Raw genomic sequence first — 56,774 nt, forward strand, 5'->3', positions numbered from 1 at the left:
CGGTTCGCGCCTTCGACGCCGCTGCCCGACCATTCCAACGTCTGTTCCGGCGGCGAGGCGAACATGGTGAACAAACGGGCCGTGTCGGCGCCATATTGTTCGATCTGCGCTTGCGGGTCGATGCCGTTGTTCTTCGACTTCGACATTTTTTCCGTGCCGCCGATTTCCACCGGCTGGCCATCGGCCACCAGGACGGCGCTTTGCGGACGGCCCTTGTCATCGAGCGACAGGCGCACGTCGTCAGGGTTGAACCAGGTGGTCTTGCCCGCCGCATCCTTGCGGAAGTAGGTTTCGTTGAGCACCATGCCCTGCGTCAGCAGGTTGACGAATGGCTCGTCGAACTTGACCAGGCCGAAGTCGCGCATGATCTTGGTCCAGAAACGCGCGTACAGCAAGTGCATGACGGCGTGTTCGATGCCGCCGATGTACTGGTCCATCGGCATCCAGTAATCGTTGCGCGCGTCGACCATGGCGTCGTTCGAGCCTGGCGAGGTATAGCGCATGTAGTACCACGACGAATCGACGAAGGTATCCATGGTGTCCGTCTCGCGGCGCGCCGGCTTGCCGCACTGCGGGCAGTCGCACTGCAAAAAGGCTTCATATTTGTTCAGCGGATTGCCCGTGCCGTCCGGCACGCAGTCTTCCGGCAGCACCACCGGCAGATCCTTTTCCGGCACCGGCACCACGCCGCAGTCGGCGCAATGGATCATCGGGATCGGCGTGCCCCAGTAGCGCTGGCGCGAAATGCCCCAGTCGCGCAGGCGGAACGTGGTTTTCTTTTCGCCCAGGCCCAGTTCGGCCAGGTCGGCGGCCACCGCATCGACGGCGGACGCGAAATGCAGGCCGTCGTATTTGCCGGAGGCGACACAGACGCCATCCTTGCTGCCATACGATTCCTGCCAGGCGTCGGTGGAAAATTCCTGGCCCTTGACTTCGATCACTTGCTTGATCGGCAGATTGTATTTCTTGGCAAAGCCGAAATCGCGTTCGTCGTGCGCCGGCACGCCCATCACGGCGCCATCGCCGTAGGTGATCAGCACGTAGTTGCCGACCCACACTTCCACTTGCGCGCCCGTCAGCGGATGGGTGACGAACAGGCCGGTCGGCATGCCCTTCTTCTCCATCGTTGCCATGTCCGCTTCGATCACGGAACCGAGCTTGCATTCGGCGTTGAAGGCCGCCAGCGCAGGATTGCTTTGCGCGGCGTGGATGGCCAGCGGATGCTCGGCGGCCACGGCGCAGAAGGTCACGCCCATGACGGTGTCAGGACGCGTGGTAAACACATACAGCTTGCCGTCGCCGATCAGGGCGCCTTCGGCATCCTTGATCTGGTGCGGGAAGGCGAAGCGCACGCCCGTCGACTTGCCGATCCAGTTGGTCTGCATGATGCGCACGCGCTCGGGCCAGCCCGGCAGCTTGTCGTCCACATAGGCCAGCAATTCTTCCGCGTAATCGGTGATGCGCGCGTAGTACATGGGGATTTCGCGCTTTTCGATCAGCGCGCCCGAACGCCAGCCGCGGCCATCGACGACTTGTTCGTTGGCCAGCACGGTCTGGTCGATCGGGTCCCAGTTCACGGTACCGGTCTTCTTGTAGATGATGCCTTTTTCCAGCATCTTGAGGAACATCCACTGGTTCCATTTGTAGTATTCGGGCTTGCAGGCGGTCATCTCGCGCGACCAGTCGATGGCCAGGCCCATCGATTCCATCTGCTGCTTCATGTGGGCGATGTTCGAATACGTCCATTGCGCGGGCGGCACGTTGTTGGCCATGGCCGCGTTTTCCGCCGGCATGCCGAACGCGTCCCAGCCCATCGGCATGAGCACGTTGTAGCCGTTCATGCGCAGGTAGCGGTACATCACGTCATTGATCGTATAGTTGCGCACGTGACCCATGTGCAGCTTGCCCGAAGGGTAAGGCAGCATCGAGCAGGCAAAATACTTGCCTTTTGGGAAACGCGGGTCGTGTTCGACGGCTTTATAGGCGTCGATCGCCTTCCAGTGCGATTGGGCGGCTTGTTCGACGTCGGCGGGACTATATTTATCTTGCATGATGATGTGCGACCAGCGTGGCCCGGCCAATAGTGGATATGAACCGAGCATTATACTGGTTGTCGCCGCCCGATAGCGCGGCGCGCTGGCGGCCCGGGCGCGCATATTTTGGCCGGCGCACAATTATGCTGTGTAAGATATACGCAATCTTGTTCTTTGCATCAACGCCGGCCATGATCGTCTACCAGGAATATCCGCCCCTCCCCGCCCTGCGGCCCTGGCTGGACTGCGTCTGGACGTGCCGCGTGCAGACGGGCGCCACGCCCTTCACGCACCAGGTCTTGCCCGACAATTGCATCGACATCCTGTGCCAGGACCAGCAGGACGCCAGCTTTGCCGTCGGCATGATGACGGCGCCGATTGCCGTCGTCAGCCAGGGCCTCGTGCAGACGGTGGCGGCCCGCTTCAAGCCGGGCGCGGCGGCACGCTTCTTCCAGCTGCCCTTGTGCGAACTCAACGATGGCCGCACGGGATTGCAGCAGCTGTGGGGCCGCGATCTGGCGGCACGTCTGGCTGACGCGCTGTGGAGCGAGCCCCTGAGCAATGCGCAACGAGTTTCCATTTTGCAAGATTATCTGCTGCTGCGCCTGCGCGCCGCGCCGCCATGGCGCCAGGCCGGCGCGGCCGAACATGCCATCGCCGCCATCGAGGCGGCATCGGGGCAGGTGCGCGTGGATGGACTGGCACGGCAGCTGGGCGTGTCGCGCCAGCACCTGGCGCTGCAATTTCGCCAGCAAGTGGGCATCAGCCCGAAGCTGTTTGCCCGCATCTGCCGTTTTCGCGCGGCCAGCAAGGGACTGGCAAGCCTGGCGGGACAGCAGGATTGGGCGCAAGTGGCCTTGCAATATGGTTATTTCGACCAGTCGCACCTGATCCACGACTTCCAGGATTTCGCCCGCAGTTCGCCCGAGGCGTGGCTGGCGGGCCGGCGCTTGTAAGTACCTTCCATTTTTACAATCACGCGCCGCGCGCCGGTGGCATGATGACCTTCTCTTCATTCATCAGGAGCACAACATGATCAAGGGTTTACGCACCGTCACCTATCCCGTCCCCGACCTGGACCAGGCCAAAGCCTGGTACAGCCAGGTATTCAATACCGCTCCGTATTTCGACCAGCCCTTCTACGTCGGCTTTGCCATCGGCGGCTTCGAGCTGGGCTTGCTGCCGGATGGCCAGCCGGGCACGCAGGGCAGCGTGACGTACTGGGGCGTGGAAGGCATCGAGCAGGAAGTCGAGCGCATCGTGGCGCTGGGCGGCAGCCTGCACCATCCGATCACGGACGTGGGCGACGGCATCCGCACGGTGGAATTGCTCGACCCTTTCGGCAACCAGATCGGCCTGATCGACAATCCCCATTTCGATACCAGCAAAGTCGTCTAAGCGGCTTCACCTTGCAGCCAGACGCGGAACTGCTGCAAGGCCAGTTTCTCGTGCGCCGCCTCGGGCGTGATCAGGTAATACGCGCGCTGGCCACGCAGTGGGCGCTCGCATGCGATGCGCAATTCGCCACGCGCCAGTTCCGCCTCGACCAGCATACGCGGCAGCAAGACCACGCCCTGCCCCTGCACGGCCGCCATGGCCAGCATGGAAAACAGCTCATAACGGGCGCCATAGCGCGCCTCTTCCCCATCGACCTGCATGGCGTCAAACCACTGGCGCCAGGCGCCCGGACGCGTACTTTGCTGCAACAAGGTCAGTTCCAGCAAATCCTGCGGCTGCCAGGCGCTGCGCGCCGCCAGCAGGCGGGGGCTGGCGACGGGTACGATTTCTTCATGCATGAGCAAGGTGGCGCGCGTGCCGGGCCAGCGCGCCAGCTGCTCGGGCGTGCCCGCGTACAGGGCGCCGTCGTATTCCGTATCGGCAAACATGAACGGTTTCGTGTAGGCATCGATGTGCACGACGATATCCGGCTGCAAGCCCGCCAGCGACGACAGCCGCGGCATCAGCCAGCGCGTGGCAAACGTGGGCACCGAGGCCAGCTGCAAGGCGCCGCCACCGCCCTGGCGCGCCATGGTGTCGAGCGTGTCGCGCTCGAGGCCATCAAGGCGGGCCGCGATCTGCCGCGCATACGCGGCGCCGGCGCTGGTCAGCAGTACGCCGTGGCGCGTGCGCTGGAACAGCTGCACGCCAAGAAAGCTTTCCAGGGACGATATCTGCCGCGACACGGCGCTTTGCGTCAGCGACAATTCGCGCGCCGCATGCGTGTAGCTCTGGTGGCGGGCGGCCGCCTCGAAGCAGTTCAGGGCTTGCAGCATGGGAATTTTGCGTGACATGGGGTATCCGGCCGGCGAAAAGATCTTAGTATGCCGCAAGATATGCGCAACACGCATGTCTGGGTGCGAAAAAATCGTTTGCGCAAGGCTAGGCAAAAACCTACCATGAGCCATATTCAATCTTGCGCCGATCACCGGCGCTCACCTGCGAGGCCTGTGATGAGCAAAACCGTATTCGACTGGAATTCCCCCCTGCTGCTGGAAGAACAACTGACGGGCGACGAACGCGCCGTGCTGGAAGCGGCCCGCGACTATTGCCAGGGCAGCCTGGTGCCGCGCGTGCTCGAATCGTTCCGCCACGGCCGCACGGATGCGGCCATCTTCCGCGAAATGGGCGAGCTGGGCTTGCTGGGCACGACCATACCCGAAGAATACGGCGGCGCCGGCCTGAACTATGTCTGCTACGGCCTGGCCGCGCGCGAAGTCGAGCGCGTCGATTCGGGCTACCGCTCGATGATGAGCGTGCAATCGTCCTTGGTGATGGTGCCGATCAATGCCTTCGGCAACGAAGAAACCAAACAGAAATACCTGCCGAAACTGGCGACGGGCGAATTCATCGGCTGCTTCGGCCTGACGGAACCGAACCACGGCTCCGACCCTGGCAGCATGGTCACGCGCGCCCGCAAGGTGCCGGGCGGCTACAGTATCTCCGGCGCCAAGATGTGGATCACCAACAGCCCGATCGCCGACGTGTTCGTCGTCTGGGCCAAGGACGATGAAGGCGCGATCCGCGGCTTCGTGCTGGAAAAAGGCTGGAAAGGCCTGTCGGCGCCGGAAATCCACGGCAAGGTCGGCTTGCGCACCAGCATCACCGGCGAAATCGTCATGGATGAAGTGTTCTGCCCGGAAGAAAACGCCTTCCCCGACGTGCGCGGCTTGAAAGGCCCGTTCACTTGCCTGAACAGCGCCCGCTACGGCATCGCCTGGGGCGCGCTGGGCGCGGCCGAAGACTGCTACCTGAAAGCCCGTCAGTACACGATGGATCGCCAGCAATTCGGCCGTCCGCTGGCCGCGAACCAGCTGGTGCAAAAGAAACTGGCCGACATGCTGACGGAAATCACCATGGGCTTGCAGGGCTGCTTGCGCCTGGGCCGCATGAAGGATGAAGGTTCGGCCGCCGTGGAAATCACCTCCATCATGAAGCGCAACAGCTGCGGCAAAGCACTGGACATTGCCCGCATGGCGCGCGACATGATGGGTGGCAACGGCATTTCCGACGAGTTCGGCGTCATCCGCCACCTGGTCAATCTGGAAGTGGTCAACACCTACGAAGGCACGCACGACGTGCACGCGCTGATCATCGGCCGCGCCATCACCGGCATCGCCGCCTTCAGCAACTGATGGACGCCTTCGCCTCCACCCTGCGGCCTGCGCCGTTGACGGGCTTGCGCGTGCTCGACCTGTCGCGCGTGCTGGCCGGCCCGTGGGCCGGGCAAATGCTGGCCGACCTGGGCGCCGACGTGGTCAAGGTCGAACAGCCGGGCCGCGGCGACGACACGCGCTCCTGGGGCCCGCCCTACCTGAAAGATGCAGATGGCCGCGACACGGCCGAGGCGGCCTATTTCCAGTGCGCCAACCGCAACAAGCGCTCCCTGTGCATCGACCTGGCCGCCCCCGAAGGGCAAGCGCTGGTGCGCAAGCTGGCTGCCGAATCAGACGTGCTGCTGGAAAATTTCAAATTGGATGGCTTGAAGCAATATGGTTTGGACGCGGCCAGCTTGCTGGCGCTCAACCCGCGCCTCGTCTACTGCTCCATCACGGGCTTCGGCCAGGATGGGCCGTACGCGGCGCGCGCCGGCTATGACTTCCTGATCCAGGGCATGGGCGGCTTGATGAGCATCACGGGCGTGCCCGATGGCCAGCCGGGCGCCGGACCGCAAAAAGTGGGCGTGGCGCAGACGGACATCCTGACGGGCCTGTACGCCACCATCGCCGTGCAGGCGGCGCTGGCCGAACGGGAACGCTCTGGCCTGGGCCAGCATATCGACCTGGCCTTGCTCGACGTGCAAGTGGCGGCGCTGGGCAACCAGGCGGCCAACTACCTGTGCGGCGGCAAGGTGCCGCAGCGCATGGGCAATGCCCATCCGAACATCGTGCCCTACCAGGATTTCCCCACGGCCGATGGCGACATGATTCTGGCGATCGGCAACGATGGGCAGTTTTCGCGCTTTTGCGCCGTCGCCGGCCACCCGGAATGGGCGCAGGACGAACGCTTCGCCACCAATCCGCAGCGCGTGGCGCACCGGGCCATCCTGATCCCCTTGATGCGCCAGACCACGGTCATGCGCACGACGGCCGAGTGGATCAGCGCGTTCGAGGCGCAAGCCGTGCCCTGCGGTCCCGTCAACCGCATCGACCAAGTCTTTGCCGACCCGCAAGTGGTGGCGCGTGGCTTGAAAGTGGAGATGCCGCATCCGACGGCGGGCACGGTGGCGCTGGTGGCCAATCCCGTGCGCCTCTCAAGCTCGCCGGTGCAATACCGCTTGCCGCCGCCATTGCTGGGGCAGCATACGCAGGAAGTGCTGCAGCAGTGGCTGGGATTGGACAGTGCGGAAATTGACGGCTTGCGCGAGCGCAAGGTGGTGTAAACGTTGGTCGCCTGGACGTAGGTCGGATTAGCGCTTGCGCGTAATCCGACTTGCACAGCCAACAATGTGTCGGATTACGCGGCGCCGCCGCTAATCCGACCTACGATTCTATTTACTTGAGTACCAGTTTCAACGCCGGCTTTTCGCCATAATCGTCATAGCGCTCATTGATGCCGGCGATACAGAACGTGATTTCTTCCAGCAAGTCCGGCACTTGCGCCTTCATGCTTTCTGCGTCCTGCACAACAATCTCGAGCACTTCGTTCGGTTTCAAACGAAACTGCGTCATGTTTTCATCGTCGCGCAAATAGCTGAGGCAATCGACCCAGGCATCCATGCTGTTGCCGTAGAACTCGGGGAAACCGAAGGCTTGCACGCATTGCGCGTGAAAACTCGCTTCGTCGCTGATGTCTTTTCCATTCAGGATGGCAGTGGCCATATTTTCCTCAGTTCTTCAGCGACAGCACGTCCTGCATGTCGAACAGGCCGGTCGGCTTGTCGGCCAGGAAACGCGCGGCGCGCAGCGCGCCGTGGGCGTAGGTGACACGGCTGCTGGACTTGTGGCTGATCTCGATGCGCTCGCCGATGCCGGCAAACAGCACCGTATGGTCGCCCACGATATCGCCGCCGCGGATGGTGGCAAAGCCGATGGTCGACGGGTCGCGTTCGCCCGTCACGCCTTCGCGGCCGTAGACGGCGCATTCCTTCAAGTCGCGGCCCAGGGCGCCGGCCACCACTTCACCCATTTGCAGGGCCGTGCCCGACGGCGCATCGACCTTGTGGCGGTGATGCGCTTCGATGATTTCAATGTCATAGCCTTCGGACAGGCTTTTCGCGGCCAGTTCCAGCAGCTTCATGGTGACATTCACGCCCACGCTCATGTTCGGCGCGAACATGATGGCCGTCTTTTCGGCGGCGGCGGCAATGGCGGCCTTGCCAGCGTCATCGAAACCGGTGGTGCCGATGATCATCTTGATGCCGTGCTCGGCGCAATACGCCAGGTGCTGCAAAGTGCCTTCGGGGCGCGTGAAGTCGATCAGGTAATCGGCGCCGGCCAGGCCGGTAGCCAGGTCGGACTCGATCAGCACGCCGGCAGGCTTGCCGAGGAAGGCGGCGGCATCCTGGCCGACGGATGGCGAACCGGCACGGTCGAGCGCGCCGGCCAGCACGGCGTCGGGCGCGTTGCTGACGGCTTCGATCAGGATATGGCCCATGCGGCCGCTGGCGCCAGCGATGGCAATTTTCAGTTCAGTCATTTTATTCTCTACAGCAACTTATTTGGTGGGTTCGGCAGCAGGTGCAGGTGCGGGCTCGGCGGCAGGCGCCGTTGCGGGTGCGGGCGCAACGTCAGGCTTGCTCACAGGAATGGCAGGGGCGGCATCGGCCGGCACCGGCACGGCGCTTGGCGCCACGGGCGATGGAACGACGGCGGCAGGCACGTCGGCCTTGGCAACCTTGGCAAATGGCGACGGACCGGCGATACGGTCGATGTATTCTTTCTCCGTCGGCAAGTTGCCGCCTTCGAAACGTTCCACTTTGCCATCCTTGCCGAAGTACACGACCACGCGGCTGCTGGTGGTTTCGCCACTGCCCCGGGCCAGGCGGAATGGGTAATCCCAGCGGTCGGCATGGAAGATATCGGTCAGCAGCGAGGTGCCGAGGACGAAACGCACCTGGTCGCGCGTCATGCCCACTTTCAACTGGGCCAGCATCTCTTCGGAGACAAAGTTGCCTTGTTGAATGTCAGGACGGTAGGGCGAGAAAAACCACATGAATTTTTGCAGCGGCGTGATGGTGGTCGTTTGTGCGCCCTGTTCGGGAACCACTTCCTTGCCTTCTTTTTGAGCAGCTGCCGGCTTTTCGCCAAGAATGCCACGGCTGGCGCAGCCGGACATGGCCAGCGCGACACACACCATGCCTGCCACGACTGGTGCTCGGAATGAAATACGGTGCCAGAGAGATGGCAATACAGCCGGTGTTACGCGCATAAATGACCTCAATTTGATGAACAAAACGCCAGGAGTGACCGGCCCGCCAAAAAATGCATATTTTGGCACTCCCCGACAAAACGCTATATGATAAAGCACCTGACCCACATACGAGCAACAAACATGAGTAACAATCCTAGTGATCTCAAGGCAAGCGGCCTGAAAGCCACCCTGCCACGGCTGAAGATACTCGATATCTTCCAGAGTAGCCCGGTACGCCACCTGACCGCGGAAGACGTCTACAAGATTCTGCTGGCCGACAATATGGATGTCGGCTTGGCAACTGTCTACCGTGTCCTGACCCAATTCGAACAAGCCGGATTGCTCAACCGCAACCATTTTGAAACCGGCAAGGCGATTTTCGAACTCAACGAAGGCTCCCACCACGACCACCTGGTGTGCCTCGACTGTGGCCGCGTCGAAGAATTCTTCGACGAAGAGATCGAAATCCGCCAGCAAAAAGTGGCTGAAGAGCGCGGCTTCAAGATCGCCGAACACGCGCTGGCCATCTACGGCAACTGCACCAAGACGGCTTGCCCGCACAAAACGGCCTGACCCAGGCTTGCCGCTCCCACGGGGCGGCTGGCTTGGCAGGCAGTACGGTCAATGATGGCTCAGTGCGTTCGACAGCAACTTGGCCGTAATATCGACAATCGGGATGACGCGCTCGTAAGCCATGCGCGTCGGTCCGATCACTCCCAACGTTCCCACGATCTTGCCGTTGACTTCATACGGCGCCGTCACCACGCTCATTTCATCCATCGGCACGAGCTTCGATTCGCCGCCGATGAAAATCTGCACGCCCGTCGCCTTGCTCGACACGTCGAGCAGCTGCATCAAGCCCGTTTTTTGCTCGAACATGTCGAACATCTGGCGCAGCGAATGCATATTCGATGACAGATCGCTCACGCTGAGCAAGTTGCGCTCGCCGGAAATCACCATGTCGTCGCTATGGTCGGCCATCGCTTCGCTGCCCGCCTCCACGGCAGCCTGCATCAGGCTGCCCATATCGTCGCGCAACTGGCGCAGTTCGCCCTGCAGGCGCACGCGCACGGCGTCGAACGACAGGCCGCCATAATTCTGGTTGATGTAGTTAGCCGATTGCACCAGTTGCGCCGGCGTATAGTCGGCCTCCGTCAGCAATAGGCGGTTCTGCACGTCGCCGCCGGGCGCGACGATGACAAGCAGGATGCGTTTTTCGGACAGGCGCAGAAATTCGATTTGCTGGAACACGGATTCGCGGCGCGGGCTAAGCACGACGCCGGCAAACTGCGACAGCGACGACAGCATCTGCGCCGCGTTGGCGATGGTCTTTTGCGGCTGCGGCGTCTGCAGGCGCATGCGCGACTCCACCATATGTTCGTCCATATGCTGGACCGTCAGCAAGGTGTCGACAAAGATGCGGTAGCCGCGCGGCGTGGGGATGCGTCCGGCCGAGGTGTGCGGGCTGGCCACATAGCCGAGCTCTTCCAGGTCGGCCATGATGTTGCGGATCGTGGCCGGCGACAGGTCGAGGCCGGATATTTTCGACAAGGCGCGCGAACCGACCGGCAGGCCGTCGGCGATATATCGCTCGACCAGGGCTTTCAGCAGTGTTTGGGCACGTGTATCGAGTTGCATGGTGTCTTAGTTAAGCAAGTATTTTGTTAAGCAAGCGGCAACGAAAGCGGCCGAACGTGCATCAACAGCGCCTATTATGCACGTTCGCCCGTCCAGCGGCGATCAATCTTCCAGTTGTCCTTGCAGCCACAGCAGCAATTCATCGAAGTTGGCGCAGATGGCGTCGGGCTGCACGCCGGCGGCCAGGTGGGCGTCGCTGCCCTTGCGGTTCATCCACACGGCACGCATGCCCGCCCCTTGCGCGCCCGTCACGTCGAAGTATAAATCGTCGCCGACATACACAGCTTCATGGGGCGCCACGCCCAACGCGGCGCAGCCGGCCAGGAAGATGCTGGCATCGGGCTTGGCCACGCCGAAATCGCTGGCGGCAATCGATACCTTGAAATGCTGCGCCAGGCCGATAATTTCAAGATCCGCATTGCCATTCGAAATCGAACCGACCAGCATGCGCTGGCCCATCCAGGCCAGGCCAGGCAAGACATCGTCATATGGCTGCACGCGATGGCGCGCCGCCATGAACTGCGCGATGGCGCCATCGACGAGGGCCGGATCCTCGCCCGCCGCCTCGAAGGCGGTCAGCAGGCCCGCGCGGCGCAGCTCGATCAGGTTGCCATGGAAATGCGGTTGTTCATTCAGCATGGCCAGACGGTGCTGGCGCAGCACCTCGATGGAAAACTGCTGCGCCACCTTGGGCGCATGCGCGGCCAGCCAGTCGTGCAGCAAGGTTTCGGCGGCGGCAATCACGGGCGCGATGGGCCACAAGGTATCGTCGAGGTCGAACAGGATGGCCTTGGGCGGCACGGCAGGTTTTACAGGAGCAAGAGACATGGGATTCACGGTGGATGCCGCGCCACAGTGCGCAGCCTGCATCTATTGTCGCATTGATCGCCACAGCCAGCATGGCTGCGCCCCCATGAAATGGGGCCGGGCCAGCGCTTCCCGGCGAAAAATTGTTACAGGGTGATACAAGGCAAGATCATCGAGCTTGCCAGATAGACTAAAATAGGCGCCATTCCAATGCGGCGCCAGCGTCCGCGTTGCGCTACCCAACCTAATTCGTTTTGGAGAATGTATGAAAAATTTGTACCTGCGCTCGATGCTGGCGGCGGCTTGCGCCGTCACATTGGCGGCTTGCGGCGGCAGCGGCGGCAACCTGTATCTGAGTGGCCAAGTCTCCAATCTGGCAAAAGATGGCCTGATTCTCCTGAACAATGGCGAACGCTTGCCGGTCTCCGCAGGTCAGACTTCCTTTGTTTTCACCAAGCTGGTCAACACCGATGACCGCTACGACATCAGCATCGCACAACAGCCCAAAGGCGCCGTGTGCACGATTACCAATGGCGCAGGCAAGGCATCGAGCTATACCGTGACCACGGCCTTCGTCAGCTGCCAGACCAATTCCTATCCGCTGAGCGGCACGATCACGGGCCTGACCGCCGACGGCTTGACCTTGGCCATTGGCAATACCACCACCAGCCCGCTGAAAGGCAGCACGAGCTATACGTTCCCGAATGTCAATGACGGCATCGCCTACAATATTTCCATAGCGACGTATCCAGCTGGCCTGACGTGCAGCTTCGTGGGCTCTGCCAGCGCCAACGGCCGCGATGTCGTCGGCACCATGGGTTCAGCCGCCACGACCGGCGCCACACTGAACTGCACGGCGCAGTAAGCCACGCGATTCGTCACCACTATATTGGAGAAATACATGAAGTTATCCTGCCTGCGTCCACTCGCCGCGCTGCTGTTGACCCTGGGACTGGCTGCTTGCGGCGGCAAGGCCTCGTATGATGTCAGTGGCACCATCACCAACCTGAACACCAACGGCCTGGTCCTGGCCAACGGCGGCGTCAACCTGCCCGTTAGCGCGGGCCAGACCTCGTTTACCTTTGCCAAACGCATCGACTATGGCACCGACTACAACATCACCGTGCAGACCCAGCCAGCCCACATGACTTGCGCCATCAGTGGCGGAACCGGTTCGGCAGGTCACTACCTGAGCATCCAGGCGGCAGTCGTGTGCACGCAAAATAGCTACACGGTAGGCGGCACGGTCACTGGCCTGACCGCCGACGGCCTGGTCCTGATCAACGGCAATGCGCAAACCTCGGTGGCCAAGGACAGCACGACCTTTACTCTGGGATCGCGCGTTGCCGACGGCGACACGTATGGCATCAGCATATTTACCCAGCCAACGGGCCTGAAGTGCAGCGTGGCACCCAACACGGGCGTCGGCACCATGGGTGAAGCGAACGTGACCACCGTGCAAATCGCCTGTAATCCGGGCTAAGGTCGTGACGCTGGCAGCCGCGGCGCGGCTGCCAGGGAGAGATATCATGGAAATCTATAGTTGATATTCCAAAGATAAATTGGAGTTATATGTGGCGATGCAGCATAATGCATCTGTCTCCTCCAACTCTTCCAAGAATTGGATTTAGCCCGCTTTCACCAGCGGGCTTTTTTTTTGCCCAATTCCTCAAGCCGGTTTGCTCAAGCCCGGCTGCAGCATCTGCACGATGCTGGAGAAATCCTGCTGCGCATACCCGGCTTGCGCATGCATCTGGTACAGCTGGCGCACCAGGCCGCCCAAGGGCGTGGGCGCGTTCGCCGACAGGGCCGACTGCTGCGCCAGGCCCAGGTCTTTCAGCATCAGCGCCGTGCCGAAGCCGCCAGTGTAATTGCGCGACGCGGGCGTGCCGTCCATGACACCGGGCCACGGGTTGTACACTTCCAGGGTCCAGTTACGGCCCGAACTCTTGGCCATGATGTCGGACAACACTTTCGGATCGAGGCCGTGCGCCACACCGAGGTTCAGCGCCTCGGCCGTGCCCGCCATCAGAATACCCAGCAGCATGTTGTTGCAAATCTTCGCCACCTGGCCAGCCCCCGCCTCGCCAGCATGGAAGATGTTCTTGCCCATCTTTTCCAGTAAAGGCCGCGCCTGCTGCAAGGCCGCTTCGCTGCCGCCGACGATAAAGGTCAGCGTGCCGGCAGCCGCACCGGCCGTGCCGCCCGAAACGGGCGCATCGATCATGGCAAAGCCCCGCTCGCTCGCCGCCTGCGCCACCTGCCGTGCCACGTCGGCGGCGATGGTGCTGCAATCGATGAACAGGGCACCGGGCTTGGCCGAGTCCAGCACGCCGCCGGACGCCAGGTACAGTTCCTGCACGTGCTTGTTGGCTGGCAGCATGGTGATGACGGCATCGGCCGTCTGCACGGCCGCGCTGGCGGACGCGGCCGCCGTGGCGCCCGCCTCGACGAGGGACGCCACTGCCGCCGGCGCCAGGTCGAAGACGGACACGTGGAAGCCGGCGGCCACCAGGTTGCGGGCCATCGGCGCGCCCATGTTGCCCAGGCCGATGAAAGCGATATGTTGCATGTTCTTGTCTCCCAATTCTTTAATGTAGATCGGCCAATGGATGCTGTGTCCACGGCGCGGCAAAATACTCGTCCAGATACGCATCGCCGACCTCAGCCAGACTGGCTGGCTGCCAGCGCGGCGCGTTGTCCTTGTCGATCAGCAAAGCACGCACGCCTTCGCTGAAATCCCCATGAGCGCAGCATTGCACGGCAACGATCAATTCCAGCTGGAACACTTGCGCCAAACTCATGTGGCGCGTGCGCTCACGCATGGCCCAGACCAATGCGGCCGAGCTGGGGGCGCCCTTGTCCAGCGAGTGGGCCGCCTTTTGCAGCCATGCCACATCGCCGTCATAGGCGGCAATGGCGGCCACCACTTCGGGCAAGGTGGGCGCTTGCGTCAGCGCGGCGATGGCATCGAAGTTGGCGCGCACTTCGGAGACGGGCAGCATGGATGCGGGGGCCGAGAAACCGCGCAGCAAGCGGTCCAGCTGCTCGCTGTTCGCCTGCGAACTGGCTTGCCATTGCGCCAGCGCCAGAGAGTCGAGCACCATGGCGCGCTCTTCCTGGCGCAGGAAATAGTCGCCGAGACCGGTGAACAGGGCGTCGGTCGCGTTCATCGGCGCACCCGTCAGCCCCAGGAACAGGCCGCTGCGGCCCGGCATGCGGCCCAGGAACCAGCTGCCGCCCACGTCCGGGAACAGGCCGATGGTGATTTCCGGCATGGCGATGCGCGTGCTTTCCGTCACGACGCGGTGGCTGGCGCCCGCCATCAGGCCCAGGCCGCCCCCCATGACGATGCCGCCGCCCCACACCAGCAGCGGCTTTACGTACGTATGGATGCGGTGGTCGAGCCGGTATTCCTCGGCAAAGAAGGCCAGCGCCTGCGGGTTCGGCACGACACCGGGCTGCTCGGCAACTGCCGAGCGCAAGCTGCGCACATCGCCGCCCGCGCAAAAGGCCTTGTCGGTCGACGATTGCAGCACCACGCAGGCGATGGCCGCGTCACTGGCCCAGCGCACGAGGGCGCCATCGATGGCGCGTATCATGTCCAGCGTCAATGCATGCAAGGATTTCGGCGCATCGAGGGTGATGACGCCCAGCTTCATGCCACCGGGACAGTCACGCTCCTCCAGTTTCACTGTTTCAACCAAGGTTTCAGCCATTGCGCCACTCCGCCGGACGTTTTTCCAGGAACGCTTGCACGCCCTCTTTCTGGTCTTGCGTATCGAACAGGCCGAGGAACAGGGTGCGCTCGTCGGGCAGGGAATTGACCAGGGGACGGCTGCGCGCGCCCTGGATCAGGGTCTTGCACGCCGTCACGCTGCTGGGGCTTTGGCGCGCCACCTTGGCGGCCAGGGCAAGGGCCGTGGCGGCAGCCTTGCCGGTTGGCACGACTTCCTCGACGAGGCCGATGGCCAGGGCCTTGGCTGCATCGACGCGCTCGCCGCACAGTATCATGCGCTTGGCCCAGCCTTCGCCCACCAGCCACGGCAAGTGCTGCGTGCCGCCCGCGCACGGCAGCAAGCCGACCGATGCTTCCGGCAAGGCCATCTGCGCGTGTTCTTCCGCGATGCGGATGTCGCAGGCCAGCGCGCACTCAAGTCCGCCGCCCATGGCATAGCCATTGATGGCGGCAATACTGACGCCGCGAAACGCGGACAGCGCCTCGAACGCTTGGCCAAAGGCGGCGGCCATGGCGAAGGCCGTGTCCTTGTTACCGTCGGCAAATACGTTCAAGTCGGCGCCGGCCGAGAAGAACTTGGCGCCGCCGCCCGTGATCACGAGCGCGTACACGTCCGGGTCGGCATTCAGGTCAGCCACCAGCTGCGTCAGCGCGTTCAGGCTGGCCAGGGTCCACGTGTGGGCGGGCGGATTGTCGAGGGTCACCAGGGCCGTGTGGCCACGGCGTTCCAGCAGTAAATTTGTATATACTTTGCTCATCGTAAGGTCTCCGTGGCGCCGTCTTTCAAAATCGCTCGCGCGACGATCAGGCGCATGATTTCATTCGTCCCTTCCAGGATCTGGTGCACCCGCGTGTCGCGCACGTGGCGCTCGAGCGGGTACTCGCGGATATAGCCGTAGCCGCCATGCAATTGCAGCGCATCGTTGGCCACATTAAAACCCACATCCGTGGCGAAACGCTTTGCCATGGCGCAATACGCCGTGGCGTCCGGGCTTTCCTGGTCGAGTTTCCAGGCCGCCAGGCGCACCATCTGGCGCGCCGCCACCAGTTCCGTCAGCATGTCGGCCAGCTTGAATTGCAAGGCCTGGAATTGCGCCAGCTCGCGGCCGAACTGCGTGCGCTCCTTCATGTACGCTTGCGCCCGGCTCAAGGCCGCCTGCGCCGTGCCCACCGAGCACACGGCGATATTGATGCGCCCGCCATCGATGCCCTTCATGGCGATGGCAAAGCCTTCGCCTTCCGCGCCCAGCAAGTTGGCTGCCGGCACTTTCACCTGGTCGAAACTGATGATGCGCGTGGGCTGGCTGTTCCAGCCCATCTTTTCTTCCTTCTTGCCATACACGATGCCGGGCAAATTCGCCGGCACGGCAAACGCGGAAATGCCGGCCGCGCCCTCGCCGCCGGTTCTCGCCATGACGATCAGCATGTCCGTCTGGCCCGCGCCCGAAATGAAGGCCTTGGTTCCATCCAGCACATAAAAGTCGCCATCCCTGACAGCTTTCGTGCGCAAGGATGCCGCGTCGGAACCCGACTGCGGTTCCGTCAGGCAATAGCTGGCCAGCTTCTGGCCGGCGGCCAGGGCCGGTACCCATTCGTCGCACAGGGCTTCCTGCCCCCAGCGCGACAGCATCCAGGTGGCCATGTTGTGAATCGTGATGTAAGCCGTGGTCGAGGTGCAACCACCGGCCAGCTCTTCAAACACGATGGCCGCGTCCTGGCGGGTGAGGCCCAGGCCGCCCCAGCGCTGCGGCGTGTACAGGCCGCAAAAGCCCATCTCGCCCGCCTTGGCGATGGTTTCCACAGGGAAAATCGATTCCGCGTCCCAATGGGCCGCGTGCGGCGCCAGTTCGCCTTCGGCAAACGCGCGCGCCGCCTGCTGGAACTCGCGCTGCTCGTCGCTCAGTTCAAAGTCCATGCCAGCTCCTTATTTGAGGCTGATGGTGGTGTTGACCTTGCCCACCGAGGCCGCGTCCGTAAACCAGCGCTGGGTAATCGTTTGCGTCTGCGTGTAAAACAGCACGACTTGCTTGCCGAAAGGGCCCAGGTCGCCCAACTTGGAGCCGCGCGAACCCGTAAAGCTGAACAGGGGAACGGGCACGGGAATGGGCACGTTGATGCCGACCTGGCCCACGTCGATTTCTTCCTGGAAGTAGCGCGCGGCCGCGCCGCTTTGCGTAAACAGCGCCGTGCCATTGCCGTTCGGATTCGCGTTCACGAGGGCGATCGCTTCACCCAGGGTGTCGACTTCGACGACGATCAGGACGGGTCCAAAGATTTCCTGGTCATACACGACCATGCCGGGTTTCACGCCGGACAGAATCGTCGGTCCCACGAAGTTACCGTTCGGATAGCCATCGACTTTCACGTCGCGGCCATCGAGGGTCAGCACGGCGCCCTGTTCGATGCCCTTGGCGACGAGGCTATGCACGCGCTCCTTGGCGGCGCAGGAAATGACGGGACCGAGGTCGGGATTGTCCTTGCCCGCGCCCACGGTCAACGTTTGCGCCTTGGCGGCCAGTTCCGGCAGCCACTCGCGCGCTTCGCCCACCAGCACGGCGACGGAGGCGGCCATGCAGCGCTGGCCGGCGGCACCGAAGCCCGCACCCAGCAACTGGTTCAAGGTCTGTTCTTTATTTGCATCCGGCAAGACGACGGCGTGGTTCTTGGCGCCCATCATGCATTGCGCGCGCTTGCCGTTCAGGCTGGCGCGCTGGTACACATGCGTGCCCACCTTGCTCGAGCCCACGAACGAGATCGCCTTGATGTCCCGGTGGTCGCACAGGGCGTTGACGACGTCTTCGCCGCCGTGGATCACGTTCAGCACGCCAGCCGGGATGCCCGCCTGCAAGGCCAGGCGCACGAGTTTTTCCGTCACGAGCGGGTCTTGCTCCGATGGTTTCAACACGAAAGTATTGCCGCAGGCAATTGCCATCGGGAACATCCACAGCGGGATCATGGCGGGGAAATTGAACGGGGTAATGCCGGCGCACACACCCAGCGGCTGCATCACGCTGTAGGTATCGACGCCGCCGGCCACGTTTTGCGCGTATTCGCCCATTTGCAACGTGCCGATATTGGCGGCATGTTCCACCACTTCCAGGCCACGGAAGACGTCGCCTTCCGCGTCGAGCAAGGTCTTGCCCTGTTCCATCGTCAAGGTGGCGGCCAGGTCGGCCATGTTTTCGCGGATCAGCTGCTGCAATTTGAGGAAAATGCGGGCGCGCGCGCCGATCGGCGTCTTGCGCCAGGTTTTGAAGGCGCGCTGGGCCGAGGCGATGGCCGCGTTGACTTCGTCCGGCGTGGCAAACGGCACCTTGGCCAGAACTTCCTGCGTGGCCGGGTTGACGACGTCGCGCCAGACGGTGGTTTGGGATTCAACCCACTCGCCGTTGATCAACAGTGGAACGGTCGGAATAGTGTTTTGCGTGGTCACTCGGTGTCTCCTCATTGGGGTATAGGTCTGTTTGCATTATTCGCACAACCGCCGCCGCGAACAAGGCGTGAAAATGCGAGATAATGCAAAGCTGAATCTGTTAATCTGCAAAGATTGTAAATTTGCAGACTCCACAAACCGGGGAAGAGGAAACGCGATGGCAAAGGTTTTCATGGGCGTGCGCCTGCAGCGGCTGCGCGAGGAACGGCGCATGACGCAGGTGGCGCTGGCCAAGTCCCTGGGCATTTCCCCCAGCTACCTGAACCAGATGGAGCGCAACCAGCGTCCGCTGACGGTGCCTATTTTGCTGCGCATCGGCACGGTGCTGGGGGTCGATCCGCAAATCTTTTCCGAACACGACAGCGCCAGCCTGGTGGCCGACGTGCGCGACGTGTTCGGCGAATTGCCGGACGCGCCGCCCACCTCGATGGCGGAACTCAAGATGCTGGTGGAAAACATGCCGGAACTGGCCCGCTCGATTTTGCTGCTGCAGCGGCGCTACCGCGTGATGGCGGAGCGGGCCGATACCCTGGCCGCGCGCCTCGACGACGGCAGCCGCGGCGCCAGCTCGGCGGCCCCGTCCACGGACGAGGAAGTGCGCGAATACCTGAACCGGCGGCAAAACTACATCGATGAACTGGACCGGGCGGCGGAACTGGTGGCGGGCGAACTCGATCCCGCCCTGCGCACGCTCGACGCGCTGCAAGGCCGGCTGCAGGAACGCCATGGCATCGCAGTGCGCTTGTCCGATGGCGACGCGGGCATGGTGCGCAAGCACCGCTACGACGCCCAGCAACAGATTTTATGGCTGCCCGACACTCTGACGGGCGGCCAGCGCGCCTTCCAGATGGCGGCGCAAATCAGCCTGCTCGAGCACAGCGACTTGATCGACGCTCTCGTGCTGGCGGCGGGATTGTCCGGCGCGGCCGCGCAAACGGGCGCGCGCCTGGCGTTCTCGAATTATTTTGCGGGCGCCCTGCTGATGCCGTATCAGCGCTTCCTGCAGGCGGCGGAAACGCGCGCCTACGATATCGAGCGCCTGGCGCACCAGTTCGGCGTGGGCTTCGAAGCCGTGTGCCACCGCCTGAGCACCATGCAGCGCCCCGATGCGGCGGGGCTGCCGTTTTTCTTCGTGCGGGTCGACCGCGCGGGCAATGTCTCGAAGCGCCAGTCGGCCACGGACTTTCATTTCTCGAGAGTGGGCGGCACCTGCCCGCTGTGGATCGTCTACGACGCCTTCAGCCATCCGGGCCAGGTGCTCACGCAAGTGGCCAGCATGCCGGACGGCTGCACCTATCTGTGGATCGCGCGCCAGGTCAGCACGGCGTCGCCGGGCTTTCGCGCACCGGGCAAGACGTTTGCCGTGGCGCTGGGCTGCGACATCTCGCAGGCGCACCGGCTGATCTATTCAAAGGGACTCGATCTGCACGATCCTTCCAGCGCCACGCCGATCGGCACGGGCTGCAAGGTGTGCGAGCGCCAAAGCTGCCCGCAGCGGGCGTTTCCGTCGCTGCTGGCGCCGCCGCCAGCGTCAGCCTGATTTACTCGACGACCCGGGCGCGCAGCGCGTCGAACTCGCTCGCAAACTCCACGCGCCAGTCGCGCCGCGTGGACTCGTCTATCCAGGCCGCGTCCAGGCCATTCAACATGAAGCCGCGCATGTCGTCGAGGCCGAAGCCGAATTCGCGCATCATCATCCAGGCGCCCGTCGGCGTCACGTGGTGCAGGGTCGGATCGTCCGTGTTCGGATGCAGTTTCAGGCCCAGCTTGGCCATGGCGCGAATCGGGTGATCGAGCGCCCAGCGCTCGGGCGCCAGGGTGCGCAAGTAATACGAATTGGTCGGCACGACCGTAAATACGAGACCGCGCTCCACGCAGCGCTGCGCCAGTTGCGGATTGTCGACGATCGTATAGCCATGGTCGACCCGGTCCACCCGCAGCTGTTCGATGGCCGTCTCCACGTTCATCCACGGCATGCCGAATTCGCCCGCATGCGCCGTGCATTTGAAGCCGGCTGCGCGCGCGGCGCGGTAGGCTTCGATGAAGAGTTCCGGCGGGCGGTCGTTTTCACGGTAGTCGATGCCGATGCCGATGACTTCCGGCGCGCGGTAGGCCTTCATCCATTCCACCATCTGCACGGCTTCGGCGGGAGCCGCTTCGCGGTCGATGCTGGGGATCAAACGGCCGATCACGCCGAAGTCGCGCTGCGCGTCGCGGATGGCGGCCACGATGGCGTCTTGCGCCGATTCGTAACGGATGCCCGACACGCGCACGGTGCCGGTCGGGTTCCAGAAAAACTCCGCATAGCGCACGCCGTGGCCATGCGCGTCTTCCAGATATTCGTAGGCCAGGCAATACAGATCGGTCGGCGAGACGATCAGGTGCGCGTCGAGCGCGCGCAACACGCGCAGCACGCCGACGGGCTTGTCGCCGCGCGTATAGAACGCGTCGATTTCCTCGGGGGTGACGACATTGCCCGTCTTGGCGGCCAGCGCGCGGAAGGTTGCCTGGCGCACCGTGCCGAACAAATGGCAATGCAGCTCCACTTTCGGCATGGCGCGTAAAAACTGTTCGATGCTCAGGGGGGAATTAGACATGAAGCTCGTTTCGTAATGAAGTGGATCAGGCGAGAATGCCGGTCAGGCGCTGCATCAGCAACGCGATGGCGGCCGGCCCGTCGGCCAGCATCGCCACCTGCGTGTTGATGGTGGCGCGGCGCGGCACGCGAAACTCGCACACCGTCATGCCGCGCGTCAGTTCGCCCGTCAATTCGATGGCCACGTGGGCGCTCTGGAACTGGAACAACTGCGGCGCTTCCAGGTACAGCGCCACGACGGGGTCGTACATGGGCATGGGCACGGAACCGTCGGTACTGCGGATGCGCACATACGCTTCCAGGTAGCCGGACAAAAGCTGCGCGCGCGGCGTGCCGATGGCGCGCAGCTGCCGCACTTCCGCATTCGTCACCAAGAGCTGGCGGCACAGGTTCAAGCCGAACATGCGCAGCGGGATGCCGGCCTTGAACACCTGGGCGGCCGCTTCCGGATCCGCATAGATATTGAATTCGGCCGCCGCCGTGTGGTTGCCCTGGTCGGTCGAGCCGCCCATCAAAATGATTTCGACGATTTTTTCGGCGATGTCGGGCGCGCGGCTCAAGGCGGTTGCCAGATTCGTCATCGGCGCAATCGCCATGATGGTGATCTGGCCGGGATGCTTGCGCACGGCGGCGATCAGCGCATCGACGGCGTGGCCGGCAGCGTCCGTGGCGGCGCCGGGCGGCAGGATCTCGCCCGTCGTCGGCATGCCGCTGTCGCCGAGGATGCGCTGCGCCGTTTCGATGACGCCGGCCAGCGGCTGGTCGCAGCCGCGGTAGATCGGTACCGCCAAGCCGTCATGGGCCTTGATGCGCAAGGCGTTGTCGTAGGTGATGGCGACGGGCGCATTGCCCGCCACCACGCTCACGCCCAGCCACTCGATATCGGGATTGCTGCCCAGGAGCAGCATCGTCAGCCAGTCGTCGAAACCGGGATCGGTATCGAGCCAGATTTTTTTCAAGGGTTTGTCCATGATGGTTCCAAACGAGGTTAGGCACCCAGCCACAGGGCGCTGTCGGCCGGCAGCACGAAGGAGACGGCCGTGCCTTCGCGCCAGGCGGCGCCGCCGGCCGCGCAAATGCCCTTGACCTGGCCCAGCGGCGTTTGCAGCAGGTATTCAACGGTGTCACCGAGGAAGCCGCGTGCCAGCACGGTGCCCGGGTATTGGCCTGCAACGTCGTCGGCGGCACAGACGCGCACCTTGTCCGGACGCCAGCCCAGCACCGTGGTGCCGGCGGCGACGGGAGACGTATACGGCAGGCTGGCGCCAGCGTGGTGCAGCGCGCCGTCGCGGTAATCGAACAGGTTTTCAAAACCCATGAAGTTGGCAACGAAGCGCGTCGACGGCGTGTTGAACACGGCTTCCGGCGCGGCCAGTTGCTCGATGCGCCCGCCGTTCATGACGACGATGCGGTCGGACAGGGCCAGCGCCTCTTCCTGGTCATGCGTCACGTACAGCATGGTGATGCCCAGTTCGCGCTGGATGCGGCGCAGCTCGGCGCGCATCTGCACGCGCAGCTTGGCGTCCAGGTTCGACAGCGGTTCATCGAGCAGCAGCAGGGCCGGTTCGACGACGATGGCGCGCGCCAGCGCCACGCGCTGCTGCTGGCCGCCCGACATCTGCGCCGGCAAGCGCGTCTCGAAACCGGTCAGGCCCACGGCGGCGATCACGGCTTCCACTTTCGTTTTCAGCAGGGCCGGCGCGACCTTGCGCAGGCGCAGGCCAAAGGCGATGTTGTCGTACACGTTCAGGTGCGGGAACAGCGCATACGACTGGAAGACCATGCCGATATTGCGCTTGTTCGGCGCCAGCTTGCCGATCTCGCGGCCGTCCAGAATGATGCGGCCCGACTGCAGCGGTATCAGGCCGGCAATCGCGCGCATGGTGGTGGTCTTGCCGCAGCCGCTGGGGCCCAGCAGGGAAATCAGTTCGCCCTGCTCGACGTGCAGGTCCAGGTCTTTCACGGACGTCGTGTTCTTGGCGTAGCCGAGGTTCAGCTTGTGCAGTTCCAGATAACTCATGGTGTGTTCTCTTACATGTATTTAGAAATGCCCAGCACCTTCTCGGTCACCATCACGAAGGCCATGGTGAACAAGACCAGCAAGGTCGACAGGGCAGCGATCGACGGATCGAAGCTGTTTTCCATATGGCCCAGCATCTCGATCGGCAAGGTGCTGATGCCGGGGCCCGTGAGGAACAGCGAGACGGGCACCTGGTTGAACGAGGTGACGAAGGCGAGGAAGAAGGCGGCGATCACGGCGTTGCGGATATTCGGCAGCACGATCATGAAGAAGGCCCGCAGGCGCGACGCGCCCAGGGTGATCGCGGCATCCTCGATATCCACGCGCAGGTTGACCAGGCTGGCGTACACCACGCGCACCGAATACGGTATCAACAGCGCGATATGGCCGATCAGCAGGCCCACGTAGACGGGCGCGTTGATCGTCAGGACCAGGTGGTGCAGCAAGCCCAGGCCGACGAGGATGGCGGGAATGATCAGCGGCGACGTCAGGATTTGCCGGATGGCCCCGATGCCCGGTGGCGGCATGCGCGAAAACGCATACGCGACGGGGATGCCCAGCAGCAGCGCGATGACGGTAGCGATCAGGCCGATTTCCAGGCTGGTCTGGAAGGCGCGGCGGAACTCGGGCGCCGACCACACTTCGATGATCCAGCGCAGCGAGTAGGACTCGGGCGGAAAGGCCAGCGTCTCGCCGCCGGAAAAACCGGCCAGTACGACGATGGCGAAAGGCCCCAGCAGGAACAGGAACACCAGCCACAGGACGGCGCGCGAAAACAAGCTTTCTTTCATACGGAGCTCCGGCTCGAGGAAATACGTTTAAGGCCGGCGTTGACCAGCAGGGTCATGCAGACGAGGATGACGGCGATCACATTCGCCGCGCCAAAGTCGCTCTCCACGCTGACCTTCTGGTACAGCAGCGTTTCCAGCATCAGCACCTTGGTGCCGCCCAGCAGGGCCGGCGTCACATAGGCCGTCACGCAGCCCGTAAAGACCAGGGTGCCGCCGACAACCAGGCCTTCCTGCGTCAGCGGCAGGGTGACCTTGCAAAACACTTGCCATGGATTGGCGCCCAGGGTGGCGGCGGCCGGTTCCACGTCGCGCGGCAGGTTTTCCAGCGCGCCCGCCAAGGACATCAGCATCAATGGCAGCAGCAATTGCAGCAGGCCGACAAAGACGGCGAACTCGCTGAACAGCAAACGCAGCGGCTCCTCCGTGAAACCCATGTTGACGAGCGCCGCGTTGAGGGCGCCATTGCGCCCCAGCAACACGATCCAGGCGTAGGTGCGCGCGATCGGCGAGACCATCAGCGGCAATATCATCATGCCCACCACCAGTCCGCGCCACTTCGGCGACACGCGCGCCACGGCTTGCGCGGCCGGGTAGCCGAGGAGGATGGCCGCCAGGGTCACCAGCGCGGCGATGCGCAGGGTGCGCCAGAAAATGGTGCGGTTGAATTCCTGCGAGAAGAAGTCGATGAAGCGGTCGACGCCCCACTGCATGCCGTCGCCGACGCGGAAGGCGTCGACCAGCAAGGCCAGCACGGGCAGCAGGAAGCAGACGACGATAAAGATCAGCGCCGGCAGGACCAGCAGCAGTCCCAGGCGCTTTTTTGGATCAGCAAACATGGTGTTCTCTCCTCGTCACCACTATTTGCTCATGGCCTTGTTCCACTGCGTCATCCAGTTGCCGCGCTGCTTGATGATGGTTTCCGGCTTGACGAATTTCAGCGAATTGATCTGGTCGGCGCCATAGGTATTGAATTGCGCGGCGGCCACGGACAGGCGCACGTCCTTGTTGACGGGCGAGTCGACCAGGTTGGTCGCCAGCTGCGTCTGCACTTCCTTGGACAGCCAGAAATCCATCAGCTGGTAGGCCAGGTCCGCATTCTTCGAACCGGCGACGATGCCCATCACGTTCATGCCGGCCGCCTGGCCTTCGGCCGGGATGCTCCACTTCAGGGGCAGGCCCGTCTTGAGCATTTGCGACCACGTAAAGCGCGCCACGGGCGCGGCCCAGATTTCATCCTGGGCGAACAATGCCGCCAGCTGCGCGCTGTTCTTCGAGAACGTGACGACGTTGCCCTTCATGCCGACGATCTTCGCAAAACCGGTCGCGTAGTCGTCCGTCTTGCCGCCCCAGGCCGCATCGGCCATGCGCAGCATCAACGGCCCCTGCGTGGTGCTCACGTCGGGGAAGGCCACGCGGCCCTTCAGTTCGGGGCGCCACAGGTCCTTCCACGACGTCAGCGGGGCGATCTTGTCGCTGCGGTACACCAGTCCCACCGAGTACAGGGTGTAGCCGACGGCGTAGTTGCCGCCGATGGGGTTTTTCGCCACGTCGTACAGGGCTTTGTAATTGCTCAGCTTGGAGTAATCCATGGGCTGGATCACGCCTTTTTGCGCCGCTTCCAGCATGCCGGAATCGGACAGCAGCACCAGGTCGATCACCGGGTTCTTGGCGTGCACCACCAGCTTGGCGATGCGGTCCGCGTTATTCCCCGTTTCCACCTTGATATCGCACCCGCATTTGGCCTTGAACGGCTCGTACACATACTTCATGAACAAGGGCTGGGCGATCGGATAGGCCGAAATGACCAGCTCGCGTTTTTCCGCGTGGGCGGCGTTGGCCAGCAAGCCTAGGCTCAACGCCAACATGAGGTGCTTTTTCAAGATGCTTCCTTTCAGGGGGCGGCGCTGGGGGGCAGCGCCTGTAAAGATGAATCAGAGTCAGAAATAATGCCGCATGCCGGCGATCAGGACACTTTGCGTCTTGCCGCCCGAGGCGCCGAAGCCGAACACGCGGGCGAACGTCGCGTCACCCGCCGCTTTCTGGTAGCTCCAGGTGATGGCGACATCGGTGCGCTTGGACAGGAAGTAATCGGCCTGGAAGTTGACCTGATGCCATTTCGGCGTCTTGTTGATCACGTCGTATTTACCGGTGGTATAGAAATACGAGGCGCCCAGGTTCAACGCTTCCGTCAGCTTGTGGTTCACGTTCAGGTCCACGTTTTGCAAGGTCAGATTGCTTTGATCCAGGTAGTGGTAGCGCACGTTGGTGTACAGCGCGCCAAACTTGGTCTTGCCCACATTATAAAAGCCTCCCGTGCCGGCAATGGCCTGGCTGTCCACGCCGGCGCCCTTGACGGCGCTCTTGTTGAAGATCAACAGAGAGCTGGCGTAGTCATTGCCGATGGCGCCATTCGGCGCGTCCGGGCTGTTCGGGCGATCCATCTTGGTGTAGGCGACGGCCCAGCTGAAGGCGTCGACCTTGTAGCCGGCGCCCATGCTGTAGACGCGGTTGCGGTTCGAGTCTTCCGGATTTTCGCTGAAGCCGTACAAGCCCGTAAACGACAGATTGCTGATGTTCGGGCTGACATACTTGACGGCATTTTGCACGCGCAGGTTGTTGTAGCCATTGTCGTTGTCGCCGATGTGCACGCCGTTACTGGCGATGACCACGGGGCCCAGCAGATCCTTGACGGCTTCGTACTGGCGGCCCAAGGTCAGGGTGCCCTTGTCGTTGCTGGACAGACCCACATACGACTGGCGGCCGAACAGACGGCCGCTTTGCGAGGCCGTGCCCGTCATGACGTTAAAACCGTTTTCCAGCACGAAGACGGCCTTGGTGCCGTCGCCCAGGTCTTCCTGGCCGCGGAAACCGATGCGGGGATTCTGATTCGTGCCGCTCAGCGCATGCGTGCGGCTGCCCTTGCCTTCATCCGATACATAGCCGATACCGGCCGACAGCAAGCCATACACTTGCACGCTGCTTTGCGCCTGCGCCACGCCGTGCGCCGCCAGCAAGCCCCCCACCACCATCGTTCCAGTCATCCATTTGTTCATCGCCGCCACCCTAAAAAAAAGAATAAACCCTGAGTTTTTTTGGAATTATTGTATTGATGCGTCCCTTGCATGGCCCGCTGCCGCGAGTACCGGCGCCGCCTGGCAAGCGCTTCTCTGAAGATTGTTGCCTTCAAGACAAGTCAAGACCAGTCCAGAATATGGTAAATTGCAGGATAAGAAAATTTGTTTATTTTTATAAATCCATTACTTTTTTTGATAAACAAAGCCATGCATGAACTGAGCAAGAAGATTTCCTTACGACATTTGCAAGCGTTTGCCACCCTCGCCCGGGTAAACAGCTTCAGCAAGGCTGCACAGGAATTGTGCGTGACCCAGCCGGCCCTGAGCGCATCGATCAAGCTGCTGGAAAATCAGCTGGGAAAAAAGTTGTTTAACCGCACAACCCACCAGCTGGAACTGACGCGCGAGGGAAAACTGGCGCTCGACTACGCCACGCATTTATTGAATACGGCAAGCAATACCTTTGCCGATATCCAGCGCGCCATCGGCAGCGGCCGGCACCGCATCCGCATCGGCGCCATCCCGTCGGCCATGGCGATGACGGCCGTCGTCGTGGCCCGCTACTGCGAGCAGCATGGTGATGAAGTGGAAATCGTCCTGTCGGACATGCCCAACGACGGCTTGCTGCACGCCCTGCATTCAGGCCAGCTGGACTTTTGCGTGGGCATCGAAGTGCCCGGTTCCGTCTCGCTGGAAAGCGTGGGCCTGTTCGAAGACGAGCTGGTGCTGGTGACGGCGGGACGCCATGCGCTGGCGCCGCTCAAGGAAGTGCGCTGGGACCAGCTGGCGGGCCAGGAAATCGTCGTGTTTACCAAGGGCAGCATCTGGGAGTTCGCCTCGAGCGCGCTGCGCCAGCATGGCTTGAGCCCGTCGAGCCTGTACCAGATGATACATAGCGAATCGCTGTACGGCGTGGTGCGCGCCGGCATCGCCGTGGGCATCATGCCCAGCCTGTACACGACCTTCCTCAACGACGAGGAGCTGCACGTGGCGCCGCTGCGCCAGCCCACGTGCAAGCGCAAGATCGCCCTGATGCGGCGCAATGAAATCAGCCGCAACCACCATGTGGACGACTGTTTTTCAGCGCTGCGGCAGGATTTGCAGCAGGTCGACCAGTGGTTTTAAGTTAAGCCAGCACTGCCGGGGTCAGACCCCCGCTCACATCGGCGCCTGCTCAGACGCTGGTGGTGGAGAGGGTCTGCCCCCAGTCCCTGGGATTACTGCGGTGCTTTGAGCAAATTCGCCAGGGCTACATACTGCTCCAAGCCCACAGTTTCCGGACGCAGGGTCGGGTCGATGCCGGCCGCCTTGATCTGCTCTTCCGTAAACATCCCGGCCAGGCAATTGCGGATCACCTTGCGCCGCTGCGAGAAGGCCTTCATGACGACGGCTTCCAGGGTTTCCTGGTCGCACGCCAGGCGCTCGGCCACGGGGATCATGCGCACGATGGCCGACTCCACTTTGGGCGGCGGATCGAAGGCCGTCGGCGGCACGATGAACAGCAGCGACATTTTGTAGCGCCACTGCAGCATCACGGACAGGCGGCCATACGCCTTGCTGCCCGGCTCGGCCACCATGCGTTCGACGACTTCCTTTTGCAGCATGAAATGCTGGTCTTGCACCAGCGGCGCGAAGTCCGCCAGATGGAACAGCAGCGGGCTGGAAATGTTGTACGGCAAATTGCCCACGATGCGCAGCTTCTGACCGGCCGGCACGGGGATTTGCGCGAAATCGAATTTCAGCGCGTCGCCCGAGTGGATGGTCAGCTTGGCCGGATTGAACGTTTTTTCCAGGCGCACGATCAGGTCGCGGTCCAGCTCGACCACGTGCATCTGTTTCAGGTGACGCAGCAGCTGCTCCGTCATGGCGCCCAGGCCGGGGCCGATCTCGACCATGGCATCGTCCGCCTGCGGCCCGATGGCGGCCGTGATGTCGTCGAGGACGAAGCGGTCATGCAGGAAGTTCTGGCCAAAGCGTTTGCGGGCAACGTGTTTCATAATGTGTTTTCTATTAATGCGGTAAAGCCGGCACAGGCCGGCGGAATCGGTTGAGCAGGCAGCGTCGGGTTACGCCGTGCCGGCTAACCCGACCTACGCTCTATGCTCTGGTCGGGCTGCTGGCGCGCAGCATGTCGAGCGCCGTTTGCAAGGCTTGCTCCATGCTGTGGCAATCAGCCAGGCCCAACCCTTGCGCGGCCAGGTCCAGCGCCGTGCCGTGGTCGACCGAGGTGCGTATCAGCGGCAAGCCCAGGGTGATATTGATGCCGCGCCCGAAGGTCGCGTATTTCAGCACGGGCAAGCCTTGGTCGTGGTACATGGCCAGCACGCAGTCGGCATCGGCCAGGTATTTTTGCTGGAACAGGGTGTCGGCCGGATACGGTCCGCGCGCATCGATGCCGCGCGCTTGCGCCGCAGCAATCGCCGGGGCGATGACATCGATTTCCTCGCGGCCCAGGTAACCACCCTCGCCCGCGTGCGGGTTCAGGCCGGTGACGAGGATGCGCGGCGCGGCGATGCCGAATTTCTGTTGCAAATCCGCCTGGAGGATGTCGAGGGTGACGGCCAGGCTGTCCATGGTGATGGCGGCGGACACGTCCTTCAACGGAAGATGCGTGGTGGCCAGCGCCACGCGCAGGGTCGGCTCGCCATGGCCGGGTTCACCGGCCAGCATCATCACCACTTGCGGCGTGCCGGTTTTTTCCGCCAGGTATTCCGTATGGCCGGAAAAAGCCACGCCAGCGTCGTTGATCGTGCTTTTTTGCAAGGGCGCCGTGACCATGGCGCCAAACCAGCCCGCTTCGATGCCTTCCACGGCCGCATCCAGGGTAGCGAGCACGGAGCGCCCGTTTTCCTTGTCCAGCACGCCGGGGATGACGTTGTTCACCGTGGGAATATCGATCACGGCCAGGCGGCCGGGGCCGAACTGGGGCAAGCCGCTGTTGCGCACGGCTTGCAGCGACAGCGCCGCCAGCCGGATGTCCGGGTCGATCAGGCTGGCCGTCAGCGCCAGGAAGGCGGCGTCGCCCAGCAGGATGCAGTTGACCTCATCGCGCATGGCCCAGGCGGCGCGGATTGAAATTTCCGGGCCGACACCGGCCGGTTCGCCACAGGTAATGGCGATGGCCGGGCGGCGTGCAAGGGGCAAATTACTCATGCGCAATCAATCAGCGGCATTACTGGTCGTCCGCGCGGAATTCGACGTAAGCACGGTCACGCACTTCGCGCGCCCAGTTTTCCGTCGCTTCTTCCAGCTTGCGTTCGCGCAAGGCATTGCGGGCGGCGGCGCGCTGCTTCTCTTTCGATACGTCGTCGCTCTTGCGTTCCAGCACTTCGATCAGGTGGAAGCCAAAGCTCGATTCGATCGGCTGGCTCACCTCGCCCGGTTTCAGCGCATTCATCGCCGTCTCGAATTCCGGCACGGTGTCGCCCGGATACAGCCAGCCCAGGTCGCCGCCCTTGGCAGCGGAACCGTCGTTCGAGAACAAGCGGGCCAGGTCTTCGAACTTGGCGGCCTTGTTATCGAGACGCTCTTTCAGTTCCAGCAATTTACGCTTGGCTTCGGCCGCCGACAGGGTCGGCGTCACTTTCAGCAGGATGTGGCGGGCATGCGTCTGCTGCACGGCGGCGACGGCTTGCGCCTCGGCGGCGCTGCGGCGGTCCACCAGCTTCAGGATATGGAAGCCCGTGTTGCTCTTGATGATGGGCGTGATCTGCCCCGGCTTCAATTTCAGCAATTGCTCCGTGAACAGGGGTGGCAGACGGTCGCTCTGGCGCCAGCCGATATCGCCGCCGCTCAGCGCATCGCTGGCGTCGGAATAGGTGGCGGCCATCTTGGCGAAATCAGCGCCCGTGCGCAGCTGGCGGCTGACTTCTTCGGCGCGCGCGCGGCGGGCGGCGATCTGTTCGGGGCTGGAGTTTTCCGGAATGCGCACGAGAATCTGCGCCAGGTTCATCTCGACCTGTTCGCTGGCCGCCGCTTTTTCCGCTTCCAGGAAGTTATCCACTTCGGAATCGGAAATCTGGATCTTGGCGTCGACTTCGTGCTCGCGCAGGCGCTGCATGATGATTTCATCGCGGATTTCTTCGCGGAAGGTCGCAAACGGCGTGCCTTCTTTTTCCATCTGGTTGCGCAGTTCTTGCACCGTCATCTTTTGCTGTTCAGCAATACGGCCTATCGCGCGGTCCAGGGTCAGGTCATCCACGCGCACGCCCATTTCCTTGGCCAGCTGCATTTGCGCACGCTCGACGATCATACGTTCGAGCAATTGACGGCGCAGGTCGGCAGGGTCGGGAAGCGGTATGTTCTGCGCCTTCATGCGCTGCTCCACGCTCTTGATGCGGGCCGCCACTTCATTGCGCGTGATCACATCATCATTGACGACGACGGCGATGGAATCGATGGTCTGGCCACTGCTCGACGCGGGTGGCGTGAAGCCCTTGACCGGTGCTGGGGCGGCGGCAGCGGGCTTGGCCGCAGGAGCTGGCGCAGCCTGTTGCGCCCAGACACTACTGGTCGTGGCGCCGGAAATGGCGCACAACAAAACCGTTGCAATTTTGAGTTGGTGCATACTGGCATTACGCATAATGTGTAGAGCGCTCATGAGTTCGGGTGAATAAAAAAACCGGTTTGTGCCAGCGCCGGGAACACCGGCGGCGGCAACGGTGCCTATCTTAACGGAGTGGCTGGCTCAATGTCTGGTAACCAGGGATGGTTTTTGTAAAAGTTTCCAGGCCATTCGCGCCCAGGCCCAGGCCATTCGACAAGCCCGTCAATTCCAGCTGGAAGAAGATCGGCGTCGAGACAGTCTTGGTCGTCGTCACGAAACGCTGCGCTCCCATGCGGAACACCCAGCAGTCGCCCTTGTATTCCAGGCCGACCAGGCTTTCCAGCATGCTGCGATCCTTGATGGAGTAACTGATGCGGCCCACGCCATACAAGCGGTCCGTCAACGGCCATTGCGTCGATACTTCCGCGTTGCGCAGGACATCACGCTGAAAACGGTTGCTGAAATTCAATACTTTCTTGGCACCGGGCTGATATTGCAAGGTGTAGTTGTAGCTCATCAGCCTGCGATCGCTGGGATTGTACTGCACCAGACTGTCGGCGGTCCAAGTCTCGGACACGCGGCCCGTCGCCGCCAGCAGGATATCCGAACGCGACTGGTTGACGGGCGTCGTCGAATTGAGCTGCACGCGCTGGTCGGCAAAATAGAAACGCTGGCCGAAGGTCAGGCGCATGCGCTCCGTGCCGTCCGACTGCAGGAAGCGCGAGACGACGGCGGCCGTGACCTGGTTGGCGTCACCGATACGGTCGCTGCCGACAAAACGGTTTTCCGTGAAGATCTGCGTCAGGTTGAACGTGCCCTCGGCCGTATCAAACTTCGGAAACTGCGACTGGTCGCGGTACGGCGTGTAAACATAGAACAGGCGCGGCTCCAGGGTTTGCGTGCCGCCCTTGGCGCCGAACAGATTCGTGTCGCGTTCAAACACCAGGCCGCTGTCGACCGAGAGTGTCGGCACGGCGCGCGTAAACGAGGTCGTCTTGAACAGCAGCGCCTTGGTCCGGGCGTCATTGTCGAGCTGATACGCGCTGGCATTGAGCATCAGCTTGGGCGTGATGAAGTAGCCAGGGCGCATGATGGGAAAACTCACCTGCGGCACGGCCACGAGGCGCGAGCCTTGCACCAGGGTCGGATGCGCGAAGCGCGTCGCTTCCGCGTCGAAGGTCCAGTCGAAGCCGCCCCAGACGTCGTATTTGCCAGCGTGGAAGTTCACCGCCGGCAAGCGGTCATACGGGCGCGGCACGACCACGTTGGGATCGGGATCCTGCAGCACCTGGTAATTCTGCACGCGCGCCGTCAGGCTCCAGTCCTCGGTGCGGTAATCGGTGCGCAATTCGCGCAGCAACTGGCGCTCGGTGGCGGTGGCGACGGTTTTCGAAAAATCGTTCGGGTAATTATTGTCGGACGCCTCGCGCAAGTCCCAGCTGTAACTCCAGCCCTTGGCCAGCGCCTGCTCATGCTTGGACTTGATCATGTAGCGGTTGGTCTTGGTCTGCTTGTCGTTAGGCAAGAACTCAAACGACGTTTCGCCCTGGTACAGGCCGGCATCCGTCTCGCCCATGTAGCGGCCCGTCGCACCGAGCTGGATGCCGCGCCGCTGGATGTAGCGGGGGAACAGCGTCAGGTCGCGGTTCGGTGCGATGTTCACGTAGTACGGCATCAGCAACTCGAAACCGTTCTTCGAGGCAAAGCCCGGCGTGGGCGCCAGCCAGCCCGAGCGGCGCGCGCCCGACAGCGAGAACGAGATACCGGGCGTGCCCAGGATCGGCACGTCCTTGAAATAGATGATGGTCTTGCTGCCGGTGCCCACGTCGCGGCCCGTATCGAGGTTCAAGGTGCTCGATTTCAGGTACCAGTCCGGATTCGGCCCTTCGCAAGTGCTGTACGTGCCGTCGATGACATTGGCTTCGTCGGGATTGATGAAGTCGACGCGCTCGGCCTTGCCCTGGCCGCCGCCCACTGCGAAGCGGTACGTCGGGTTGAGCAGGAAACCCTTGCCGGTATCCATGTTCAGCTTCAAGACGTCGCCCGTGTAGTAATCGCCGAAACGCCACATCTTGATATGGCCCTCGGCGTCGAACTGATCTTCAACTTGTTTGTAACAAGCTGTATCGGCCGTCATTTTTGTGGTTTTTCCGCGCTCAATCACGACATTCTGGTCGAGATTGACCTCCCTTTCGGGGCGACCGTTCATGCTGTTCGCCGTCATGACGGTGGGCGCGTCGGGATCTTCAACATGCACCGGACGCGGTGCTTTCTGGGCGTGGACAGGCACCGTCGTGGCGGCGACGAGCGCGCTGATGGCGAAAGCCCAGCGCTGCGAAGGGGGGGAGGCCGAAAACCAGCTCATGAATTGGAAGGGGCAAGCACCATGACAGGCGATTTTTTGATTTGAATCCCTTATTATATGGGAATCTGTGCGACACGCCTTAAAGCTCGGGTAGCTGGCCCCGGTCGCAACGTAGCAGTAACGGCTAGCAGCGCAGGAACTGCGCAGGCAAATCACTGGTTTACCAGTGATAAAACAGTGAGGGGCTCCCCGGAGTACCCATTCTTGGCAAGACAAGACACGCTGCGAGAACGTGGCTTGTCAGTCTTATACGCCCGCCGCATCACCGGCGAGTAGCTATCCCTTTGCCTGTTTTTGATTACACAAAACATTGAAACTGTAGTTTATTTGCAAAGCTTGTAGATATTTTACATTTGCTTACAATTTTCTATATTTCAACAGTTTTCTGCAAGACTCGGTTTTCTCTCAGCCGAGTCATACCCGAGTGAAACTCTTCGATATCTTGTCATGCTTCAGTGTTGCAACTGCTGCCATGACCGGATGTACGACCATCTGTCACCTACTTGAGTGTGCGTCGCCGGTAACGGCGGGGTGCAAAGCCTCAGGGACAACGTACCCCCATTCTTTTTCGGCAGCCCGGCGTGCGAACGCCTGGCTGGAGACTGCGAGCAGCGATGCGGTCCAGGGGCTAGGTGAGTGCTGCAAGGGCAATGTTATGTGAACCATCGTTTGAACCCTCGTAAATATTAATAGGCCAAAGCTGCTGACAGGCCTAAACCAAACGTTACGTGGCTGGCTATCTCCGTGGATTCTGGGGATACGTCGTCATTCAGCCACCGGGGGAAAGATGGGCCCTAAACAGCCAGTCGCGATGTAGCTGTCGCGTCGATATCGTTGGGAACGTGGTAAGCCCGATTCCCTGCCGCTCGATCAAAGAACCGAGATAGCGGCAAGCAAACCGCAAGGCACGCCCTTGGGGGAGCGGGTAGAGGAGGATGGAGAAAGCGAATGCCGGGCTGTAATGGTCCGGATAGGGATTCAAGATTTGTCCCGGCCTGAAAGGGTGCCCACTTCCATCTGGTGTAATAGTCGTCATACGACTGTACTGGCTCCAGGCAGTCATCATTTTCAACCACCCCGAAGGGATGCAGCTCACCCTTCGGGGATGCGCTGTGTCTCGTCGGAGCAACTACACGAGGTTCAGCATGAAAGTAACCGCCAGCAGTCTTGCCGGTTCTGCGTCCTCGCACGTGCCAACCGAATGGGTCGCCATCAACTGGCGGCTCGTACAACGCAACGTGAGAGCCATGCAGCATCGATTAACGAAGGCTACACAGGAAGGCGACTGGCGCAGGGCGAAAGCGCTGCAAAGGTGGCTAACCCACTCGTTCAGCGCGAAGGCGCTGGCAGTCAAACGAGTGACAGAGAATCAAGGCAAACGAACCGCAGGCGTGGACCAGCAGTTGTGGGACTCAGCAACGCAGAAGTTCGCTGCCATTGCGCAGTTGAAGAAACAAGGCTATCGGCCCCTGCCATTACGGAGGGTCTTTATTCCCAAGTCAAATGGAAAGATGCGCCCACTGGGCATCCCTACCATGCGGGACCGGGCGATGCAGGCGCTTCACCTGCTGGCCTTGGATCCGGTCTTGGAAACGCTGAGTGATCCCAACTCATACGGGTTTCGCAAAAATCGCTCAACGGCCGATGCGATGTCGCAAATTTTTCTCCAGACCTGCCGGAAAGTCTCGGCAACCTGGGTGTTGGATGCGGATATCGAAGGTTTTTTCGACAATATCAACCATCAATGGCTGGTCGACAATGTCTTCATGGATAAGTCGATCCTGTCTAAATGGCTGAAATCCGGGGTAATTGACCGGAAGCAATTGATGGCAACCACAGCTGGAACGCCACAGGGCGGCATCATCAGCCCTGCCCTTGCGAATTGGACGTTGAACGGGCTGGAGACTGAACTGATTGCGCACCTCGGTGCGAAATTCGGCAAGTCAAAGGCAGGCAAGCTCAAAGTCGGTGTCGTGCGATATGCGGACGATTTTGTCGTTACCAGTGGATCGAAGGAATTGCTGGAAACGGAAATCAGGCCATGGATCGAAGCATTCCTTGCAGTCAGGGGATTGCGACTGTCCAGTGCCAAAACCAAGCTCGTGCACATCGATGAGGGCTTCGACTTCCTGGGGTGGAACTTCCGAAAATATTCCGGGACACTACTCATCAAGCCAAGTAAGAAGAACATGAAAACGTTCTATGAAAAGCTGAGGAAGACGATCAGCGAAAACATCGGGGCGAAGCAGGAGAATCTCATTCGATTGCTGAACCCCATGCTGCGGGGCTGGGCGCAATATCACAGCCCTGTAGTCGCCAAGGAGGCGTTTTCGACGATGGAGTCGCTGCTGTACTGGCGGCTTCGTCGCTGGGCCATGCGCAGGCATCCGAAGAAAACCGACAGTTGGATACGCGACCGATACTGGCGCCCAACCGAGAGTGGAAATCGGGTGTTTGCAGCGGACGTTGTCACAAAGAATGGCAATAAGGCCATGAAGGAACTGTACTCGTTACCAGGTACGGCGATTCTGCGCCACACGAAAATCAAGGGCGGCTATCACCCCTACGATCCGCAATGGGAACTGTACGGCGAAACCCTTCGGCAGGAACGCATGTTGAAAAACATGTCTTACCGGCGTGAGTGGGCCAAGCTCTACCTCGACCAACGTGGCTTGTGCGCTCTGTGTGGATACGAGATGAACATGGAAACCGGATGGCATGACCACCACATGGAATACCGTGTGGCAGGTGGTTCCGAGGCCCTTGGAAATCGCGTATTATTGCACCCAAATTGCCATATAAATGTGCACGCAAACGATTTACACGTTGCGAAGCCGGTCCCTGCATAGGGACTTTTATTATGCTTGAGCCGTGTGCGGTGAAAGTCGCACGCACGGTTCTTAGGGGGGAGAGCTTCCAGCAATGGGGTTCTCCTACCCTCCGCACCATCAACCCGATTCCACAGGCCGCTTAATGTCATTCACCCCCAATTCCCCTGCCGCGCCGGCCTCCGCCGACGCTCGCCTGACCCTGTTGAAAGCCTGGTTGGCCCCGCTTAACCTCGTTTCACCCGATTCCGCCCGCCCCGCTTCCAGCGATGCGAGCTTCCGCCGCTACTACCGTCTCGACGTGCTGCCAGGCAATGCAACATTGCCAGGAAAGACACTGATCGCCATGGATGCGCCGCCCGAACGCGAAAACGTGCCCGCCTTTGTCAAGGTGGCCGGCTTGCTGAAAGGTGCCGGCGTGTCCGTGCCCGACATCATCGCGCAAGACCTGGAACAGGGCTTCCTGCTGCTGTCCGACCTGGGCACGACTACCTATCTCGACGCCCTGAACCACGACAACGCCAGCGTGCTGTACGCCGAGGCGCTGGAATCCCTGATGAAAATCCAGCTGGCCAGCCAGCCGGACGTCTTGCCCGAATTCGACCGCGCCTTCATCCTGCGCGAAATGAATCTGTTCCCGGAATGGTTCATCGGCAAGCACCTGGGCGCCACCTTGACGGATGTGCAACAGACCCAGCTGGACAAGGTCTTCGAAGCCATCACGGCGAATATCTTGTCGCAGCAACAAGTATTCATGCACCGCGACTACCATTCGCGCAATCTGATGCACATCAACGATGGTTCCCTCCCCAATCCCGGCATCCTCGACTTCCAGGACGCCGTCTTCGGCCCCGTCACCTACGACATCGCCTCGCTGCTGCGCGACGCGTATATCCAGTGGGACGAGGAACTGGTGCTCGACTGGGTGATCCGCTACTGGCAGCGCGCCAAGCAACTGGGCTTGCCGGTCAATCCCGACATCGACGCCTTCTACCGCGATTTCGAATTCACGGCCCTGCAGCGCCACCTGAAAATCCTCGGCCTGTTCGCGCGCCTGAATTACCGCGACGGCAAGGATCTGTACATGGGCGACCTGCCAACCGTGCTCGACTACGTGCGCAAGACGGCCAACCGCTACACGGAACTCAAGCCGCTGGTGCGCTTATTGGACGCCCTGGAAAACAAGACTCCGCAAGTCGGTTATACCTTCTAGGCACTTTCCCGCTGCGCGGCCTGACCGCGCAGCCGACTTACCGAATCAGAAAAGACTATCCATGAAAGCCATGATCTTTGCCGCAGGCCGCGGTGAACGGATGCGTCCGCTCACCGATACCTGTCCCAAACCGCTGCTGAAAGTGCGCGGCCGTCCGCTGATCGTCTGGCATGTGCTGAACCTGGTGCGCGCCGGCATCACGGACATCGTCATCAACCATTCGCACCTGGGCCAGTTGATCGAGGACACCCTGGGCGACGGCAGCGCGTACGGCGCGCGCATCGCATACTCGCCGGAAACCACGCCGCTGGAAACGGCGGGCGGCATCGCCCAGGCGCGCCACTTGCTGGGCGAGGAACCGTTCCTCGCCATTTCCGGCGATATCTATTGTCCGTATTTCGACTTCAAGCAGGTACTCGACGTGCTGGCCGACAAGGACGTGCTGGGCACGCCCTACCCGGCCGACCAGCGCGACATCGCCTGGACCTACCTGGTGCCCAATCCCGACTTCCACCCGAAGGGCGACTTCGGCCTGACCTTGTTCGCGATTAATAATAAGGACGAGACCAAGTGGACCTTCGCCAACATCGGCGTGTACCGTCCCGAGCTGTTCGACGGCATCGCGCCGGGCAGCCACGCCAAACTGGGCGATTTGCTGCGCAAGTACGCGGACCAGGGCCGCGTGGGCGGCGAAGTCTATACCGGCGAGTGGACGAATGTAGGCACCCCGAAGCAGCTCGATGCACTCAATGGCGTCACGGCCAAGGCGCCTGCCGCATGATGACCAATTACGCGGCACGGCGCGCGGCGCTGCTGGCGCAGATGCTGCCGGGCAGCGTGGCCATCATTGCCACGGCGCCCGAAGTGCCGCGCAACAGCGATTGCGATTATCCGTATCGCCACGACAGCTATTTCTATTACCTGAGCGGTTTCACGGAACCCGACAGCGCCGTGGCCCTGGTGGCCGCCAGCGCCACGGCGCCCGCGCGCGCCATCCTGTTTTGCCGCGCCAAGAACACCGAGCGCGAAATCTGGGACGGTTTCCGCCATGGCCCCGAGGCGGCGCGCGCCACGTTCGGTTTTGACAGCGCCTTCCCCATCGAGGAACTCGACGTGGAAATGACGCGCCTGCTGGCCGACGCCCCCGCCATTTACTATGCGCTGGGCGGCAGCCTCGATACGCAAGTGAAGCTCTGGCGAAACAATGTGCGGCAAAAGGCCCGCAGCGGCGTCACGGCACCCGCCATCGCGCATGACATCAATGGCATGCTCGACGCCATGCGCCTGCTGAAAGACTCAGAGGAACAGCAGCTGATGCGCCGCGCGGCCGCCATTTCCAGCGCCGCCCACGTGCGCGCCATGCGCGCCACGCGGCCCGGCATGCACGAATATGCGCTCGAAGCGGAGCTGCTGTACGAATTCCGGCGCAGCGGCGCGCAGTTCCCAGCCTATTCCTCCATCGTGGCGGGCGGCGGCAACGCCTGCATCCTGCACTACAGCGCCAATAACGCGGTATTACAGGACGGCGAGCTGGTATTGATCGACGCCGGCTGCGAACTCGATGGCTACGCCTCGGACATCACGCGCACCTGGCCCGTCAACGGCCGTTTCAGCGGCCCGCAGCGGGCGCTATATGAACTGGTGCTGGCCGCGCAGCAGGCGTCGCTGGACATGGTGCGCCCCGGCTTGCCGCACAGCGCCATCCACGAAGCGGCCGTGCAGATACTGGCACAAGGCATGCTGGACCTGGGTTTGCTGGACCGGCAAAAAAGCGGCAGCTTGCAGGACGTCATCGCCAACAAGAGCTATATGCCCTTCTACATGCACGGCACCAGCCACTGGCTGGGCATGGACGTGCACGACGTGGGCGCCTACCGCGACACGGGCGCACCCGGCAAGCCGTGGCGCGCGCTGGAAGCGGGCATGGTGCTGACGGTGGAACCGGGCATCTATGTGCGTCCTGGCCCGGGCGTGCCGGAGCAGTTCTGGCATACGGGCATCCGCATCGAAGACGATGTGCTGGTCACGCCGCAAGGCCATGAAGTCTTCAGCACGGCGCCGAAGAGCGTCGCTGAAATCGAACAACTGATGTCACAGGATTAACGCCGCCGCATGCATACACCGTCCACTTTCGATCTCGCCATCTGCGGCGCCGGCCCCGTCGGCATGGCGCTGGCCGCCCTGCTGGTGCAGCGCGGCAGCCGCGCCGCCGGCATCGTCCTGCTCGACGCCAAATCCATCGAACAGGCGAGGCGCGACCCGCGCACCATCGCCCTGTCGCACGGCAGCCGCCAGATTCTCGAGGAAGCGGGGGCCTGGCCCGTGGAAGCGACGCCTATCCATCAAATCCACGTCTCGCGCCGCGGCCAGTTCGGGCGCAGCCTGATGGACCGCAGCGAGCATGGCGTCGAAGCGCTCGGTTATGTGGCCCGTTACGGCGCCGTCGTCAGCGCGCTGGCCGACGTGTGCGAACGCTTGGGCGTGGCCAGCCTGCGCCCGGCGCTGGTGACGGGCAGCGTGGAGGATGGCGATGGCGTCAGCGTGCAGATCGACCAGGCCGGTGCCGCGTCGAGCTTGCGCGCCAGCCTGCTGGTGCAGGCCGAGGGCGGCCTGTTCGGCCAGCAGCCGGAACGGACCGTCAGCCGCGACTATGGCCAGAGCGCCATCATCGCCCATGTGCGCACAAGTGCTCCCATCGCGCACCGCGCGTATGAGCGCTTCACCGACGAAGGCCCGCTGGCCCTGCTGCCGCAGGACGACGGCTACGCGCTCGTGTGGTGCGTGCCGCCCACGCGCGCCGAGCAATTGCTGGCGCTGGACGACGCTGCCTTCCTGGCCCGCCTGGGCGCCGTCTTCGGCAGCCGCCTGGGACGCTTTATGCATACGACGCCACGCCTGGCCTATCCGCTGGGCCTGAACGCGCAGGCGAACGGCACGGCGCGCACGGTCGCCATCGGCAATGCGGCGCAAACCCTGCATCCGGTGGCGGGACAAGGCCTGAACCTGGGTTTGCGCGACGCCGCCGTGCTCGCCCGCGTGCTGGCGCAGGACAGCAGCCCCGCCGGGCTGGAACGCTACGCCAGCCTGCGCCAGACAGACCGGGGACTGACCGTGCGCGTCACCGACACCATGGCGCGCATTTTCACGGGCAGCGCCCCCACGCAAGGTTTGCTGGGCCTGTCGCTGGGTTTGCTGGACGCATTTTCCCCTGCACGCAAAGCATTGGCTGGGCTCATGATGTACGGCCGCCGATAAGGCTTGACAATAAGGAAAGAGCTGGGGCGAAAAAGAAACAGGGAACATATCCGGCATGGAGTAAACGGCCCGCGGATGCGACAATGGCTGTCACCTGGTTTCTGGCGACCGTTCCATGACAGATGCATTGCCCGCAGCACCGCCTGCCGCTCTTCCCGAAGTGCTCTTTTCCCGCCTGCTGGAAGACGCGCTCGACGCCGTCATCATCATCGATGAGCATTGCCGCATCCGCTATATCAATGGCGCCATGCAGGCATTGTCGGGCTATGCGAGCGGAGAATTGCTGGGCCAGACCCTGAACGGCCTACTGCCCGACGCCGTCGGCGCGCAGCACGACAACCATGTGATCAACTACATCCGCAGCTCGCGCACCTCCAGCGTGCTGGGCAAGATACGCGAATTCGCCATCCGCCACCGCGACACGCAAATGATCCCCATCGAAATGAAGGCCATGGACCTGGGCGTCGTCGACGGCATCCGCTATTTCGGCGCCTTCTTGCTCGACGTGCGCGAACGGCGCGAACTGGCGGCAAAGAACGCCAGCCTGTTGGCGCAGCTGGAACAGCAGGCGCTGCACGATGCGCTGACGTCACTGCCGAATCGGCGCGCGTATGAAGCGCAAGCCGAGCAGGCGATGGCGCGCGCGGCGCGCAGCGGCGCCGCCCTGACCGTGGGTGTGGCCGATCTCGACCATTTCAAGAAGATCAACGACCGCTATGGCCATGCCGTGGGCGACGCCGTGCTGCGCACGGTGGCGCAGGCGCTGCGCGATACGGGACGCATCACCGACGTGGCGGCGCGCCTCGGCGGCGAGGAATTCGGCCTGCTGTTCCCCGACGCCGGCCTGCAGCAGGCGCATAGGGTGGCCGAACGCATCCGCGCCGCCGTGGCCGCCGCCATCACCCCCCTACCCGATGGCGGCCAGCTGCAGGTGACCATCAGCATCGGCGTGGCCTCCCTGACAGCCGGCGCCACCCTGGACGCGGCCATGTCCGATGCCGACAAGGCCCTGTATGCGGCCAAGCACCAGGGACGCAACAAGGTAGTGGCAGCCGAATAAGAACGGCCCGCGCAAGGCGGGCCGTCCGGTTGCTGATGCCGTCCTTATTCGACGGCTTTGAGCATATCCTCGATCACCTTCTTCGCATCGCCAAACACCATCATCGTGTTCGGCTGGTAGAACAGGTCGTTGTCCAGGCCCGCATAGCCGGACGCCATCGAACGCTTGTTGACGATGATGCTCTTGGCTTTATAGGCTTCCAGGATAGGCATGCCGGCGATCGGCGATTTCGGGTCTTTCGCCGCCGGGTTGACGACGTCGTTCGCGCCCAGCACCAGCACCACGTCCGTCTGGCCGAATTCGCCGTTGATGTCTTCCATCTCGAAGACCTGGTCGTACGGCACTTCCGCCTCGGCCAGCAGCACGTTCATGTGGCCCGGCATGCGCCCCGCCACGGGGTGGATCGCATATTTGACGGTGATGCCCTTGTGCGTGAGCTTTTCCACCAGTTCCTTGAGCGAGTGCTGCGCGCGCGCCACGGCCAGGCCGTAGCCGGGCACGATGATGACGGTTTCCGCATTGCTCATGATGAAGGCGGCATCGTCGGCCGAACCCGATTTCACGGGGCGCTGTTCCTGCGCGCCCGCCGCGCCGGCCGCCGGCGCATCACCGCCGAAGCCGCCGAGGATGACGTTGAAGAACGAGCGGTTCATGGCCTTGCACATGATGTACGACAGGATCGCGCCAGAGGATCCCACGAGCGAACCGGCGATGATCAGCATCGAGTTGTTCAGCGAAAAGCCGATGCCGGCCGCGGCCCAGCCCGAGTAGCTGTTGAGCATCGACACCACCACCGGCATGTCGGCGCCGCCGATGGGGATGATGATCAGCACGCCCAGCGCAAAGGCGATCAGGGTCATGACGATGAACGGCGTCCATGCGGGCTCGACGCCATCGGCGAAGCAGAACGCCAGGCCCAGGCCCACCATCACCAGCGCCAGCACGAGGTTGAGCATGTGCTGGCCCTTGAAACTGACGGGCGCGCCCTGGAACAGGCGGAACTTGTATTTGCCCGACAGCTTGCCGAAGGCGATCACCGAACCGGAGAACGTGATGGCGCCGACGAAGGTGCCGATGAACAGCTCGAAGCGGTTACCGATGGGCAGCGCCTCGCCATGCTTGGCGATATTGAAGGCCCACGGTTCGGACACGGCGGCCACGGCGATGCAGACGGCCGCCAGGCCGATCAGCGAGTGCATGGCCGCCACCAGTTCCGGCATCTTCGTCATTTCCACGGTTTTCGCCAGGTAGGCGCCGATGGCGCCGCCCGTGACGATGCCGATGATGACGAGGGTCAGGCCCATGCCGCCCGTCTGCTGTTCCTTCAGTTTCAGGATCAGCGCCACGGTGGTGACGGCGGCAATGGCCATGCCGCTCATGCCGAAGGCATTGCCGCGGCGCGCCGTCGATGGCGACGACAGGCCTTTCAAGGCCTGGATGAAGCACACCGAGGCGATCAGGTACATCATCGTCACCAGGTTCATGGTGACGAAGCTCATGGCGTGACTCATTCTTTTGCTCCTTGCTTGGCCTTCGGTTCTTTTTTACGGAACATCTCGAGCATGCGCTGCGTGACGAGGAAGCCGCCGAACACGTTGACGGCGGCCAGCGCCACGGCCAGGGTGCCGGCCACTTGCGCCAGCGGGCCGTCGGTCAGGCCGGCCGCCAGCATGGCGCCGACGATGATGATGGCGGAAATGGCATTGGTAACGGCCATCAGCGGCGTATGCAGCGCCGGCGTGACGGTCCAGACGACGTGGTAGCCGACATAAATGGCCAGCACGAAGATGATCAGGTTGGTGATGGTGTGACTGATTTCCATGATGTTGTTCTCTCCGGCGCCGCGTTATTTTCTGAGGATGTCATTGCCTGCGCAAACCAGGCTGGCCTTGATGATTTCATCCTCGCGGTCGATCAGCAGTTGATCTTCCTTGTCGATGATGAGCTTCAAGAAGTCCAGCACGTTGCGCGCATACAGGGCCGAGGCGTCGGCCGCCACCAGGGTCGCCAGGTTCGGCTCGCCCACGATGTAGACGCCGTGCTTGACCACCGTCTTGCCCAGCTCCGACAGCGGGCAGTTGCCGCCCTGCTCGACGGCCAGGTCGACGATGACGGAACCCGGCTTCATGGCTTTCACCGTCTCTTCGGAGATCAAGACGGGCGCGGCGCGGCCGGGAATCAGCGCGGTGGTGATGATGATGTCGGCCAGTTTCGCCCGTTCGTGCACGAGTTCGGCCTGGCGGCGCATCCAGTCGGCCGGCATGGCGCGCGCATAGCCGCCCGAACCCTTGGCGATCTCTTTTTCTTCATCGGTGAGGAAAGGCACGTCGAGGAATTTGGCGCCCAGCGACTCCACTTGTTCCTTGACGGGCGGGCGCACGTCGGACGCCTCGATGACGGCGCCCAGGCGCTTGGCCGTGGCGATCGCCTGCAGCCCTGCCACGCCCACGCCCATGATCAGCACGCGGGCCGCCTTGACGGTGCCGGCCGCCGTCATCAGCATCGGCATGAAGCGCTGGTAGGTATTCGCGGCCACCAGCACGGCCTTGTAGCCGGCGATGTTCGCCTGCGAAGACAGCACGTCCATCGACTGCGCGCGCGTGATGCGCGGTACGGCTTCCAGCGCGAAGGCGGACAGGCCGGCCGTGGCCATGGCGGCGATATTGTCCGCGTCAAACGGGTTCAACATGCCGATCAGCACCGTGCCGCTGGCCATCAGGGCCCGCTCTTCGGCATCGGGCGCGCGCACCTTGAGCACGATGGCGCAGCCATAGGCTTCCTGGGCGCTGCCGATCTGCGCGCCGGCGGCGGCATAGGCGTCATCGGGAATCGAGGCTTGCAGGCCCGCTCCGGACTGCACGACGACTTGATGCTTGGCTGCCAGCTTCTTGACTGTCTCGGGCGTTGCCGCCACCCGCGTTTCACCAGGCCGTGTTTCGGCCGGTATGCCTATCCTCATGATGCCTCCGCTAATTGATAAACTGACTAGAATCTAACACGGAAAGCAGCGCGTTAAACGTTTGTGAAGCAGCAACTTTTAGTTGTACGACACTAATTTACCCGTAATACCAATCCTTGTTCCGCCATGCGGTATGGCGACCGTATTGTGGGAAAGGTGTGTCAATCTCACCACAGTCGAGCACGCGTACGCGCTTGTTTTGACCACAAGGAAAGCCTATATTAGCGGGCGCTTGCTACCCTCTTGCCGACCAAGCCCCCATGCTAGTGCGCTCCCCGGGAAAGACGTAAGTACCTCCCACCGCTATTTGCTAAAACGTTGTCATTTATCAATATGTCCGCGCAACAAAAGGCCGGCTTCAAACCGCGCGCGCAGAACAAGATAAAATGTCGGCTCTTTCAAGGATGAAATCATGCCGAGAATCTGGAAACCCTCTGTCACCGTTGCCGCCATCGTCGAGCGCGACGGCCTGTTTTTACTGATTGAAGAAGAGACCAGCGAAGGCATCAAGATCAATCAACCGGCCGGCCACCTCGACCCGTTCGAGTCGCTGGAGCAGGCGGTGATCCGCGAAACGCTGGAAGAAGCGGCCTACGATTTCATCCCCACGGCACTGGTCGGCATGTACATGTCGCGCTATCAGTCGTTGCGCACGGGCGAGGACGTGACCTATCTGCGCTTCACCTTTTGCGGCACGGCCGGCGCCGAGCATGACCGCCCGCTGGACGAAGGCATCATCCGCACCTTGTGGATGACGCGCGACGAGCTGGCGGCGTGCCAGGAACGCCACCGCAGCCCGCTGGTGCTGCAGTGCGTGGACGAATACCTGGCTGGCCGGCGCGCGCCGCTGGCCCTGCTGCACACGCATGCGTCCGTTTTCAATAGCGCATAGCAAAATTATCTAAAGTACACTGGAAAGCAAGATGAGCAAGAAGAAAGTCGTTATCGGCATGTCGGGTGGGGTCGATTCCTCGGTCGCGGCATGGATGCTGAAGGAACAAGGCTATGAAGTCATCGGCCTGTTCATGAAAAACTGGGAAGATGACGACGATTCGGAATACTGCTCCACGCGCCAGGACTGGATCGACGCGGCCAGCGTGGCCGACGTCATCGGCGTCGATATCGAAGCCGTCAATTTCGCCTCCGAATACAAGGACCGCGTGTTCGCCGATTTCCTGCGCGAATACCAGGCCGGCCGCACGCCGAATCCGGACGTGCTGTGCAACGCCGAAATCAAGTTCAAGGCCTTTCTCGACCATGCCATGACCCTGGGCGCCGACCTGATCGCCACCGGCCACTACGCGCGCGTGCGCCAGGCACCCACCGATGCGGGCCGCTATGAACTGCTCAAGGCCGTCGACGCCAGCAAGGACCAGAGCTACTTCCTGCACCGGTTGAACCAGGCTCAACTGTCTAAAACTTTATTTCCCCTCGGTGAAATCCCGAAAACGGAAGTGCGCCAGATCGCCGAAAAACTGGCGCTGCCGAACGCGCAAAAGAAAGATTCGACGGGCATCTGCTTTATCGGCGAGCGTCCGTTCCGCGAATTCTTGAACCGCTACCTGTCGTACAAGCCGGGGCCGATGAAAACGGCCGACGGCAAGACCGTGGGCGAACATGTGGGACTGAGTTTTTATACCCTGGGCCAGCGCAAGGGCATCGGCATCGGCGGCGTGAAGTCGTACCAGAACGCCGATGGCAGCAGCGACGCCTGGTACGTGGCGCGCAAGGATATCGCCAACAATACCCTGTGGGTGGTGCAGGGCCATGACCATCCATGGCTGCTGTCGCCGGCCTTGACGGCCGACCAGGCCAGCTGGGTCGCCGGTGTGGCGCCGCAGGCGGGCGCCTTGAGCGCCAAGACGCGCTATCGCCAGGCCGACGTGGCGTGCCAGCTGCTGCCCGATCGCGCAGAGCATTTCAGCCTGGCCTTCGACCAGGCGCAATGGGCCGTCACGCCAGGCCAGTCGGCCGTGCTGTACGACGGCGACGTGTGCCTCGGCGGCGGCATCATCGCCAGCGCGACGGGCCTGGCCTAAAGTTAGCTTGGTTAAGTTGATTTTTACTAATCCAACTCAATAACAACACCTGAGAAAATCGTAGCGAGCGGCAGTGAGTTGTGGCCGAGAAGCGCAACTGTACTTTAGTACAGTGAGCATCGCCGGCCGCAAATCGCGACGCGCAGTAGATTTTATCAGGTGTCTTTCGCAGCGGCGGCAAGCGCCTGCTGCTGCTTGCGCACCATGGCAATGACCGTATTGCGCACGGTTTTCAGGACCGTGTCGGCCATGAACGGTTTCACGATGAAGCCCGACACGCCCATGGCGTGGGCCGCCTGCAGCGAGGCGGCGTCGATGCCGCCCGAGACCATGAATATGAGCGTCTTCGGATACTGGGCGCGGATGGTTTGCACCACATTCGTCCCATCTTCCACCTGCTCGCGCGCGATGCACACGAAATGCGGATGGTGCTTGACCAGCAGCGCCAGCCCCAGCGCGCTCGTATGCGTCTGCCCGCAGACATCGTAGCCGCCATCGGTCAGGACCGTGTTCAGCAGGCCGCGCGCCACGGCGCTGCTATCGATCAGGACTGTCTTTAACATCATGATTACTTTCCTTGCTTGATTGTTCTTGCCTGACGTTTTACTTTTCCCACACCAGCTTGTTCCAGGTCACGCCTAAAGTCACGTCAGTCTTGAGCGCAACTAACTTTCTTGAAAGATACAGTATTTCCCGCTCTTTTCGCAGGCTTTCGCCCAGCGCGCCCGGCAAAATGCCCGCGCCGGCCATGACGGCGTCGATATTGCCGTAGGCGCGCAACAGTTTCGCGCCAGTCTTCAGGCCGATCTTCGACACGCCGGGGATGCTGTCGGTGACGTCGCCCATCAGCGCCAGCAGGTCGGGCAGCAGTTCCGGCGGCACACCGAACTTTTTCTCGACCCAGGCATGGTCGTGCCAGATGCCCTTGAAGTGGTCCCACACGAGCGCGCCGTGGGCGATCAGGCCATGCAAATCCTTGTCGGTGGTGGCGATGACGGCCGCGCCGCGGCCCTCGTGCAGCCAGCGCATGACGGCCGTGCCGATCACGTCGTCGGCCTCGACCTCGGGAATGCTGACCACGTGCATGCCGAAGCTGGCCAGGGTGGCATAAAAGCCGGGCAAGGCGTCGCGCAGCACCTGCGGCATGGGCTGGCGCCCTTCGCGGTAACCGGCATACAGGGCGTGGCGCCACGTGGGGCCGCCGAAATCGAAGGCCGGCAGGATGTGCGTCGGCTCGTGATCGTTGATGAGGGTGCGGAACGACGACAGCGCATGGCGCAGCGCGATCTCCGCCTTCAGGTCGGAATCGGGTTCAGGACTGGCTTCGTAGACGCGGCGTACGATATTCAAGCCGTCGATAGCGAGGAGTCTGGCCATGCGGTAAGTGGATACTGGTTGAATCGATCATTTTACCGTACGGTTCCCCGCACATAGCCCTTGAATGCCCTTCATTTGGCGAAATCGTAGGGCCCGCCCCGCTCCAGCGCCCGCTGGTAGGCGGGCCGCGCATGGATGCGCTGCAGGAAGGCCGTCAGCTTCGGCTGGCGCTCGTCGAGTCCGCCGCGCATGGCGGCCGCTTCCAGCGGAAAGCTCATCTGGATGTCCGCCGCCGTGAATTCATTGCCGGCAAACCATTTGCTTTTCTCCAGCTCCGCTTCCATGTAGGCCAGCTGGCTGTCGATATTGGGCAGGATGAAGCTGCTCTTGACCTTGCCGGCGATGCCGCGCGCGATCGGTTTGACGAAAAACGGCATCGGCGACGCTTCGACCTTGTCGAATACCAGCTTCATCAGCAGCGGCGGCATGGCCGAGCCTTCCGCGAAATGCAGCCAGTAGGTCCAGCGCAGCTTGTCCGGCGTACCCGCCGCCGGTATCAAGCGGCCATTGCCGTAGCGCTCGACCAGGTACTCGATGATGGCGCCCGATTCGGCGATGGTGTTGGCGCCATCCGTGATCACGGGCGACTTGCCCAGCGGATGGACGGCTTTCAGCGCGGCGGGCGCCAGCATGGTTTTCGGGTCGCGCTGGTAACGCTTGACCTCGTAGTCGAGGCCCAGTTCCTCGAGCAGCCAGAGCACGCGCTGCGAGCGCGAATTATTCAGATGGTGGACGACGATCATGGTTTTCCCGTTAGGCGATGGTTGAGTTCCAGTATAGCCGGGACGGCCGGATCGGGCAGCGCAAGCGGAGCGGCAAAAAAAATTGCGAAAAACAGTATTTTCAATTGATAACTTTTCAATCTTCCCTTATCTTGTTTTGTTTCCAATAAGTAAGGAAACCCTCTGTGGATTTCGACACCAACAACACCACGCCCAAACGCGAAGCCATTACCTTCAGCGCGACCGGCAGCGAATACTTCCGTATCTGGATCGTCAACCTGCTGCTGAGCATTGTCACCCTGGGCATTTATTCCGCCTGGGCCAAGGTGCGCCGCAACCGCTATTTCTATTCCAGCACCCACCTGGCTGGCAGCAGCTTCGAATACCATGGCAATGCCGTCGCCATCCTGAAGGGCCGCATCGCGGCAGTCGTGCTGATCGGCGGCTACAACATCGCCCTGCGTGTCTCGCCCATCGTCGGCCTGCTGATGTTCGTGCTGCTGGCCGCCATCCTGCCCTGGCTGGTATGGAAAAGCCTGCAATTCAAGCTGTACAACACCAGCTACCGTGGCATCCGCTTCGGATTCGGCGGCAGCGCCAAGGAAGCCTACAAGTATTTCCTGTGGCTGCCCATCCTCAATACCTTCACGGCTGGCCTGATGACGCCGTTCCTGCACCAGCGCCTGAAGCGCTTCCAGCACACGCAAAGCCGTTTCGGCAGCAGCCAGTTCAGCTTTGATGCCACGGTGGGCAGCTTCTACAAGACTTACCTGCTGTTCTTCGCGCTGTTGCTGGGCGGTCTGCTGGTGCTCATTTTCGTCGTCTTCGGCAGCGTGTTTGCCTCGTTTGCGGCCCACGCCAACGATGCCACCAAGGTCGGCAGCCTGCTGTTTGCCATCGGTGCCTTGTACCTGTGGATGTTTACCGTGCTGCCGCTGTTCCTGACCATGATCCAGAACCTGATCTGGAACCACACGCGCCTGCAGCAGCACCAGTTCCAGTCGCAGCTGACCTGGGGCCGCACCACCTTCATCATGCTGACCAACCTGCTGGGCATCGTCGTCACCCTGGGCCTGTTTTCGCCATTCGCCCACGTGCGCTGGCTGAAGTACCGCCTGGAAGCGACGTCGATGCTGGTGCACGGCAGCCTGGACGAGTTTGTCGCCGCCACGGGCCAGCAAGTCTCGGCCACGGGCGAAGGCATGGCCGACCTGCTGGACTTCGACCTGTCGATGTAAGCAATGCACGCCGACAAGCAAGAAGACCGCGCTACCCTGGCCGCCCGCTATTTCGACGGCCAGACCTCGCGCCTGTACCACGTCACGCTCAGCGTGCGCGATGGCATGGCCGTGCTGGCCGGCGACATCGAGCGCAGCTGCCCGCTGGGCGAGCTGCACGTGTCCGAACGCAGCAGCCACGCCGTGCGCAAGGTCAGCTTTCCCGACGGCGCCTACCTGGAGATCGCCGACCAGGCGGCCTTCAACGACTTGCTGCACGACACGGGCCACCGCGACGGCTGGGTGGTGCGGCTGCAGCAAAGCTGGCGCGGCGCCCTGCTGGCCACGGTCGCCACCGTGCTGGCACTGTGGCTCAGCTATCAGTACCTGCTGCCGGTAGTGGCGAAGGGCGTCGCGTATGCGATTCCCCAATCCGTTGAGCGCCAGCTGGGCCAGGGCGTGCTCGATTTCCTCGACAAGCACGTGTTTGAGGCAAGCAAGCTCGCTGGCGCGCGCCAGCAAGCCTTGCGCCAGCAGTTCGCGCGCCTGGCCACGCCCGGCAACAGCACGCCCGAGCACCGCATCGTCTTCCGCAAGAGCAAGATCGGTCCGAATGCGTTCGCCCTGCCGTCCGGCGACATCGTGCTCACCGATGAAATGGTGGCACTGATGCCGGACGACGAGGCCATCATGGGCGTGCTGGCCCATGAACTGGGCCATTTGCAGCAACGCCACCTGACGCGCCGCCTGATCCAGACCTCGGCCGTGGGCGCCGGCGCGGCGCTGCTGTTCGGCGACGTGTCGACCGTGGTGGCGACCCTGCCGCCGCTGCTGCTGGACTTGAAGTATTCGCGCGACGTCGAGCGCGAGGCGGACGACTACGCGATCACCATGCTGCGCCAGAACGGCATCGCGCTGGAACACCTGGCGCAAGTGTTCGTCGCCCTGGGCAAGCTGGACCAGGGCACGCCCTACCTGTCGAGCCATCCGGCCAGCGCCGAGCGTGTCGAACGCATCCGCGCAGCACAGCGGTAATCCCGCGCGGCGTTCACCGGGCGCCGCGTTCTTTCCCCCCAGCACGTTCCGCGAATCGAAGGTAGACTCAGCAATATCAGTCTGACTTCACCGGAGTGCCCATGCACCTAGTACCATTTCGCTACCTGACCTTCATTGCGACGGCAGCCATCTTTGTCCTGTCCCTGTTTTACTACGATCACTACTGGCTGCCCGTGCTGGCCGGTGCCCTGACCCTGGTTGGCATCAGCGACCTGCTGCAAACGAAGCGCGCCCTGCGCCGCAACTACCCCATCCTCGCGCATTTCCGTTTTTTCTTCGAGAGCATCCGCCCCGAGATCCGCCAGTATTTCCTGGAAAGCGACAGCGAGGCGACGCCGTTCTCGCGCAGCCAGCGCAGCATCGTCTACCAGCGCGCCAAGGAGCAGACGGACAAGCGTCCGTTCGGCACCCAGCTCGACGTCTATGAAGCGGGCTATGAATGGATCAACCATTCCATCGCTCCCGCCAAGGTGACGGGCCACGATTTTCGTATCGAGATCGGCAACCATCCGGACTGCCCACGTGAAAAGCCGTATTCGGCCAGCGTCTTCAATATCTCGGCGATGAGCTTTGGCGCCCTGTCGGCCAACGCCATCCTGGCCCTGAACGGCGGCGCGCGCAGCGGCGGCTTCATGCACGATACGGGCGAAGGCAGCATCAGCCCCTATCACCGCGAAAACGGCGGCGACCTGGTGTGGGAAATCGGTTCCGGCTACTTCGGCTGCCGCAACCAGGATGGCACGTTTTCCGAGGAACGCTTCATCGCCAACGCCAGCTCGGAACAGGTCAAAATGATCGAGCTGAAAATGTCGCAGGGCGCCAAGCCGGGCCACGGCGGCGTGCTGCCCGGGCCGAAAGTCACCATCGAGATCGCCACCACGCGCGGCGTGATGGTGGGCGAGGATTGCGTCTCGCCGGCCGCGCACAGCGCCTTTTCCACGCCACTGGAAATGCTGCACTTTATCGACCGCCTGCGCACGCTCTCCGGCGGCAAGCCGACCGGCTTCAAGCTGGCCATCGGCCATCCGTGGGAATTCTTCGCCATCGTCAAAGCCATGCTGGAAACGGGCATCACGCCCGACTTCATCGTCGTCGACGGCAGCGAAGGAGGCACGGGCGCCGCGCCCCTGGAATTCACGGACCACGTGGGCACGCCGCTGCAGGAAGCGCTGGTGCTCGTGCATAACACGCTCGTGGGCGCCAACCTGCGAAGCAAGATAAAGATCGGCTGCTCGGGCAAGATCATCACGGCTTTCGACATCGCCCGCCTGCTGGCGCTGGGCGCCGACTGGTGCAACTCGGCGCGCGGCTTCATGTTCGCACTGGGCTGCATCCAGTCGCAAAGCTGCCACACGGACCGCTGTCCCACGGGCGTGGCCACGCAAGACCCGCAGCGCCAGCGCGCGCTCGTGGTGCCCGACAAGATCGCCCGCGTGGCGCACTTCCACCAGAACACCATGAAGGCGCTGGCCGAGCTGATCGCCGCCGCCGGCCTGGCGCATCCGCAGGAACTGCGCCCGCACCACCTGGTGCGGCGCATTTCGCCAAACCAGGTGAAACTGGCCTCGGCCCTGCTGCCCTTCCTGGAAGCGGGCCAGCTGCTCGACCCGAGCCAGCTGCCGCAACTGCCGCCCGTGTTCGGCCTGTACTGGCCGGAGGCGCAAGCGGCCTCGTTCCAGCGCCTCGATTGATGCGGCCATTGCGCAAGTGGAGCAATACCACTTAATAACCACTTGCGCAAATATCTAAATCCAATACAATACCAAAATAAGTATAAAACCAAGGCAGCTTTTCCGGTGATTGTCCAGATGCGTCACCAGGGGCCAGAATACGGACTTGTCGTCATTAGAATGAATACCGGAGGAGTTGCAGCATGGAACAGGGTTTGCGCGAGAAAATAGGACAGTTGTTCATGGTGGGCTTCGACGCCCTGCAGGCGGACGAGCATATCAAGACCTTGATACGCGAAAAGAAGGTGGGCGGCGTGATCCTGTTCCGCCGCAATGTGCACACGCCCGCGCAAGTGTCGGCGCTGTGCCGCGAACTGCAGGAGATCAACGCGGAAGTATCCGACACGCCGCTCTTGATCTCCATCGACCAGGAAGGCGGCATGGTGATGCGCATCGAACAGGGCGTCACGCCGATTCCCGCTGCGATGGCCTTCCAGGCGGCCGGCTCCATCGACGACTGCGAACGCATGAACCAGATCAGCGGCGATGAAATGCGCCAGGTGGGCATCAATATGCTGCTCGCCCCCGTGCTGGACGTGAACAACAACCGCAACAACCCCGTCATCGGCGTGCGCGCGTATGGCGAGGATGCCGCCACCGTCATAGCCTACGGCATGGCGGCCATGCGCGGCCAGCGCGCCAGCGGCGTGGCCGTCACCGCCAAGCACTTCCCCGGCCACGGCGACACGGCCACCGATACGCATTACGCCATGGCGCTTGTCCCGCACGACAAGGAACGCCTGCACGCCGTGGAACTGGCGCCCTTCCGCGCGGCCATTGCCGGCGGCGTGGACGCCATCATGACGGCGCACGTGGTCTTCCCCGCCTTCGAGGCCGACACCAGCGTACCGGCCACCCTGTCGAAAGGCGTGCTGACGGACCTGCTGCGCGGCGAGTTGAAATACCAGGGCGTCGTCATTACCGACTGCCTGGAAATGGCGGCGATCGCCGACGGCATCGGCATCGCCCAGGGCGCCATCGCCACCTTGCAGGCCGGCGCCGACATCGTCCTCATTTCGCACCGCGAAGCGCAGCAGACGGCCGCCATCGACGCCGTCATCGCCGCCGTGGAGCGCGGCGACATCTCCATCGCCCGCATCGACGCGGCTTGTGCGCGCGTGGCTGAACTCAAGCGCAACCGCGCCGTGCGCGACTGGCGCGAACGCCCGGTCCATCCGCCGGCGCTGATGCAGCCGGCCGCGATGGCCCTGTCGCAGCTGCTGCAAAAAGCGGCCTTGCGCGTGCAGGGCGACTACCGCCCGCTCGACGCCAGCCTGCCCGTGACCCTGCTGACGGTGGAAGTGCGCTCGCGCAGCGAGATCGACGAAGTGGCGCTGGGCCGCAACAAGGAAGCGCGCAGCTCGATGCTGCCGGCGCTGCTCGAAGCGGGCCTGGACGTGCGCGAGTACGCCTTGTCGGCCGAGGCGCTGGAAGAAGAGGTCAACGAGGCGATCGCCTTTGCCCAGGGCGCGCGGCAGATCGTGCTGCAAACGTATAACGCCATGTTCGTCGACGGCCAGCGCCGCCTGGTCGAAGCCCTGCCGCACGACAGACTGTGGCTGGTGGCGGGCCGTTTGCCGTATGACCTGGACCTGGCGCCCGACGCGCAAGGCCGCCTGGCCGCCTTCGGCTGCCGCCCGGCCGCGCTCGTGCCGGTCGTCGACAAGCTGGCCGGCAAGGCGTAGGCGCAGCGCTAGCGACGTAAAAAAACCCGCATGTGCGGGTTTTTTTCATTCAGCTTGGCGCAACGGGCGGCAACGCCGCCACCGCCAGCAAGGCAAACGGCCCGAGCAGCAGGCCGATGCCGAACCAGAGTCCCCCGTGGCGGCCGCGCCGGCTGGCCAGCAGCCAGGTGGCGACCGCAAACAGAAACATGAAGATCAACAGTATCGCCATTGCCACTCCTTGCCATGCGGAAAGCCCAGTGTAGCCCACGGGCGCGCCCGTGGCTACTCCGGCGTTGACCCTAGCGCCGCACCTGCATCAGGATCACGCGCTTGCTGCTGCCGTCGGCCGGTGGCGTGGCTGACGGCGGCGGGCTGTCGCAGGAGCCGCAGGAACCGCAGCCGCTGCCGCAACCGGGCGTCACCTTGAAGAAGGCCGACATCTTCGCCTCATCGAGGCCGCAGCGCACGAGGCCGCGCACGATGGCGCGGCGCACGCCGGCCGGCAGGTATTTGGTCGAGAAATGCAGCAGCGCGGCTGCGACGATCAGGGCGACGATGAGAGTTTGCCACATGGTTTTCTCCTAGGCGCCGAACAGCAGGGCGACGCGGTACGTGATGAACGAGGCGGCGTAGGCCAGCGCGAACATATAGCCGGCCATCAGCAGCGGATAGCGCCAGCCGCCCGTCTCGCGTTTGACCACGGAGAGGGTCGACAGGCACTGCGGCGCGAACACGTACCAGGCCAGCAGGGACAGCGCGGTGGCCATCGACCACGAATGGGCGATCAGCGGTTCCAGGGTCGAGGCCAGCGCGTCGCCCGTTTGCGACAGCGCATACACGGTGCCCAGCGCGCCGACGGCCACTTCGCGCGCCGCCATGCCCGGCACCAGCGCGATGCAGATCTGCCAGTTGAAACCGATCGGCGCGAAGATCACTTCCAGGCCGCGGCCCAGGATACCGGCCAGGCTGTAGTAGATCGGCGGATGGATCGCATTGTCCGGCGCACCGGGGAAGGTGCTGAGGAACCACAGGATGATCATCAGGCTCAGGATGATGGTACCGACGCGCGTGAGGAAGATCTTCGCGCGCTCCCACAGGCTGACGGCCAGGTTGCGCAGATGCGGCCAGTGATAGGCCGGCAGTTCCAGCAGCAGCGGCTGGTTGCCGCGCACGCCCATGCTGCGCTTCATGACCCAGGCCACGGCCATGGCCGAGATGATGCCGGCAAAGTACAGGACGAACAGCACCAGGCCTTGCAGGCTCAGGTAGCCCCACACCTGGCGCTGCGGGATGAAGGCGGCGATGATCAGCGCATACACGGGCAGGCGCGCCGAGCACGTCATCAGCGGCGCGATCATGATGGTGACGAGGCGGTCGCGCGGATTCTGGATGGTGCGCGCCGCCATCACGCCGGGAATGGCGCAGGCAAAGCTCGACAGCAGCGGGATGAAGGCGCGGCCGGACAGGCCCACGCCACCCATCAGGCGGTCCAGCAAAAAGGCCGCGCGCGGCAGGTAGCCGCAGTCTTCCAGGCTCAGGATGAAGAAGAACAAAATCAGGATCTGCGGCAGGAAGACCAGGACGCTGCCGACGCCGCCGATGATGCCTTCCACCAGCAAGCTTTTCAGGTGGCCGTCGGGCATGTTCGCCGTCAGCACGGCGCCCAGGTGGCCCACGCCATCGGTGATCATTTCCATCGGCGTGGCGGCCCACGCAAACACGGCCTGGAAGATCAGGAACATCAGCACGGCCAGGATGAG

Annotated in this window: 53 protein-coding genes (2 of these 53 running past the window's edge); 21 read left to right on the forward strand and 32 right to left on the reverse strand. The window is 62.6% G+C overall.

The features are described from left to right. Positions 1-2,051 carry the 5' portion of a leucine--tRNA ligase gene (gene leuS, locus CLU90_RS16475; RefSeq protein ID WP_100429489.1) on the reverse strand. The gene continues 589 nt to the left of window position 1, outside the view, so only the first 2,051 of its 2,640 coding nucleotides appear in the window; its start codon is at positions 2,049-2,051; its stop codon lies beyond the left edge, outside the window. Positions 2,052-2,200: 149 nt separating this feature from the next. Here leuS and CLU90_RS16480 point away from each other — a divergent pair, with 149 nt between their 5' ends. Beyond that, the gene (locus CLU90_RS16480) at positions 2,201-2,989 is read left to right on the forward strand and encodes a helix-turn-helix domain-containing protein (protein ID WP_232731229.1); all 789 of its coding nucleotides are present in this window, start codon (positions 2,201-2,203) and stop codon (positions 2,987-2,989) included. Positions 2,990-3,065: 76 nt separating this feature from the next. After that, positions 3,066-3,431 carry a VOC family protein gene (locus tag CLU90_RS16485; RefSeq protein ID WP_100428420.1) on the forward strand — a complete coding sequence of 122 codons (366 nt, stop codon included), beginning with the start codon at positions 3,066-3,068 and terminating at the stop codon, positions 3,429-3,431. On the opposite strand, the gene CLU90_RS16490 is transcribed toward CLU90_RS16485, so the two are convergent. Next, the gene (locus CLU90_RS16490; protein ID WP_175539243.1) at positions 3,428-4,324 is read right to left on the reverse strand and encodes a LysR substrate-binding domain-containing protein; all 897 of its coding nucleotides are present in this window, start codon (positions 4,322-4,324) and stop codon (positions 3,428-3,430) included. The genes CLU90_RS16485 and CLU90_RS16490 overlap by 4 nt on opposite strands. Positions 4,325-4,483: 159 nt before the next feature. On the opposite strand from CLU90_RS16490, the gene CLU90_RS16495 reads away from it, so the two are divergent. Beyond that, a complete protein-coding gene (locus CLU90_RS16495; RefSeq protein ID WP_100428421.1) occupies positions 4,484-5,665 on the forward strand; it encodes an acyl-CoA dehydrogenase in 1,182 nt (393 codons plus the stop codon). Continuing rightward, complete coding sequence (locus tag CLU90_RS16500; protein WP_100428422.1) at positions 5,665-6,912, forward strand: CaiB/BaiF CoA transferase family protein; 1,248 nt, start codon at positions 5,665-5,667, stop codon at positions 6,910-6,912. Before CLU90_RS16495 ends, CLU90_RS16500 begins: the two co-directional genes overlap by 1 nt. A gap of 112 nt (positions 6,913-7,024) precedes the next feature. On the opposite strand, the gene CLU90_RS16505 is transcribed toward CLU90_RS16500, so the two are convergent. Genes CLU90_RS16505 through CLU90_RS16515 form a run of 3 tightly spaced genes read right to left on the reverse strand, consistent with a single transcriptional unit; the run spans position 7,025 to position 8,828 of the window. Further along, positions 7,025-7,351: a barstar family protein gene (locus CLU90_RS16505; RefSeq protein ID WP_100428423.1), complete on the reverse strand. Its 327-nt coding sequence runs from the start codon at positions 7,349-7,351 to the stop codon at positions 7,025-7,027. A 7-nt stretch (positions 7,352-7,358) separates the two neighbouring features. Further along, entirely contained in the window at positions 7,359-8,168 is an 810-nt protein-coding gene (dapB, locus tag CLU90_RS16510; RefSeq protein WP_092711959.1) for a 4-hydroxy-tetrahydrodipicolinate reductase, read from the reverse strand. Between the two features lie 18 nt (positions 8,169-8,186). Next, positions 8,187-8,828: an outer membrane protein assembly factor BamE gene (locus CLU90_RS16515; protein WP_232731392.1), complete on the reverse strand. Its 642-nt coding sequence runs from the start codon at positions 8,826-8,828 to the stop codon at positions 8,187-8,189. Positions 8,829-9,023: 195 nt separating this feature from the next. Here CLU90_RS16515 and fur point away from each other — a divergent pair, with 195 nt between their 5' ends. Then, positions 9,024-9,455, forward strand: a complete 432-nt coding sequence (gene fur / locus CLU90_RS16520) for a ferric iron uptake transcriptional regulator (RefSeq protein WP_034745717.1) — start codon at positions 9,024-9,026, stop codon at positions 9,453-9,455. Between the two features lie 48 nt (positions 9,456-9,503). Here fur and hrcA read toward each other — a convergent pair whose 3' ends face one another. Further along, on the reverse strand, positions 9,504-10,520 hold the full coding sequence (gene hrcA / locus CLU90_RS16525; RefSeq protein WP_092711961.1) for a heat-inducible transcriptional repressor HrcA: 1,017 nt from the start codon (positions 10,518-10,520) through the stop codon (positions 9,504-9,506). Positions 10,521-10,622: 102 nt separating this feature from the next. Continuing rightward, positions 10,623-11,348 (reverse strand): HAD family hydrolase, encoded by a 726-nt coding sequence (locus CLU90_RS16530; RefSeq protein WP_198511228.1) that lies wholly within the window; start codon positions 11,346-11,348, stop codon positions 10,623-10,625. Between the two features lie 244 nt (positions 11,349-11,592). On the opposite strand from CLU90_RS16530, the gene CLU90_RS16535 reads away from it, so the two are divergent. Beyond that, on the forward strand, positions 11,593-12,192 hold the full coding sequence (locus CLU90_RS16535) for a hypothetical protein (protein ID WP_100428425.1): 600 nt from the start codon (positions 11,593-11,595) through the stop codon (positions 12,190-12,192). Positions 12,193-12,228: 36 nt separating this feature from the next. Then, positions 12,229-12,810, forward strand: coding sequence for a hypothetical protein (locus CLU90_RS16540; protein WP_092711965.1), 582 nt, complete (start codon positions 12,229-12,231; stop codon positions 12,808-12,810). 186 nt (positions 12,811-12,996) lie between these two features. Here the strand turns inward: CLU90_RS16540 and mmsB are convergent, their stop codons facing one another. Genes mmsB through CLU90_RS16565 form a run of 5 tightly spaced genes read right to left on the reverse strand, consistent with a single transcriptional unit; the run spans position 12,997 to position 18,499 of the window. Then, entirely contained in the window at positions 12,997-13,899 is a 903-nt protein-coding gene (gene mmsB / locus CLU90_RS16545) for a 3-hydroxyisobutyrate dehydrogenase (protein WP_100428426.1), read from the reverse strand. A 19-nt stretch (positions 13,900-13,918) separates the two neighbouring features. After that, the gene (locus tag CLU90_RS16550) at positions 13,919-15,046 is read right to left on the reverse strand and encodes an enoyl-CoA hydratase/isomerase family protein (protein WP_100428427.1); all 1,128 of its coding nucleotides are present in this window, start codon (positions 15,044-15,046) and stop codon (positions 13,919-13,921) included. Then, positions 15,039-15,824 (reverse strand): enoyl-CoA hydratase, encoded by a 786-nt coding sequence (locus CLU90_RS16555; protein ID WP_100428428.1) that lies wholly within the window; start codon positions 15,822-15,824, stop codon positions 15,039-15,041. Before CLU90_RS16555 ends, CLU90_RS16550 begins: the two co-directional genes overlap by 8 nt. Continuing rightward, positions 15,821-16,981, reverse strand: a complete 1,161-nt coding sequence (locus CLU90_RS16560) for an acyl-CoA dehydrogenase family protein (protein ID WP_100428429.1) — start codon at positions 16,979-16,981, stop codon at positions 15,821-15,823. The genes CLU90_RS16555 and CLU90_RS16560 overlap by 4 nt, the downstream gene beginning before the upstream one ends. Positions 16,982-16,990: 9 nt before the next feature. Continuing rightward, positions 16,991-18,499, reverse strand: coding sequence for a CoA-acylating methylmalonate-semialdehyde dehydrogenase (locus tag CLU90_RS16565; protein ID WP_232731230.1), 1,509 nt, complete (start codon positions 18,497-18,499; stop codon positions 16,991-16,993). A 157-nt stretch (positions 18,500-18,656) separates the two neighbouring features. On the opposite strand from CLU90_RS16565, the gene CLU90_RS16570 reads away from it, so the two are divergent. Beyond that, positions 18,657-20,039, forward strand: a complete 1,383-nt coding sequence (locus CLU90_RS16570; protein WP_100428431.1) for a short-chain fatty acyl-CoA regulator family protein — start codon at positions 18,657-18,659, stop codon at positions 20,037-20,039. 1 nt (position 20,040) lies between these two features. Here CLU90_RS16570 and CLU90_RS16575 read toward each other — a convergent pair whose 3' ends face one another. The 7 genes from CLU90_RS16575 to CLU90_RS16605 are packed head-to-tail and all read right to left on the reverse strand — an operon-like array spanning position 20,041 to position 26,947. Next, positions 20,041-21,096: an adenosine deaminase family protein gene (locus tag CLU90_RS16575; protein ID WP_100428432.1), complete on the reverse strand. Its 1,056-nt coding sequence runs from the start codon at positions 21,094-21,096 to the stop codon at positions 20,041-20,043. Positions 21,097-21,121: 25 nt separating this feature from the next. After that, positions 21,122-22,066 carry a nucleoside hydrolase gene (locus CLU90_RS16580; protein ID WP_232731231.1) on the reverse strand — a complete coding sequence of 315 codons (945 nt, stop codon included), beginning with the start codon at positions 22,064-22,066 and terminating at the stop codon, positions 21,122-21,124. Positions 22,067-22,083: 17 nt separating this feature from the next. Further along, a complete protein-coding gene (locus CLU90_RS16585) occupies positions 22,084-23,115 on the reverse strand; it encodes an ABC transporter ATP-binding protein (RefSeq protein WP_100428433.1) in 1,032 nt (343 codons plus the stop codon). Between the two features lie 11 nt (positions 23,116-23,126). Then, a complete protein-coding gene (locus tag CLU90_RS16590) occupies positions 23,127-23,906 on the reverse strand; it encodes an ABC transporter permease (protein WP_034778814.1) in 780 nt (259 codons plus the stop codon). Continuing rightward, positions 23,903-24,742 (reverse strand): ABC transporter permease, encoded by an 840-nt coding sequence (locus CLU90_RS16595; protein WP_092711979.1) that lies wholly within the window; start codon positions 24,740-24,742, stop codon positions 23,903-23,905. Before CLU90_RS16595 ends, CLU90_RS16590 begins: the two co-directional genes overlap by 4 nt. 21 nt (positions 24,743-24,763) lie before the next feature. Further along, positions 24,764-25,786 carry an ABC transporter substrate-binding protein gene (locus tag CLU90_RS16600; RefSeq protein ID WP_232731232.1) on the reverse strand — a complete coding sequence of 341 codons (1,023 nt, stop codon included), beginning with the start codon at positions 25,784-25,786 and terminating at the stop codon, positions 24,764-24,766. A 57-nt stretch (positions 25,787-25,843) separates the two neighbouring features. Then, positions 25,844-26,947, reverse strand: coding sequence for a porin (locus CLU90_RS16605; RefSeq protein WP_092711982.1), 1,104 nt, complete (start codon positions 26,945-26,947; stop codon positions 25,844-25,846). Between the two features lie 240 nt (positions 26,948-27,187). On the opposite strand from CLU90_RS16605, the gene CLU90_RS16610 reads away from it, so the two are divergent. Further along, positions 27,188-28,105, forward strand: coding sequence for a LysR family transcriptional regulator (locus CLU90_RS16610; RefSeq protein ID WP_100428435.1), 918 nt, complete (start codon positions 27,188-27,190; stop codon positions 28,103-28,105). A 92-nt stretch (positions 28,106-28,197) separates the two neighbouring features. Here the strand turns inward: CLU90_RS16610 and rsmA are convergent, their stop codons facing one another. The 4 genes from rsmA to CLU90_RS16630 all read right to left on the reverse strand — a co-directional run bounded on the left by rsmA (position 28,198) and on the right by CLU90_RS16630 (position 33,891). Continuing rightward, on the reverse strand, positions 28,198-28,977 hold the full coding sequence (gene rsmA, locus CLU90_RS16615) for a 16S rRNA (adenine(1518)-N(6)/adenine(1519)-N(6))-dimethyltransferase RsmA (protein WP_100428436.1): 780 nt from the start codon (positions 28,975-28,977) through the stop codon (positions 28,198-28,200). A gap of 100 nt (positions 28,978-29,077) precedes the next feature. After that, positions 29,078-30,133 carry a 4-hydroxythreonine-4-phosphate dehydrogenase PdxA gene (gene pdxA / locus CLU90_RS16620; protein WP_100428437.1) on the reverse strand — a complete coding sequence of 352 codons (1,056 nt, stop codon included), beginning with the start codon at positions 30,131-30,133 and terminating at the stop codon, positions 29,078-29,080. Between the two features lie 19 nt (positions 30,134-30,152). Continuing rightward, entirely contained in the window at positions 30,153-31,547 is a 1,395-nt protein-coding gene (locus CLU90_RS16625; RefSeq protein ID WP_232731233.1) for a peptidylprolyl isomerase, read from the reverse strand. A gap of 103 nt (positions 31,548-31,650) precedes the next feature. Beyond that, a complete protein-coding gene (locus tag CLU90_RS16630; protein WP_100428439.1) occupies positions 31,651-33,891 on the reverse strand; it encodes an LPS-assembly protein LptD in 2,241 nt (746 codons plus the stop codon). 1,145 nt (positions 33,892-35,036) lie between these two features. Between CLU90_RS16630 and ltrA the strand changes: the two genes are divergently transcribed. From ltrA to CLU90_RS16660, 6 genes are all read left to right on the forward strand, one after another. Beyond that, entirely contained in the window at positions 35,037-36,740 is a 1,704-nt protein-coding gene (gene ltrA / locus CLU90_RS16635; protein ID WP_100429492.1) for a group II intron reverse transcriptase/maturase, read from the forward strand. Positions 36,741-36,864: 124 nt separating this feature from the next. Next, positions 36,865-37,932, forward strand: a complete 1,068-nt coding sequence (locus CLU90_RS16640; protein WP_100428440.1) for an aminoglycoside phosphotransferase family protein — start codon at positions 36,865-36,867, stop codon at positions 37,930-37,932. Positions 37,933-37,993: 61 nt separating this feature from the next. Beyond that, positions 37,994-38,713: an N-acetylmuramate alpha-1-phosphate uridylyltransferase MurU gene (gene murU / locus CLU90_RS16645; protein ID WP_100428441.1), complete on the forward strand. Its 720-nt coding sequence runs from the start codon at positions 37,994-37,996 to the stop codon at positions 38,711-38,713. Then, positions 38,713-40,035 (forward strand): aminopeptidase P N-terminal domain-containing protein, encoded by a 1,323-nt coding sequence (locus tag CLU90_RS16650; protein ID WP_198511330.1) that lies wholly within the window; start codon positions 38,713-38,715, stop codon positions 40,033-40,035. The genes murU and CLU90_RS16650 overlap by 1 nt, the downstream gene beginning before the upstream one ends. Before the next feature lie 9 nt (positions 40,036-40,044). Beyond that, positions 40,045-41,187: a UbiH/UbiF/VisC/COQ6 family ubiquinone biosynthesis hydroxylase gene (locus tag CLU90_RS16655; RefSeq protein ID WP_100428443.1), complete on the forward strand. Its 1,143-nt coding sequence runs from the start codon at positions 40,045-40,047 to the stop codon at positions 41,185-41,187. Between the two features lie 115 nt (positions 41,188-41,302). Further along, positions 41,303-42,247 carry a GGDEF domain-containing protein gene (locus CLU90_RS16660; RefSeq protein WP_100428444.1) on the forward strand — a complete coding sequence of 315 codons (945 nt, stop codon included), beginning with the start codon at positions 41,303-41,305 and terminating at the stop codon, positions 42,245-42,247. 44 nt (positions 42,248-42,291) lie between these two features. Here the strand turns inward: CLU90_RS16660 and CLU90_RS16665 are convergent, their stop codons facing one another. From CLU90_RS16665 to CLU90_RS16675, 3 genes are read right to left on the reverse strand one after another with little or no spacing between them, the layout of a single operon-like run. Next, positions 42,292-43,746 (reverse strand): NAD(P)(+) transhydrogenase (Re/Si-specific) subunit beta, encoded by a 1,455-nt coding sequence (locus tag CLU90_RS16665; RefSeq protein ID WP_092712002.1) that lies wholly within the window; start codon positions 43,744-43,746, stop codon positions 42,292-42,294. Positions 43,747-43,754: 8 nt separating this feature from the next. Next, complete coding sequence (locus tag CLU90_RS16670) at positions 43,755-44,069, reverse strand: NAD(P) transhydrogenase subunit alpha (protein ID WP_034745644.1); 315 nt, start codon at positions 44,067-44,069, stop codon at positions 43,755-43,757. Between the two features lie 24 nt (positions 44,070-44,093). Next, positions 44,094-45,206, reverse strand: a complete 1,113-nt coding sequence (locus tag CLU90_RS16675; RefSeq protein WP_092712004.1) for a Re/Si-specific NAD(P)(+) transhydrogenase subunit alpha — start codon at positions 45,204-45,206, stop codon at positions 44,094-44,096. A 412-nt stretch (positions 45,207-45,618) separates the two neighbouring features. On the opposite strand from CLU90_RS16675, the gene CLU90_RS16680 reads away from it, so the two are divergent. Together CLU90_RS16680 and mnmA are read left to right on the forward strand one after the other, a co-directional pair. Beyond that, positions 45,619-46,098: an NUDIX hydrolase gene (locus CLU90_RS16680; protein ID WP_034745637.1), complete on the forward strand. Its 480-nt coding sequence runs from the start codon at positions 45,619-45,621 to the stop codon at positions 46,096-46,098. 31 nt (positions 46,099-46,129) lie between these two features. Then, positions 46,130-47,245 (forward strand): tRNA 2-thiouridine(34) synthase MnmA, encoded by a 1,116-nt coding sequence (gene mnmA, locus CLU90_RS16685; RefSeq protein WP_100428445.1) that lies wholly within the window; start codon positions 46,130-46,132, stop codon positions 47,243-47,245. A 155-nt stretch (positions 47,246-47,400) separates the two neighbouring features. On the opposite strand, the gene CLU90_RS16690 is transcribed toward mnmA, so the two are convergent. The 3 genes from CLU90_RS16690 to CLU90_RS16700 all read right to left on the reverse strand — a co-directional run bounded on the left by CLU90_RS16690 (position 47,401) and on the right by CLU90_RS16700 (position 49,365). Next, entirely contained in the window at positions 47,401-47,808 is a 408-nt protein-coding gene (locus tag CLU90_RS16690) for a response regulator (RefSeq protein WP_086144753.1), read from the reverse strand. 40 nt (positions 47,809-47,848) lie between these two features. Then, entirely contained in the window at positions 47,849-48,622 is a 774-nt protein-coding gene (locus CLU90_RS16695; RefSeq protein ID WP_077408804.1) for a 5'-3' exonuclease, read from the reverse strand. Positions 48,623-48,693: 71 nt separating this feature from the next. Further along, positions 48,694-49,365 carry a glutathione S-transferase gene (locus CLU90_RS16700; RefSeq protein ID WP_092712009.1) on the reverse strand — a complete coding sequence of 224 codons (672 nt, stop codon included), beginning with the start codon at positions 49,363-49,365 and terminating at the stop codon, positions 48,694-48,696. Between the two features lie 164 nt (positions 49,366-49,529). On the opposite strand from CLU90_RS16700, the gene CLU90_RS16705 reads away from it, so the two are divergent. The 4 genes from CLU90_RS16705 to nagZ all read left to right on the forward strand — a co-directional run bounded on the left by CLU90_RS16705 (position 49,530) and on the right by nagZ (position 55,032). Then, a complete protein-coding gene (locus tag CLU90_RS16705; protein WP_100428446.1) occupies positions 49,530-50,582 on the forward strand; it encodes a YjgN family protein in 1,053 nt (350 codons plus the stop codon). 3 nt (positions 50,583-50,585) lie between these two features. Further along, complete coding sequence (locus CLU90_RS16710) at positions 50,586-51,596, forward strand: M48 family metallopeptidase (protein WP_100428447.1); 1,011 nt, start codon at positions 50,586-50,588, stop codon at positions 51,594-51,596. A 101-nt stretch (positions 51,597-51,697) separates the two neighbouring features. Beyond that, positions 51,698-53,308, forward strand: a complete 1,611-nt coding sequence (locus CLU90_RS16715; protein ID WP_100428448.1) for an FMN-binding glutamate synthase family protein — start codon at positions 51,698-51,700, stop codon at positions 53,306-53,308. A gap of 182 nt (positions 53,309-53,490) precedes the next feature. Further along, entirely contained in the window at positions 53,491-55,032 is a 1,542-nt protein-coding gene (gene nagZ / locus CLU90_RS16720) for a beta-N-acetylhexosaminidase (RefSeq protein ID WP_100428449.1), read from the forward strand. 49 nt (positions 55,033-55,081) lie between these two features. Here the strand turns inward: nagZ and CLU90_RS29375 are convergent, their stop codons facing one another. The 3 genes from CLU90_RS29375 to feoB all read right to left on the reverse strand — a co-directional run. Then, positions 55,082-55,243 (reverse strand): hypothetical protein, encoded by a 162-nt coding sequence (locus CLU90_RS29375; RefSeq protein WP_157808844.1) that lies wholly within the window; start codon positions 55,241-55,243, stop codon positions 55,082-55,084. 70 nt (positions 55,244-55,313) lie between these two features. Further along, positions 55,314-55,586: a hypothetical protein gene (locus CLU90_RS16725; protein ID WP_100428450.1), complete on the reverse strand. Its 273-nt coding sequence runs from the start codon at positions 55,584-55,586 to the stop codon at positions 55,314-55,316. 9 nt (positions 55,587-55,595) lie between these two features. Continuing rightward, a protein-coding gene (feoB, locus tag CLU90_RS16730; RefSeq protein ID WP_092712019.1) for a ferrous iron transporter B crosses the window boundary here: on the reverse strand, positions 55,596-56,774 show its 3' portion. The gene runs 723 nt beyond the window's last position; 1,179 of the gene's 1,902 nt are visible here — the last part of the coding sequence; its start codon lies off the right edge, out of view; it ends in the stop codon at positions 55,596-55,598.

Origin of the sequence: Janthinobacterium sp. 67 (assembly GCF_002797895.1) — a bacterium.
In the GTDB taxonomy this organism is placed as follows: domain Bacteria; phylum Pseudomonadota; class Gammaproteobacteria; order Burkholderiales; family Burkholderiaceae_D; genus Janthinobacterium.

Bases quoted from the DNA above. Each gene is read 5' to 3' on its own strand.
- CLU90_RS16575 (WP_100428432.1), bottom strand. From the start codon at position 21,096: ATGTCTAATTCCCCCCTGAGCATCGAACAGTTTTTACGCGCCATGCCG.
- CLU90_RS16670 (WP_034745644.1), bottom strand. From the start codon at position 44,069: ATGGAAATCAGTCACACCATCACCAACCTGATCATCTTCGTGCTGGCC.
- CLU90_RS16660 (WP_100428444.1), top strand. From the start codon at position 41,303: ATGACAGATGCATTGCCCGCAGCACCGCCTGCCGCTCTTCCCGAAGTG.
- CLU90_RS16690 (WP_086144753.1), bottom strand. From the start codon at position 47,808: ATGTTAAAGACAGTCCTGATCGATAGCAGCGCCGTGGCGCGCGGCCTG.
- CLU90_RS16650 (WP_198511330.1), top strand. From the start codon at position 38,713: ATGACCAATTACGCGGCACGGCGCGCGGCGCTGCTGGCGCAGATGCTG.
- CLU90_RS16680 (WP_034745637.1), top strand. From the start codon at position 45,619: ATGCCGAGAATCTGGAAACCCTCTGTCACCGTTGCCGCCATCGTCGAG.
- CLU90_RS16640 (WP_100428440.1), top strand. From the start codon at position 36,865: ATGTCATTCACCCCCAATTCCCCTGCCGCGCCGGCCTCCGCCGACGCT.
- CLU90_RS16675 (WP_092712004.1), bottom strand. From the start codon at position 45,206: ATGAGGATAGGCATACCGGCCGAAACACGGCCTGGTGAAACGCGGGTG.
- CLU90_RS16700 (WP_092712009.1), bottom strand. From the start codon at position 49,365: ATGATCGTCGTCCACCATCTGAATAATTCGCGCTCGCAGCGCGTGCTC.
- pdxA (WP_100428437.1), bottom strand. From the start codon at position 30,133: ATGAGTAATTTGCCCCTTGCACGCCGCCCGGCCATCGCCATTACCTGT.
- CLU90_RS16505 (WP_100428423.1), bottom strand. From the start codon at position 7,351: ATGGCCACTGCCATCCTGAATGGAAAAGACATCAGCGACGAAGCGAGT.
- rsmA (WP_100428436.1), bottom strand. From the start codon at position 28,977: ATGAAACACGTTGCCCGCAAACGCTTTGGCCAGAACTTCCTGCATGAC.
- CLU90_RS16540 (WP_092711965.1), top strand. From the start codon at position 12,229: ATGAAGTTATCCTGCCTGCGTCCACTCGCCGCGCTGCTGTTGACCCTG.
- ltrA (WP_100429492.1), top strand. From the start codon at position 35,037: ATGAAAGTAACCGCCAGCAGTCTTGCCGGTTCTGCGTCCTCGCACGTG.
- CLU90_RS16585 (WP_100428433.1), bottom strand. From the start codon at position 23,115: ATGAGTTATCTGGAACTGCACAAGCTGAACCTCGGCTACGCCAAGAAC.
- CLU90_RS16490 (WP_175539243.1), bottom strand. From the start codon at position 4,324: ATGTCACGCAAAATTCCCATGCTGCAAGCCCTGAACTGCTTCGAGGCG.
- CLU90_RS16500 (WP_100428422.1), top strand. From the start codon at position 5,665: ATGGACGCCTTCGCCTCCACCCTGCGGCCTGCGCCGTTGACGGGCTTG.
- fur (WP_034745717.1), top strand. From the start codon at position 9,024: ATGAGTAACAATCCTAGTGATCTCAAGGCAAGCGGCCTGAAAGCCACC.
- CLU90_RS16515 (WP_232731392.1), bottom strand. From the start codon at position 8,828: ATGGTGTGTGTCGCGCTGGCCATGTCCGGCTGCGCCAGCCGTGGCATT.
- CLU90_RS16605 (WP_092711982.1), bottom strand. From the start codon at position 26,947: ATGACTGGAACGATGGTGGTGGGGGGCTTGCTGGCGGCGCACGGCGTG.
- CLU90_RS16715 (WP_100428448.1), top strand. From the start codon at position 51,698: ATGCACCTAGTACCATTTCGCTACCTGACCTTCATTGCGACGGCAGCC.
- CLU90_RS16655 (WP_100428443.1), top strand. From the start codon at position 40,045: ATGCATACACCGTCCACTTTCGATCTCGCCATCTGCGGCGCCGGCCCC.
- CLU90_RS16485 (WP_100428420.1), top strand. From the start codon at position 3,066: ATGATCAAGGGTTTACGCACCGTCACCTATCCCGTCCCCGACCTGGAC.
- CLU90_RS16535 (WP_100428425.1), top strand. From the start codon at position 11,593: ATGAAAAATTTGTACCTGCGCTCGATGCTGGCGGCGGCTTGCGCCGTC.
- CLU90_RS16665 (WP_092712002.1), bottom strand. From the start codon at position 43,746: ATGAGCTTCGTCACCATGAACCTGGTGACGATGATGTACCTGATCGCC.
- dapB (WP_092711959.1), bottom strand. From the start codon at position 8,168: ATGACTGAACTGAAAATTGCCATCGCTGGCGCCAGCGGCCGCATGGGC.
- CLU90_RS16595 (WP_092711979.1), bottom strand. From the start codon at position 24,742: ATGTTTGCTGATCCAAAAAAGCGCCTGGGACTGCTGCTGGTCCTGCCG.
- CLU90_RS16530 (WP_198511228.1), bottom strand. From the start codon at position 11,348: ATGTCTCTTGCTCCTGTAAAACCTGCCGTGCCGCCCAAGGCCATCCTG.
- mnmA (WP_100428445.1), top strand. From the start codon at position 46,130: ATGAGCAAGAAGAAAGTCGTTATCGGCATGTCGGGTGGGGTCGATTCC.
- CLU90_RS16630 (WP_100428439.1), bottom strand. From the start codon at position 33,891: ATGAGCTGGTTTTCGGCCTCCCCCCCTTCGCAGCGCTGGGCTTTCGCC.
- CLU90_RS16570 (WP_100428431.1), top strand. From the start codon at position 18,657: ATGGCAAAGGTTTTCATGGGCGTGCGCCTGCAGCGGCTGCGCGAGGAA.
- nagZ (WP_100428449.1), top strand. From the start codon at position 53,491: ATGGAACAGGGTTTGCGCGAGAAAATAGGACAGTTGTTCATGGTGGGC.
- CLU90_RS16710 (WP_100428447.1), top strand. From the start codon at position 50,586: ATGCACGCCGACAAGCAAGAAGACCGCGCTACCCTGGCCGCCCGCTAT.
- CLU90_RS16695 (WP_077408804.1), bottom strand. From the start codon at position 48,622: ATGGCCAGACTCCTCGCTATCGACGGCTTGAATATCGTACGCCGCGTC.
- CLU90_RS29375 (WP_157808844.1), bottom strand. From the start codon at position 55,243: ATGGCGATACTGTTGATCTTCATGTTTCTGTTTGCGGTCGCCACCTGG.
- CLU90_RS16580 (WP_232731231.1), bottom strand. From the start codon at position 22,066: ATGGACAAACCCTTGAAAAAAATCTGGCTCGATACCGATCCCGGTTTC.
- CLU90_RS16590 (WP_034778814.1), bottom strand. From the start codon at position 23,906: ATGAAAGAAAGCTTGTTTTCGCGCGCCGTCCTGTGGCTGGTGTTCCTG.
- CLU90_RS16560 (WP_100428429.1), bottom strand. From the start codon at position 16,981: ATGGACTTTGAACTGAGCGACGAGCAGCGCGAGTTCCAGCAGGCGGCG.
- hrcA (WP_092711961.1), bottom strand. From the start codon at position 10,520: ATGCAACTCGATACACGTGCCCAAACACTGCTGAAAGCCCTGGTCGAG.
- CLU90_RS16550 (WP_100428427.1), bottom strand. From the start codon at position 15,046: ATGGCTGAAACCTTGGTTGAAACAGTGAAACTGGAGGAGCGTGACTGT.
- CLU90_RS16610 (WP_100428435.1), top strand. From the start codon at position 27,188: ATGCATGAACTGAGCAAGAAGATTTCCTTACGACATTTGCAAGCGTTT.
- mmsB (WP_100428426.1), bottom strand. From the start codon at position 13,899: ATGCAACATATCGCTTTCATCGGCCTGGGCAACATGGGCGCGCCGATG.
- CLU90_RS16495 (WP_100428421.1), top strand. From the start codon at position 4,484: ATGAGCAAAACCGTATTCGACTGGAATTCCCCCCTGCTGCTGGAAGAA.
- CLU90_RS16625 (WP_232731233.1), bottom strand. From the start codon at position 31,547: ATGCACCAACTCAAAATTGCAACGGTTTTGTTGTGCGCCATTTCCGGC.
- CLU90_RS16725 (WP_100428450.1), bottom strand. From the start codon at position 55,586: ATGTGGCAAACTCTCATCGTCGCCCTGATCGTCGCAGCCGCGCTGCTG.
- murU (WP_100428441.1), top strand. From the start codon at position 37,994: ATGAAAGCCATGATCTTTGCCGCAGGCCGCGGTGAACGGATGCGTCCG.
- CLU90_RS16555 (WP_100428428.1), bottom strand. From the start codon at position 15,824: ATGAGCAAAGTATATACAAATTTACTGCTGGAACGCCGTGGCCACACG.